The organism is Massilia sp. 9I (assembly GCF_902506415.1).
Taxonomy (GTDB): Bacteria; Pseudomonadota; Gammaproteobacteria; order Burkholderiales; family Burkholderiaceae_D; genus Telluria.
The window spans coordinates 5,018,679-5,074,887 of record NZ_LR733275.1 but is presented as its reverse complement, the minus strand read 5'-3'; the positions used below and the strand labels follow the sequence as shown (position 1 = coordinate 5,074,887).

Sequence of the window (56,209 nt, the reverse complement as noted above, 5' to 3'; positions counted from 1 at the left end):
CCACGAACAGCTGACGCGGACGGCCGATCTTCTGTTCCGGGTCGGCGATCATTTCGTTCCACTGGGCGATCCAGCCGATGGTACGGGCCATCGCGAAGATACCGGTGAACAGGGAGACCGGGATGCCCAGGGCCGACTGCACGATGCCCGAGTAGAAGTCGACGTTCGGGTACAGCTTGCGCGACACGAAGTATTCGTCGTTCAGGGCGATCTTTTCCAGTTCCATCGCGAGCTTGAACAGCGGGTCGTCCTGCAGGCCCAGTTCGTTCAGCACTTCGTGGCAGGTTTCGCGCATCAGCTTGGCGCGCGGGTCGAAGTTCTTGTAGACGCGGTGACCGAAGCCCATCAGCTTCACGCCCGAGTTCTTGTCCTTGACCTTCTCGATGAAGGCCGGGATGTTCTCGACCGAGCCGATTTCCTTCAGCATGGTCAGTGCGGCTTCGTTGGCGCCGCCGTGCGCCGGGCCCCACAGGCAGGCGATACCGGCAGCGATACAGGCGAACGGGTTGGCGCCCGACGAACCGGCCAGGCGGACGGTCGAGGTCGAGGCGTTCTGCTCGTGGTCTGCGTGCAGGATCAGGATGCGGTCCAGGGCGCGCACCAGCACGTCGTTGACCTTGTACTCTTCGCACGGGTTGGCGAACATCATGTGCATGAAGTTCGCGCTGTACGACAGGTCGTTACGCGGGTACATGAACGGCTGGCCGATCGAGTACTTGTAGGCCATCGCGACCAGGGTCGGCAGCTTGGCGATCAGGCGGATTGCCGAGATTTCGCGCTGCTTCGGATCGTTGATGTCGAGCGAGTCGTGGTAAAACGAAGCCAGCGCGCCGACGGTGCCGACCAGGACCGACATTGGGTGCGCGTCGCGGCGGAAGCCGCGGAAGAAGAAGTTCATCTGCTCGTGGACCATCGTGTGACGGGTCACGGTCTCGTCGAACTTGGCCTTCTGCGCGGCGTTCGGCAGTTCGCCGTTCAGCAGCAGGTAGCAGGTTTCCAGGAAGTCGCAGTTGACGGCCAGCTGCTCGATCGGGTAGCCGCGGTACAGCAACTCGCCCTTGTCACCGTCGATGTAGGTGATGCTCGAGTTGCACGAGGCAGTCGACATGAAGCCAGGGTCGTAGGTGAACTTGCCGGTCTGGCCGTACAGCTTGCGGATGTCGATGACGTCCGGGCCGATGGTGCCTTTGTAGATCGGCATGTCGACGGACGGGCTGCCGTCGGAGAACGACAGGGTGGCTTTGGTATCAGAGATATTCATGGCACTTCCTTCTTGTGGGAGTGGATCTAAAAACAAATACGAATTCTGGCGCTAGGTCTCGACTACGCCTGCCGCAGGCGCGCCACCAAGGCGCGCACGTGCGGCTGGTCGACCTCGCCTTCAGGCTCGGTCCGGCCCAGGAGCAGGTCCATCAGCGGGTTGTCCGCCAGGTCCAGCAAGCGGGTCAGCGCATCGACGTCCTCGTCGCTCAATTCTTCTTCATGCGCATCCAGGAAGCGCGTGAGGATCAAATCGTTCTCGAGCAGACCGCGGCGCGCGCGCCAGCGCAGGCGGGCGCGGTTGGCTGGGTCGGATTGATGCGTTTTCACTAGAGTCCGTTGTTGGGTCAACATCATACTCCGCATGCCGGGATTAGGCAGTACGGTACTTTTACTGTATTTGCGGCATCTTTACTGCGAAGATGCTGCGGAATGCTGCGGTTCGTTGAACGCGTGGGCAGGAGACCTGCCCACCCTACGGGTATCGTGGATTCGTAGGGTGGGCGGCTTGGCCGCCCACGCGGTCGACGGACGGCGATATTAAATCGCGCGACGAACCAGCAGTTCCTTGATCTTGCCGATCGCCTTGTTCGGATTCAGGCCCTTCGGGCACACGTCCGTGCAGTTCATGATCGAGTGGCAGCGGAACAGGCGGTACGGGTCTTCCAGGTTGTCCAGGCGCTCGTTGGTGGCTTCGTCGCGCGAGTCGGCGATGAAGCGGTAGGCCTGCAGCAGGCCGGCCGGGCCGACGAACTTGTCCGGGTTCCACCAGAACGACGGGCACGAGGTCGAGCAGCAGGCGCACAGGATGCACTCGTACAGGCCGTCGAGCTCTTCGCGCTCTTCCGGCGACTGCAGGCGTTCCTTCTCCGGCTTGATCGAGTCGTTGATCAGGAACGGCTTGATCGAGTGGTACTGCTTGAAGAAGTTGGTCATGTCGACGATTAGGTCGCGCACCACCGGCAGGCCCGGCAGAGGACGCAGCACGATCGGCTGGGTCAGCTCGTTCAGGTTGGTGGTGCAGGCCAGGCCGTTCTTGCCGTTGATGTTCATTGCGTCCGAACCGCACACGCCTTCGCGGCAGGAGCGGCGCAGGGCCAGCGAATCGTCGACGTCCGACTTGATGCGCTGGAGGGCGTCGAGCAGCATCTTGTCGGTGTCTTGCAGCTCGACGGTGACGTCTTGCATGTAAGGCTTCGCATCCTTGTCAGGATCGTAGCGGTAGATCTTCAGTTGGACGGTGCGTGCCATGTTTTTACCTGTTCTAGATGGGCCGCGCTCAAGACGCGGCCCTCAACAAAATTTAGAAAGTACGGGCCTTCGGCTTGAAGGTGTCGACGGTCAGCGGCTTGGTGACCACAGCCTTGTACTCGAGGCGGTTGCCTTCCGAGAAGAACAGGGTGTGCTTCATCCAGTTCTCGTCGTCGCGGTTCGGGAAGTCGCTGTGGGCGTGGGCGCCGCGCGATTCCGGACGGGCCGCGGCCGACACGATGGTCGCCTTCGCGGTCTCGATCAGGTTGTCGAGTTCCAGCGCTTCCACGCGGGCGGTGTTGAACACCTTCGACTTGTCCTTGAACGAGACGTGCTTGCGGCGCTCATCCAGCTTCATGATTTCCTTGACGCCGGTATCGAGCAGTTCCTGGGTACGGAACACGCCGCAGTACTTCTGCATCGTGGCGCGGATGTCGTTGGCGACGCCCTGCACTTTTTCGCTGCCGGTCGAGGTCTCGAGGCGGTTCAGGCGGTCCATGCCGAAGTCGGCGGCGTCCTTCGGCAGCGGCTTGTTGACCTTCTGCTTCAGGTTCGACGCCACGACGTGGTTGCCGGCCGCGCGGCCGAACACCACCAGGTCGAGCAGCGAGTTGGTGCCGAGGCGGTTGGCGCCGTGGACCGAGACGCAGGCGCATTCGCCGATCGCGTACAGGCCGTTGACGATCTTCTGGCCGCCCATGCCGTCAGGAGCGACGACCTGGCCGTGGATGTTGGTCGGGATGCCGCCCATCTGGTAGTGGATGGTCGGGACCACCGGGATCGGTTCCTTGGTCGCGTCGACGTTGGCGAACTTGTGGCCGATTTCCAGGATCGACGGCAGGCGCTTCTCGATGGTGTCCTTGCCGATGTGGCGCAGGTCCAGCAGCACGTGGTCCTTGTTCGGACCGCAGCCGCGGCCTTCCTTGATTTCCTGGTCCATCGAACGCGAGACGAAGTCGCGCGGCGCCAGGTCTTTCAGGGTCGGCGCGTAGCGCTCCATGAAGCGTTCGCCATTGGAGTTGATCAGGATACCGCCCTCGCCGCGCACGCCCTCGGTGATGAGGACGCCCGCGCCGGCCACGCCGGTCGGGTGGAACTGCCAGAACTCCATGTCCTGCAGCGGCAGGCCGGCGCGCGCCGCCATACCCATGCCGTCGCCGGTGTTGATGAAGGCGTTGGTGGAAGCCGCGAAGATGCGGCCTGCGCCGCCGGTGGCGAAGATGGTGGTCTTCGCTTCCAGGATCATGACGTCGCCAGTTTCCATTTCCAGGGCCAGCACGCCGACCACGTCGCCGTCGGCGTCGCGGATCAGGTCGAGGGCCATCCACTCGACGAAGAAGTGGGTGCGGGCGCGGACGTTACGCTGGTACAGGGTGTGCAGCAGTGCGTGGCCGGTGCGGTCGGCCGCGGCGCAGGCGCGCTGGACCGGCTTCTCGCCGAAGTTCGCGGTGTGGCCGCCGAACGGACGCTGGTAGATGGTGCCGTCCGGGTTGCGGTCGAAAGGCATGCCGAAGTGTTCGAGCTCGTACACGACCTTCGGGGCTTCGCGGCACATGAATTCGATCGCGTCCTGGTCGCCCAGGTAGTCGCCACCCTTGACGGTGTCGAACATGTGCCAGTACCAGTCGTCTTCGCTCATGTTGCCCAGCGAAGCGCCGATGCCGCCCTGGGCAGCCACGGTGTGGGAACGGGTCGGGAACACTTTCGACAGCACCGCCACGTTCAGGCCGGCTTCAGCCAGCTGCAGCGATGCACGCATGCCGGAACCGCCGGCGCCAACGATGACCGCGTCAAAACGACGGGTAGGGATTGCAGTTTTGATTGCTGCCACGATTACACACTCCAGAGAATTTGCACGGTCCAGGCGGCGCAGGCGATCAGCCAGAAGATCGTCGCCAGCATCAGGATCAGGCGGACGCCCGCGTTCTTGACATAGTCCATCCAGATGTCACGGATGCCGACCCAGGCGTGGTAGAACAGGCCCAGGAAGGTCACCAGCGCGAACAGCTTGAACCACTGACGCGAGAACAGGCCAGCCCAGCCTTCGTAGCTGAAATTCTGGCCGGTCAGGAAGGAGACCAGCAGCACGACGGTGAAGACGGCCATGACGATCGCGGTGACGCGCTGCGCCAGCCAGTCCTTCACGCCGTAGTGGGCGCCGACGACGAGGCGGCGCGGTCCGATGTTATTCTTGTTTGCCATGATTAAAACACTCCGAACAGTTTCAGGGCGACCAGTGCGGTCAGCACCAGGCTGATGATCAGCACCCAGCGTGCGGTCTTCTGAGCGGCATCCTTGTCCAGGGCCAGGTGGTTATCCATGAACAGGTGACGCACGCCGGCGACGAAGTGGTGCAGGTAAGCCCAGGACAGGCCGACCAGGATGATCTTGGCAAACGGATTGCCAACGACACCGCGGAAATGCTCGAACGAGATTTCCGACAGCAGGCTTTCCTGCAGGAGATACAGCAGGAACGGCAGGAACAGGAACAGGCCGGCGCCGCTGACGCGGTGCAGGATCGACACGATGGCCGATGGCGGCATGCGATATTTACTCGTAATATCCCCAATGCCAACGTTGCGGAACTCCGGCCGCCCTTTTTTTGCAGCTTCTCTCACGGCTTCGGACATGTAACACCTCCCTTATGACGACAGATTTTTAGTGAACCCTTCATTTTCGCCGATTTTGTAACGGGGCACCAAGCATCTGCATGCAGAAAACCCGAACATCCCTGCGACGCACCGGGTAACGTACGCCACTTACGCAAAACCAACATATTTTAATCGCTTCAAGCGATTGCTGCGCGGCATGACCGGCCTTGCCGGCCCCGCCGCATCATTCGTTCAAGCATTCCTTACGACAATTCATTCTGGTAGTGGTGCCGCGCGGTCGAATAAATCCCCCGGCGCAGCTCGACCGGCTTGTCGCCGTAACTGAACGAGACGCGGTCGGCGCACAGCAGCGGCGTGCCTTCCGGCACCTTCAGGTGCTCGGCGGCCGCCGCATCCGCCGCCACCGCGCGGATCTTCTCGGTCGCGCGGATCATGCGGGTACCGAATTCCGACTCGAACAGGCCATACATCGGCCCCTTGTATTCCACCAGGCGTTCCGCCGTCAGGCCCTTGAACAGCTGGCCCGGCAGCCACAGCTCTTCCAGGATGGTCGGCACCCCGTCGAAGGACTGCACGCGCTTGATGTAGACCACGGCGTCGCCCGACTTCAACTCGAGCAGGCGTGCGACCTCGGCCGTGGCGCGGATGCGCAGCACGGCGATGAGGCGGTTGTCGGGATGATGGGGAACGCCCTCGTCGGGCATCAGGCGCAGGAAACGGAAATGGGCGCGCTCTTCCGCGTGGGTGGCGACAAACGTGCCCTTGCCCTGGCGGCGCACCACCAGATTTTCTGCCGCCAGCTCGTCGATGGCCTTGCGCACCGTGCCCTGGCTGACCTTGAAGCGGCCGGCCAGCTCGACTTCGCTCGGCATCAGCTCGCCCGGCTTCCACTCGCCCGACTGCAGGCTCTGCGTGATCAGGGACTTGATCTGCTGGTACAACGGACGGAACGACGGCGACGCATCTGGGCCGACTGCATCGCTGTTGGGCGGAAGGGGGTTCATAGACCGTGATTTCACCACAAAAAGTGCACGTCCGTCCAGTGCGCGACCATCAAGACATGTGTCTTATATAAGACATATGATATGAATTGACAGATAGAACACCGGAGGCATAAACTCGCGGTCGGCCTGGACCTCCGCGCCTGCCCACAACCATGCGCGCGATATCCAATTCATATGGTGCGCTTTTGGTATCATTGCTGTTTTCCCGAATACGCACCCCGGCTCGACCGTTTTCATTCCCACTTTGGAGATTCATCATGGCTAAAACCCCAATGCGCGTCGCCGTTACCGGCGCAGCCGGCCAGATCGGCTATTCCCTGCTGTTCCGCATCGCCAACGGCGACATGCTGGGCAAGGACCAGCCGGTCATCCTGCAGCTGCTCGAGATCGACAACGAGAAGGCACAGAAGGCGCTCAAGGGCGTCATGATGGAAATCGACGACTGCGCATTCCCGCTGCTGGCCGGCATGACCGCCCACAGCGATCCGATGACCGCCTTCAAGGATGCCGACGTGGCCCTGCTGGTCGGCGCCCGTCCGCGCGGCCCAGGCATGGAGCGCAAGGACCTGCTGGAAGCCAACGCCCAGATCTTCACCGTGCAGGGCAAGGCGCTGGACGCCGTCGCTTCGCGCAACGTCAAGGTGCTGGTGGTGGGCAACCCGGCCAACACCAACGCCTACATCGCCATGAAGTCGGCCCCGAACCTGCCGGCCAAGAACTTCACCGCCATGCTGCGCCTGGACCACAACCGCGCCCTGTCGCAAGTCGCCGCCAAGCTGAACAAGCCGGTCGGTGCGATCGAGAAGATGGCCGTATGGGGCAACCACTCGCCGACCATGTACGCCGACTACCGCTTCGCCACCATCGACGGCCAGTCGGTCAAGGATGCGATCAACGACGACGCCTGGAACCGCGACACCTTCCTGCCGACCGTCGGCAAGCGCGGCGCCGCCATCATCGAGGCACGCGGTGCGTCGTCGGCAGCATCGGCCGCCAACGCAGCGATCGACCACGTGCGTGACTGGGTGCTGGGCACCAACGGCAAGTGGACCACCATGGGCATCCCGTCGGACGGTTCGTACGGCATCCCGGAAGGCACCATGTTCGGCTTCCCGGTGACCACCGAAAACGGCGAATACACCATCGTCCAGGGCCTGGAAATCGACGCGTTCTCGCAAGAGCGCATCAACCTGACCCTGAAAGAGCTGGAAGAAGAGAAAGCCGGCGTCGCACACCTGCTGGCCTAAGCTAAGCTCAGTTAATCAGCACCAACGGCGCGGCCGCATCGCGGTCCGCGCCAAGCCTGTTTCAAGACATACCATGCACCCTTCCGAGGTTTTATTCCAGGGCAAACGCCAGCCGCTCCTGCTCCCCGCCTGCGATCACTACGCCGGCTCGGAGAAGCTGATGCGCAAATCGATGGCCCTGCAACAAGAGCTTGGGCCCGTCTTCGACATCACCTTCGACTGCGAGGACGGCGCCGCCGCCGGCAGCGAGGCTGAACACGCGCTGCTGGTCACGCAACTGATCAACAGCGAAGACAACCGCTTCAATCGCATCGGCGTGCGCCTGCACGACACCAAGAGCGAACACTTCGCGGCCGACGTCGCCGTGATCGTCGGCGCCACCGCAGGCCGCCTGGCCTACGTGGTGCTCCCGAAGGTGGAAAGCACCGCCGAAGTCATTCGCGCCATCGACCTGATCAACCAGCACGCCGCAAAAGCGGGACGCACCGACCTGCCGGTGCACGTGCTGATCGAAACCCACGGCGCCCTGCGCGAAGCCTACGACATCGCCGCCCTGCCCCAGGTCGAATGCCTGTCCTTCGGCATCATGGACTTCGTCTCGAGCCACTACGGCGCGGTGCCGGCCAGCGCGATGCGCACTCCGGGCCAGTTCACCCACCCGCTGGTGGTGCGCGCCAAACTCGAGATGGTCGCGGCCTGCCACGCGCACGGCAAGGTGGCTTCGCACAACGTCACCACCGACATCAAGGACAGCGCAGTGGTGGCCAACGACGCCCAGCGCGCCGGCGCGGAATTCGGCTTTACCCGCATGTGGAGCATCCACCCGGACCAGATCAAGCCGATCCTCAAGGCATTCACGCCGCGCCTGTCGGAAGTGAACGAAGCGACCAATATCCTGGGCGAGGCGATGGCCGCGGGATGGGGCCCGATCGCCCAGCACGGCCGCTTGCACGACCGCGCGAGCTACCGATATTATTGGACCGTTTTGCAGCGCGCGAAGCTGGCCGGCCTTGCGTTGCCGGAAGCCGCGGCGGCAATCGTCAACCAAACGGGTTCCAACTGATGGCCACCTCCCTCCCCCGTCTCCTCGCCGCCAGCGCCTTTGTGCTGGCGGCCGCCGGCGTTTGCGTGAACGCATCCGCCGCGCCTGAAAAGAACCACCCGAAAGCCGAAGACGTTCTCAAGTCGAAAGCCAAGGCCAAGCCGAAAACAAAGAAAGCCGCCCCCGCAGGGGCCGCTGCTGCCGCCGTCGCGGCGCCGGCCGCGAACGCCGAGGAAGAAGCCGAACCGGACATCACGGATACGGTCGTCACCGAGTACAGCTGTGAACTCGGCAACAAGGTCACGATCTACACGAACGTCAACGACGAGGGCCACATCGCCCTGCGCTGGAAGAAGCGCCTGCACCGCCTGACCCGCGTGGGCACCACCACCGGCGCGCTGCGCTTCGAGAACCCGTTCTGGGGCCTGATCTGGATCGGTATCCCGGCCAAGGGCATCCTGCTGGATTCGAAGCTGAACCGGCAGCTGGCCAACGAATGCAAGAACGCACAGCAGGCGACGGTGGCAAGCGCCGCGCCCGCAGCAACGAATGGCTGATCCGCGGCTGAACCCCGTCGGATCGCCCTATGAAGTGAATGGCAGTACCGGAATAACAATTAATCCCCACTGAAGGAGAGATTATGTCTCGCAACACCCTGAACACACTGAAGGAATTCCCGGCGGGCGCCGGCCAGACCGGCCAGTACTACTCGCTGCCGGCCCTGGGCGAAGCCCTCGGTGTGAACCTGTCGCGCCTGCCGGTGTCGATCCGTATCGTCCTCGAGTCCGTGCTGCGTAACTGCGACGGCAAGAAGGTCACCGAAGAACATATCAAGCAGCTCGCCAACTGGGGCGCCACCGCCGAGCGCACCGACGAGATCCCCTTCGTCGTGGCCCGCGTGGTGCTGCAGGACTTCACCGGCGTGCCGCTGCTGGCCGACCTGGCCGCGATGCGCAACGTCGCCGCCAAGACCGGCGCCGATCCGAAGAAGATCGAGCCGCTGGTGCCGGTCGACCTGGTGGTCGACCACTCGGTCACCATCGACCACTTCCGCGAGCCGAACGCGCTGGACCTGAACATGAAGCTGGAATTCCAGCGCAATAACGAGCGCTACCAGTTCATGAAGTGGGGCATGCAGGCCTTCGACACCTTTGGCGTGGTGCCGCCGGGCTTCGGCATCGTCCACCAGGTCAACCTGGAATACCTGGCCCGCGGCGTGATGCGCCAGGGCGACGTGTTCTACCCAGACACCCTGGTCGGTACCGACTCGCACACCACCATGATCAACGGCGTCGGCGTGGTCGGCTGGGGCGTGGGCGGCATCGAGGCGGAAGCCGGCATGCTGGGCCAGCCGGTCTACTTCCTGACCCCGGATGTCATCGGCGTCAACCTGAAGGGCAAGCTGCGCGAAGGCTGCACCGCAACCGATCTGGTGCTGACCGTCACCGAAATGCTGCGCCGTGAAAAAGTCGTCGGCAAGTTCGTCGAGTTCTTCGGCGCCGGCACCCGTTCGCTGTCGACCACCGACCGCGCCACCATCGCCAACATGGCCCCGGAATACGGCGCGACCATGGGCTTCTTCCCGGTGGACGAAGCGACCGTCGACTACTTCCGCGGCACCGGCCGTACCGAAGAAGAACTGGCTGCCTTCGAGAGCTACTACAAGGCCCAGGGCATGTTCGGCATCCCGCAGGAAGGCGAGATCGACTACACCCGCGTGCTGGAACTCGACCTGTCGACCGTCACCCCGTCACTGGCCGGCCCGAAGCGCCCGCAAGACCGTATCGAACTGGGCCACGTGAAGAACACCTTCACCGACCTGTTCAGCAAGCCGACCACCCAGAACGGCTTCAACAAGTCGCCGGACGACCTGTCGAAGGTCTACGAGACCACCAACGGCGTGCGCGTGAAGAACGGCGACGTCCTGATCGCCGCGATCACCTCCTGCACCAACACCTCGAACCCGAGCGTGCTGCTGGCCGCCGGCCTGCTGGCCAAGAAAGCCGTCGAACGCGGCCTGACCGTGGCGCCGCACATCAAGTCCTCGCTGGCTCCTGGCTCGCGCGTGGTCACCGAGTACCTGACCGCCGCCGGCCTGCTGCCTTACCTGGACAAGCTGGGCTTCGGCGTGACCGCCTACGGCTGCACCACCTGCATCGGTAACGCCGGCGACCTGACCCCGGAACTGAACGCCGCGATCGTCGAGAACGACATCGTCGCCTCGGCCGTCCTGTCGGGCAACCGTAACTTCGAAGCGCGTATCCACCCGAACATCCGTTCGAACTTCCTGGCCTCGCCGCCGCTGGTCGTCGCTTACGCGATCGCCGGCAACATGACCCGCGACCTGATGAGCGAGCCGCTCGGCAAGGACCAGAACGGCGTCGACGTCTACCTGGGCGATGTCTGGCCGTCGTCGCAGGAAGTGGGCGAACTGATGCGCTTCGCGATGAACTCGGAAGTCTTCAAGAAGAACTACGCCGACGTGAAGGGCAACCCGGGCGAACTGTGGCAGCGCGTGTCGTCGACCGAAGGCCAGGTCTACAACTGGCCGGAATCGACCTACATTGCCGAACCGCCGTTCTTCGCCGACTTCGAGATGACCCCGAAAGCGGCGGCCACCGGCATCACCGGCGCACGCGCGCTGGGCGTGTTCGGCGACTCGATCACCACCGACCACATCTCCCCGGCCGGTTCGATCAAGGAAGACGGTCCGGCCGGTAAATGGCTGAAGGACCACGGCGTCCTGAAGGCGGACTTCAACTCCTACGGCTCGCGCCGCGGCAACCACGAGATCATGATGCGCGGCACCTTCGCCAACGTGCGTATCAAGAACAAGATGATCCCGCCGAAGGCGGACGGTTCGGCGGTCGAAGGCGGCATCACCATCCACCAGCCGTCGGGCGAACAGCTGTCGATCTACGACGCGGCAATGAAGTACGTGGCGGAAGGTACCCCGACCATGATCTTCGGCGGCGAAGAGTACGGCACCGGCTCGTCGCGCGACTGGGCCGCCAAGGGCACCCAGCTGCTGGGCGTGAAGGCCGTGGTCGTGCGTTCGTACGAGCGCATCCACCGCTCGAACCTGGTCGGCATGGGCGTGCTGCCGCTGCAGTTCATCGGCAACGACAGCGTCGAAAGCCTGGGCATCACCGGCAAGGAAACCTTCGACCTGAAGGGCCTGGAAGGCGAGATCAAGCCGCAACAACTGGCCACCCTGGTGATCCACCGCGAGAGCGGCGAATCGCAGGAAGTGCAAGTGCTGCTGCGTATCGACACCCCGATCGAAGTCGACTACTACAAGCATGGCGGCATCCTGCCGTTCGTGCTGCGCCAGCTGCTGGCTGCGTAATCAGGAAATGCCTCTTCGGAGGCAATAAGAAGGGCTGGAACCTTGACGGGTTCCAGCCCTTTTTTTCATCCAGCGAAACAAGCGGCGCAGCGTGGAGTTCGCTGCGCCTGCCCGGCTACTCAGGTACGCGTGCCATACGAGCAGACCCGCGCGCCACGGTCGCCGACGGAACGTGGCGCGGCGCCGGCCGTCGCAGCGGCTGCGGCCGGCGGCTTCCAGCCCTGCGATGTCCACTGGGAAGCGCGCTCGTCGATATCGACGCTGTTGATGCCCACATCCTCGAGGGCCCGAATCGCTTCGCCGGCCTCATCGCTATCGATATCGGCGGTGAGCAGGAAGCCACCACGACGGATGCCCTCCTCGTAGCGATGGCGATCCTCATCGGGCAGGAAGGCGTTCTTGATCGACGCCCACAAGCCGGGCGCGTCATGCGACGAATAGCCGCTTTCGCCGACGGCGGACTGATCGTGGATCCGGATATTGTCGGCATCGACCTTGGCTGCCAGCAGCCGCTGGCGGCCGGCCTCGGCGTCGGCACGGGTGTCGAACAGTGCGGTGAGAGTACGTGACATGGATTCTCCTTTCCAGAAGGGTATTCGGAATTAACGCTGCAGGACGATCAGCTCGGCCCGGCGATTCTCGAACTGACCGCTCGCGGTGGCGTTGGTATCGACGGGATCGCTCTCACCGCCGGACGCGGTCTCGAGACGTCCGGCATTGATGCCCTGTGTGACGAGCGCGGCCTTCACGCTGTCGGCGCGTTCCTTGCCGAGCGTGGCGTTGGCAGGCGCGGCGCCACGCGCATCGGCGTAACCGACGATCCGGATGCGCGCGTTGGGGTATTGCTTCATCACGGCCGCAAGTGCGTTCAGCTCATCTTGATCCTGCGCGCGGATGTCGCTCTTCGCAGTATCAAAATTGAGCTTTTCGAACACAAAGGTGCGCGGCAACGCTTCGGTTCCGGCAAGATAGGTGCCGACCGTCGATGCGCCGGGCAAGACCCCCACTGCCGCGGCGTCGGCCGCGATGGCTGGCGGCGGCGTGACCGGCGTCGCGGCCGGCGCTGGGTCGACGGGCTCGGTCGCTACCACCGGCGCCGTAGTGGCCGCCTCGTCTCTGCCCTTGCAGCTCCTGAGCCCGAACAGCAGGGCAAGCAGCGCGAGCGCCAGCAGTATCCAGGGCAGCCAGTTCGTTTTCTTCGGGCCGACATGGATGTTCCGCGGCGGTGCGCCGTCGTTCTGATGATCCGAATTTGCCATGACATTGTTCTCCTTATCTATTCTCGATTGGTGTTGTCGCCTTCGGCGCCCGCGCCTTGCCAGGTAGCCGGTTTGCGTAGCGCCTTTTTACCCTACCCAACAGAACACCGCCGTTCGCTTCTTTACAGCAATCGCCTCCCGGTGAAAGACCACAAGCGAGGTCGAGTCGTGCAGCGCCAGCCGACAAGTCAGGACGCGGCAACGTTCTCTGCGGTTTCTTGCTGTGTTCGGCTCCGTACGGAAGAGTTGGGCAACGTGGCGGATGATGGCTTATCGGGAACGCAGACGCCGGCACGGGACTGCTCCCTCTACCCAAGCGGAGGTCACCATGCTCTATACCATTGCTATCATTCTTCTCGTCCTGTGGCTGCTCGGCATGGCCACTTCCTTTGTCGCCGGTGGCTTGATCCACGTTCTGCTCGTGGTCGCCGTCGTGGTCATCCTCATCCGCCTGTTCAGCGGGCGAAAAGTGCTCTGACGGATTCAGCACTGCCCTGAGCACAAAAAGGCCGGAAGCTGCGAAGCGTCCGGCCTTTTTTTTGCTGCCCGCTGGCGATCGGGCCGCTAGCGCCCTATCCCGATGCCGATACCGATTCCGGAACCGCGCCCGCCGCTGCCGATGCCGCCGAAAATGGAGGTCGATACACCGCTGCGGCCGCCCCGCTGGGCTTGTTGCAGCACACAATCGCGCCATGGATCCGAGTTCATCGCATAGCCAAGCTGGCTGCATGCAGGCCCGTATTCGGCCATCATGCTCTCCATCTCGGCTTGCTGCTTCATCGCCCTTTCCTCTGGTGTGGCACACCCGAGCAAGCAAAGTGCGCTTGCTACCGTCAATAGTAAAACGCGCATGGTCGTTCTCCTTAAGCAATCAATCGGCAGGGAGCCGTCAAGCCATGGAACAATCATACGCTTCTATCTCGGGCCGCCTGGCTCGCTTGCCTTGGAGAACGAACGCCGAACGCCTCAGGTTTCCTGAGCATCGCTCGAAGTAATTGATTGGTCCGGGCCAGACAGGCTTGGTACATTCAGGAGCCTACTTTCGAGGAAACGCCATGCACGACAAAGTGAATATTCCCGCCACGCTCGCCGGTCTGAGCGAATTCTGGTCCCAGCAAACCGTCGCGCATGCGAACGGACAGTTGTTCAAGGTCGCCAAGGGCATCGGCTCCACGCGCTGGCACCAGCACGACGACCAGGACGAGCTCTTCGTGATTTACCAGGGCCAGCTGACGATCCAGTTTCAGGATCGCAATGTGGAGCTTGGCGTAGGCGATATCTTCGTCGTGCCGCGTGGGGTGCAGCATTGCCCCAAGGCCGATGTCGAAACGCAGTTCCTGATTGTCGGGCTGAACATCACTTCGAATGCGGCAGGCGGAAAGCCTGACCCTATGCAGCAGCCATAGGTGCGTGGCACTCGAAGTGCAGCCGGTCGTACCACACGCCGCCATGCTCGAAACTGCGGCGCGAATGGCCGAATTGAACGAAGCCGCTGCGCTCTAGGACGCGCTTCGATGCCAGGTTGTCGATGCGGCAGTCGGCCTCGATGCGTTTCAGGCGCAGCTTGTCGAAGGCGATCTCCAGGAGCTGGCGCACCGCTTCGCTGGCATAGCCCTTGCCGCAGGAAGCCTGCCCGATGCGGTAGCCCAGCACCGCGCTGTGGAAATGCGCGCGCTTCACCGCGCTCAGGTTGACCCGTCCGACGATCTGCCCCGCTTCGTCGAGCGCCAGGTACTGGTAGCCGGTATCGGCAAAGGTATCGGCCATCGCCTGCGCCACCGCCAGGCTGACCGCCTCGCGCGTGTAGTACGAGGCCGGACGCGCATTGATGGTCGCCTCAAAAAAGGCGCGGCTCTCCAGCTCGAAGGCGAGCAGCGCGTCGATGTGACCGTGGCCTGGTGCGACCAGCGTGATCACAGCTCGGCCCACATGCGCAGCAGGTTGTGGTAATGCCCCGTGATGCCCACGGTGGCCTCGCTTTCCCCATGCGCCGCGCGCAGCTTCTGGATGTTCGTGTCCAGCTCGAACAGCATGGCGCGCTTCGCGTCGTCGCGCACCATGCTCTGGGTCCACAGGAATGATGCGACCCGCTCGCCGCGCGTCACGGGCAGCACCTGGTGGACGCTGCCAGAGGGGTAGACAATGGCGTCGCCCGCCGGCAGCTTGACCTCGTGGGTGCCGTAGGCGTCCACCACCACCAGCTCGCCGCCATCGTAGTCGTCGGGGTCGGACAGGAACACGGTGGTCGACACGTCGGCGCGCACCGGTGGCAGCCCGCCACGCTGGGCGCGCACGGCGCCGTCCACGTGCAGCCCATAGTGCTCTCCCCCGCCGTAAGCGTTGAAGTATGGCGCCAGGATCCGCAGCGGCAGCACGCTCGAGAAGAACAGCGGATTGTTCATCAGCGCGGCGCTCACCACCTGACCCAGCTCCACGCTAAGGGGCGAGCCTTCCTTCAGCTGGCGGTTGCGCTTGACCTGGGCGCCCTGCGGGCCGACGCTCTCGCGTCCATCCACCCATTCCGGCGCGGCATCCATGCGCGCGCGGATGGCCGCCACCTGTTCGCGGGTCAGCACGCCGGGGATATGCAGCATCATGTCGACTGTCCTTCACAAGAAAAAAGCCCCCCTGATTGTAACCAGGAGGGCGAATCCGGTTGCCCGGCGGGGGTGGTACCCGGGTATCAGAACTTGAGGTTGGCCATCAAGCTGGCCGAGCGGCCCGCGCCCACGCCCGCGTAGTGCGGCGAGGAGACGCGGTCGAAGTAGAACTTGTCCGTCAGGTTCTGGATGTTCAGCTGGAACGATACGTTCGGGTTCAGCGTATAGGTCGCCATCGCGTCGAACCGGGTGTAGGCCGGCGAATACTTGTTGTTATTGACGTTGGCGAACTGGCGATCCACGAAGTTGGCGCCGCCGCCGACCGTCAGGTCCTTGGTGAGCGCGTAGGTCGTCCACAGCGAAGCGCTGTGCTTCGGCGTGGTCGGGAAGGCGTTGCCGTTGAACGGCGACGGGGTCCAGCGTGGCACAGCAGTCGTGCCGCTATTCACGAAGCCGTTATCGGCGATAACGCCGTGCAGGTAGGTGTAGCCGCCGAACACGGTCCACGCGCGGGTGATGCGGCCCGACAGGCCGAACTCGACGCCTTCGAGTTCCTTGCGGCCTACGTTCCGGGTGGTGCCGTCCGGCGCGGTGACGCGGGCGTTGTCCATGTCGCTCTTGAACACGGCAGCGCTGAGCGACAGGCGGCCGCCCGGCAGCACTTCCCACTTGGTGCCCAGCTCGATGCTGCGGCTCTTCTGCGGCTGCAGGTTCTGGATTTGCACGGTTAGCGCGTCCAGGCCGTCGCCGCCGTCATTGCCCGGCGGGGTGGCGGACGTCGCCCACGAGACGTAGATGCTGCCGTTGGCCTTCGGCTTGTACACCAGGCCGGCCTGGTAGGTGTCGAAGTTCGAATTGACTTCGGCGCGGGTGGCGGCGGTGGTGCCGACGGCCGGGGTGTCCAGCTTGCTCTGGAAGTCATCCCAGCGCGCGCCGATGTTCAGCAGCCACTGCGGGGTGAATTCAATGGTGTCGAAGCCGTACACGGCGCGGGTGCGGGTCTTGACGCTGGTGAGCGTCGGCGACTGCGTGCGGGTGTACACCCACGGATCGTAGGGATTCGGGTTGGCCAGCGTGGTGCAGTTGTACAGGGTCGTGCTGCCTGCGGTCGGGCAGGTGAAGGTGCCGGTCAGCGGGTTGTTGGTGCCCGGGGTGAACACATAGGTGCCGCGGTCGGTCTGCTCGCGCGAGAATTCGACGCCCGCATTGAAGCTGTGCTTGATGCCGGCGGTCGTGAAGTTGCCGGTAAGGCTGGTCGAGTTGGCGAGGGTCTCGGTGTCGACGATGCGGGTGTTGGCGCGGCGCCAGACGGTGCCGTACAGGACGGTGTTGCCCTTCGAGTCGTCCGGCTGGGTCCAGACGTAGTCCTGGCCGCTCTTGCCCCAGCGGGTGACGTTGCGAATGGCCAGGTTGGCGCTCAGTTCGTGGCGCAGGTCGACGGTGGCGACGTCGGTCTTGGTGTCGCGGAAGTCGCGGTTGGCCAGGCCGTAGAAGGCTTCGCGGTCCACGGTGAACGGGGTGCCGCCGCCGTTGTTCGCCATGTTGGCGCCGGTGGTGATCGGGTTGTTGAACGGGATGCCGGTATCCGGGATCTCGCTGCTTTGCATGTGGTAGTAGCTCAGCACCGCCTTGGTCGGACCGGTGAGGCCGAAGGTGACGCTCGGGGCGACGCCCCAGCGGTCGCCACCGACGACGTCGCGGCCGGCGATATCGTTCTCGTGTGCCATCACGTTCAGGCGGAAGGCGGCATTGTTGCCGATCACACGGTTGATATCGCCCGTCACGCGGCGGTACTTGTCGGTGCCGATGCCGATGGTGGCGTTGTTGAAGTCGGTCTCTTTCGCAGTCTTGGTGACGATGTTGATGCCGCCGCCGGCCGAGGAACGGCCGCCCAGCGCCGAGTTCGGGCCCTTGACCACTTCGATCTGCTCGATGGCGAAGATCTCGCGCGACTGCGAACCGGAGTCGCGCACGCCGTCGATGTAGGTGTCGGTCTGGGCGTTGTAGCCGCGGATGAACAGGTTGTCGCCCACCGGGTTGCCGCCTTCGGCTGCGCCGATGGTGATGCCGGGGACGGTGCGCAGGGCGTCGGTCAGCGACACGGCGCCGGTCTGCGAAATCGTTTCGGAAGTCACGACGGTGACCGATTTCGGGGTGTCGAGCAGCGGCGCGGTGAACTTATCGGAACTCGCACGGACCGGGCCCTGCACCGAGCGGTCGGCGCCGGCGTTGATGCGCACCTGCGGGAGCGTGGCGCCTTCGACCAGTTCCGGCGCTTCCTCGACGCCGGCGGCGTAGGCCAGCGGCATCGCCAGCGAAGCCAGCACGGCCAATGCCGGAGCTGCCAGGGCGGGGGCGGACGGACGGGAGTGTTTCTTGCTTTTGATGAAGCTGCGGCTGGCCTGCGAGGTAATCGTGGTCATTTTCTTCTTAGCTAGAGAAACCCGACAAGGCTGCCGAATTCCGAAATTTTAATGAGAACGATTCGCATTATGGTTTCTATTTAGGTTTTTTGCAAGCGCAGGCTTTCCATCCCTCAACGGGTCATGTGTTCGTGGCATGTGGGCGAATCAACTACAATACCCGGGATATGGGTTTATCATGACCTTGACCATTATTGAAAAGAGAGACCCCTAGCGCCATGCGTCGTCCTTCCAAAGATTCAACCCCTAAACTCTCCGTCGAAAGCCAGCGTCTCGTCAGCATTGCGCAAGCCATCATGCAGGCCGCCAGCCGCGTCGAGGAACGGACCTGGGAGCACCAACTGGACACGCAACTGCAGAAGCTGCTCAAGACCAACCACCAGGACAGCATCGACGCCGCGCTGAACGCCCTGTTCAAGGACGATCTCGCCTCCTACGACGTCTTGATGGATGCGGTCGAAGCGGTGAGCGAATCGGCCACCATGGTCGAGCAGCAGGACGGCAGCGACGTCACCTGGCAGGCCCTGCTGGTGGCGGCGCCGGTGCTCGCCTGGACCCGCTTCAACATCGCCTCGGGCAATATCCCTTCGGAGATTCTGACCACCCTGCAGGCGCACTTTTCCGCCCACCTGCTGGCCGAAGGCACCCGCATCGCGATGGCGCCGACGCTGTACTCGATCGACCAGCTGCCGCGCGCCCATACCGAGACCTATGCCCTGACCCACAAGCTGGCCGCCGCCGCGCACAAGGGCGGCACGCTCAAGCCGGCCGCGCGCGTGGACGAGACCGCGCCCTTCCTGGCCGACACCCGCTACCTGCTGGTGGCGATCGTCGCGCCGCAAGGGGCGCCGATGTTCCGCTGGCAGGAGCCCCAGCACCACATCGGCTTCGCCGAAGAGCGCAACCGCGCGCTCGAACAGTGGCGCGCCCAGGGCAGCGCCAACATCGCGCGCCTGTTGCCGGGCTGCGGCGTCGAGCTGCTGCTGCCGGAAGCCTATTACGTGGCCTGCCGCGAAGCCGACAAGCTGATCCGCCCGATCTCGATCCGCGCCGCCGTGCACTACCTGACCCATACCCTGGGCGTGGAAGCATCCGACCTGCGCGCCGTGATCGCCGGCTTCGGCGAAGAATCGGCCGACATCCAGATCGACGAATATCGCGTCTCGTTCACCATGCGCCAGGACAGCGACGTCATGTACGGCATCGTGTGGCCGCTGTATGGCCAGGAAGACGAGAATGGCACGCCGATGGAGGGCCCGTTCGCCGCCAGCCCTGCCCCGCTGACGCCGCTCAACGAGATCGTCGCGCACCTGAACGAAGCGGGCGTCGCGCACATCAAGCGCATCAGCGAGCGCTACGTGGCCGAGTACTGCGACGATTGCGGGTCGCCGTTGTTTGCCGATCCGACGGGCGAACTGGTGCATGCGGAGATGCCGGAAGATACGCCGGCCGGGACGGAACACTTCCACTGATCGCTGGGTGGGCGGAAAAACCGCCCACCCAACAAAGCCGTGCTACAGTCGATGACACTCATCAATTGCCGCATGGAGAACCCGAGATGCTCCGTCTCACCGCCGCCACCCTCGCCTTCTGCACCGCCAGCCTCGCCTTCGCCGCCCCGGCCCCCACGAAATCTCCGCAGCAAGCCCACAGCACCAGCATCAAGGGCAAGATCAACTACCTCACCTTCCTGCCGAAGTCCTATTCGAACAAGGGCGACAAGGTGCCGCTGATCGTCTTCCTTCACGGCTCCGGCGAGCGCGGCACCGACCTGAACAAGGTAAAGGCCTGGGGCCCGCCGGCGATCGTCGAGAAGGATCCGGACTTTCCCTTCATGGTGGTCTCGCCCCAGATTCCCGACGGCCAGTGGTGGGACGCCTTCCTGCTCAAATCCATGCTCGACGATGTGCTCAAGCGTTACAACGTCGACCCCAAGCGCGTCTACCTCACGGGCATCAGCATGGGCGGCTATGGCGCCTGGGATTTCGCCTCACGCTATCCGGAGTACTTCGCGGCAGTGGCGCCGATCTGCGGCGGCGGCATTCCGCGCCTGACGCGCAGCCTCAAGGACATTCCGGTGTGGGCTTTCCACGGCCTGAAGGATGACGCGGTGCCGGAACAGGAATCGGCACGCATGGTGGAAGCGCTCAAGGCGCAGGGCGGCAACGTGAAGTACACGGTGCTGCCGGAAGCCGGCCACATCGAGGCGTGGGTACATGCCTACGGCGAGGCCGGCTTGTTCGAGTGGTTTGCGCAGCAGCGCAAGCAGTGATTTTCGAAGGTCAGAACTTGAAGTTCGCCGTCAGGCTGGCCGCACGCGGCGCCCCGGGCGTGTAGCGGTAGCCGCTCTTGTTAATGCTGGCCACGTAGCGCTCGTCCGCGATGTTGTACACGTTCAGGCGCAGGTCGAGGTTCGGGCTCACGCGGTACTGGGCCATCGCATCGAACACCCAGTACGACTCGGTGTACTTGGGCGTGCCGATCGCGCCATCGGTGCCGCGCTTGAGTTCGTCGCTGAAGCGGGCGCCGCCGCCAATTTTGAAATCAGGCGTGAGGTCGTACGAGGTCCACAGCGTGAATGAGGATTTCGGCGTGTAGGTCAGGCTGTTCTCGCCGCTGGCGGTGATCGCCCGGCCCGCTTCGACGCTGGTGTCCATGTACAGGTAGCCCGCGCTCACCAGCCAGTTGCTGGCCAGTGCGCCGGTCATGCCCAGCTCCACACCCTGCACGCGCTTCTTGCCGGTCTGGTACCACTTCAGGTCGACCGGGTCCTGCTCGACTTCGTTCTTGACGTCGGTGCGGAACAGGGCCGCCGACAGGGCCAGCTTCTGGCGCAGCAGGTCGAGCTTGCCGCCGAATTCATAGGTCGTGGTTTCCTGCGGATCGAAGATCGGGTTCTGGGCGCTGCTGGCGCTGGTCGAGGTCGTGAAGTTGGCGCCCGGCGGCTGCTTCGAGCTGGCGACCATGCCGTACACGCTGCTGTTGGCGCTCGGCTTGTACAGGAGCGAAGCCTTGCCGTTGACCAGGGTTTCACGCACGTTCAGGCGGGTCGGCACCAGCATGTTGTTGGTCAGCGCCACCGCATTGTAGGCGCCGCGGAAGCGGTCCACGCGCACGCCGCCGTTGAAGATCCACTTCTCGCCCAGCTTGATGGTGTCGAAGGCGAACAGGCTCTGGGTGTCGACGTCGCCTTCGGTGTAGGCGCCGGTGCGGGCCAGGGTCAGGCCGCTCACCGGATCGGCCGGGTTCGGACGGTACAGGTTGGCGGCCGGGAGCGTGCCGAGGCCGGTGCGGCCGTAGGTGATCTGGGTCTCGTTGACGAACTCGATGCCGGTAACCAGGGTGTGGTTCAGACTGCCGGTGTCGAAGTCGGTGGTCAACACGGTCTGGTTGGTCAGGATCTTGTTTTCGGCATCCTTGACGGTACGGGTGCTGCGCGCCACGGTCCAGGTGGACGGATCGGCGATCACCGGCGTGCCGAAGTTCGCGCTGCTGGCCAGCCAGGCGCTCAGGAGGTAATCCTGCTTGGTGCGGCCGTAGCGGCTGACGTTCGACAGGCGCATGTTGGGCGAGAATTCGTGCTCGACACGGATGGTCGCCATGTCGGCTTTCACCTTGTCGAAGTCGGTATTAGCGCCGTAGAAGTTTTCGGGATCGACCGGGGCCGCATTGCCGATGAAAGGACGGGCCGGATCGGGGCTGGTGTAGCCAGGCAGGCCGACGGTCGGGACGCCGCCGTCTGGCACATTGTCCTGGTCCACGTGCAGGTAATCGAGGTAGACGCGGGTCGGGCCGTTCAGGCCGAAACCGAGGCTCGGGGCCACTGCCCAGCGCTTGTGCTTGACCACGTCGCGCCCCGGGACGCCGGAATCCTGCGCCATCGCGTTCAGGCGCAGGGCGATGCCGCGCTCGGCGTTCAGGACGGTGTTGACGTCGACGGTGGCGCGCTTCTGCGAATCGGTGCCGCCCAGGACCGAGCCCGAGCTGGCGCGGTTCAGGTTGGCTTTCTTGCTGACCAGGTTGATCGAGCCGGTCGGCGAACCGCGGCCGGTGTCGGTGCCGGCAGGTCCCTTCAGGACGTCGATCTGTTCCAGGTTGAAGGTGTCGCGCGAGATCGAGCCGATGTCGCGCGCGCCGTCGACAAAAATGCTGCCCGAGGTGTCGAAGCCGCGCATGAAGATCGCGTCGCCGGTGTTGGTGTTGCCGTTCTCGCCCAGGAAGAAGGCGCCCACGCCCGGGGTATTGCGCAGGGCTTCGGTCAGGGTCACGGCGCCCTGCTGCTCGAAGAGTTCCTTCTTGATGACCTGCACCGTCTGCGCGGTATCGAGCAGCTTCTCGGTGTACTTCGGCGACGAGGCGTGCTCGGCCTTGAATGCGTTCTCGGCCTTGCCCACGATCTCGACTTTCGAGGATGGCGTGATGTCAGGGGCTGCCGCATTGTCCACGTCGTTTGCGTGCGCCGCCAGCGGCAGCAGGACGGTCGCCAGGGCGACGCCCATCGCGTGTGCTTGCGGGTGTTTGCGGCTTGTTATTGTTTTCATACGAAGCTATTCCTTGGCAGTCAAAGTTAATAAAGGCTCATCGATGAAAATTATTGTAAAGAAAAGATCTCCACATGTAAACAGGAATCATTCTCATTTGCGTTTACATTTTTACCGATGAGAGAGCCGAGGTACGGACGTGCGTCAACAGACGGCGCAAGCCGTCGCTTCGAGTTTGATGGAAATGTCGGAAGCTCCGGCGGCTGCTCGCCGCCGGAGAAGGACGTCAGCGGCGGATGGCCGCGATGACCCTGGTGGCGAAGTCGGCGGCGTTGCCGGCGTGCCAGCGCCAGACGATCACGAGATCGTGATCAGGCGAGACGAGGATGGTGTTGCTTCCCGCGCCCAGTGCGGCGTAGGCGTTCGCAGGCAAGCCCGGCAGGTTTTTGCCCTTGGTATTGAGCCACCAGAGATAGCCGTAATCCGGACCATGTGCACTCGGCGTCAAGGCCGCCTTGACGTAGTTCGGCGGCAGCACCTGCTTGCCGTTCCAGGCCCCGCCCCGCAGCCACAGGTAGCCGAAGCGCGCCATGTCCCAGGAATTGATCCACATGCCGCCACCCCAGCGCGTGCCGCCGCTGACCGAGGGCACCTGCTTGCCGTTCAGGTCCACATAGCTGTTGTGGTACGGGACCCACTTCCAGGTATTCGAGGCGCCGATCGGATCCATCACCTGCTGCTGGAACACGTCCGGCACGGCCTGGTCGAACACGCGCAGCAGCGACAGCGCGAAGCGGTTGATGCGCACGTCGTTGTATTCGTAGAAGCCGCCCGGGGCTTGTTGTGCGCGCGGCTTGCGTTCGCCCGCGCCGAAGGCTTCCTTGCCGATGAAGTCGGCATTCTTGCCCCACAGGCTGCCTTCCCATTCCGATTCCTGCTGCAGATGGTGCTGCCAGGTGATGCGGGCGTTCTGGGGCGAGGCATAGCCGCCGTCATTCACGCGCTTGGCCACCGGCTCGTCGACGGCGATGCGGCCGTCGCGCACGGCCACGCCGGCCACCGTCGCCAGCATGCTCTTGGCCACCGAATAGGTCGGGTCGACAAACTGGGTGTCGCCAAACTCTGCCACCACGTAGCCCTTGTAGATCACCAGCCCGTTGGTGCGGGCGCGGCGGGTCGGCATCGAGCCGAGGCGGCTGCCGAAAGTGGCTTCCTGGTCCGAGAAGTCGACGGCGCGCGCGGTCTCGTGCGACTGCGCGAACTGGATAGCGGCGGCCAGCGCGGCCGGGTCCATGCCGAGTTCGGCGGGAGATTTGCGGGCCCAGTCTCCTTGGGGCGGGAAATAGGCGGCGGGCGGCGCGGCAATGGCGGCCGCTGGCAGCAGTGCGGCCAGCGCCAGGGCCAGCACGCTGCGGCGGGAAACATGATTCATGAATTGGTCCATTGAGTAAATGGGAAACGGATCAGGCTGGAGTTGTAGTAGCGCTTGTCGCCGGTGACTTCCTGGCCGATCCAGTCTGGCTTGTCGAACACGGTGTCCTCAAGGGGCAGCTCGATCTCGGCCACCACCAGGCCAGCGTTCTCGCCCAGGAACTCGTCGACTTCCCAGGTGAAACCGCCGTGCTCGATGCGGCGCCGGTATTTCTCGACCAGCGGGCGTTCGCACAAGCGGTCCAGCAATTCCTGCGCGTCTTCCAGGGGAACCGGATACTCCCACTCGTCGCGGGTGGCGCCCGTGTTCTTGCTCTTGATGGTAAGGACGCCTTTGTCCCCCTCGATGCGCACGCGCACGGTGCGCAACGGGTCGGAATTCAGGTAGCCCTGGCGCAGCAGGACGGGCTCGCCCAGGCTGCGCCAGCCGTCGCCGGAAAGCAGGAACTTGCGCTCGATCTCGACGCCCACGCCTCAGTCCAGCGTCTGCAGGATCGGCTGCAGGATCGCCGCGCCGAGCGCCGCGCTGCGCGCACCGTTCCAGCCGGTGTGCGGGTCGGGCAGGTTGGCGTTGTCCTTGAACGGCATTTCCAGCGTCAGGGACAGGCACTTGAAGGTGTGGCCGATGTACTTCGAGGCCAGCGTCAGGAGTTCTTCGTTGTACTTGCTGGCCGCATAGCCGTAGACGTTCTGGAAGTCCGGGCTGGCCGCCATGTAGCGCAGCACGAAGGCTTCCTGGCGCGCCTGGCGCTCGGGACCGAAGTCGGCCAGCATCTCGTTGCCGGCGACGAAGTTGTACGGCAGCGCCTCGTCACCATGGATGTCGAAGAACATGTCGACCCCGGTCTCGTGGATCTTTTCCTTCACGCACAGCACTTCCGGGCTGCGCTCGAGCGACGGGGTCATCCACTCGCGATTCAGGTTGGCGCCGGCCGCATTGGTGCGCAGGTTGCCGCGCACCGAGCCGTCCGGGTTCATGTTCGGCACGATGTAGAACACGGCGCGTTCGAGCAGCTTGCGCGCCACCGGGTTGGCGTTATCGAGCAGCGCATCCATCATGCCTTCGACGAACCATTCGGCCATCGTTTCGCCCGGGTGCTGGCGGGCGATCACCCAGATCTTCTTTTCCGCCTGCGGATTGCCGATCACGACCAGGTTCATGTCGCGGCCATCGATGGTGGTGCCGATGTCGTGCACGCGCGCGATCGGGTTCTCGGCCACTTCGCCCAGCAGGCGCAGGTGGCGCTCCCAGGTGTAGGGCTCGAAATAGGCGTAGTAGATGCTGTCGAGTTCGGGCGTGTGATTGATCGTCATGACCTGGCCGTCGAAGCTGGTCGGCACGCGGAACCAGTTCTCGGTGTCATAACTGGCAGCGACCTGGTAGTCCTCGAAGCCCTTCGGGTAGGTGGCCTGCCCGGCGTTCAGGAAGCGGATGGTGCAGGCCTGGCCGCGCGCGCCCTGCAGGCGGAAGTGGAACCACTGGTGGATGTCGGCGTGCGAATCCTTGCGCAGGTTCAGGTCGATCGCCTTGGGGCCGTCGGCGCGGACGACCTCGATGGCGCCGGAATCGAAGGTCTGGCTGATTTTGATGGGCATGGCGAATCCTTCATTGTCCGTTCAAAGAAACGCATATTACCGGACCGGCGCGGCTCCATGCTGAGCGGACCCGCCCTGCCCGGCGCTGCGCCGGTCTGCTTCGCTTACTGCGCGTCCAGATCGATCAGGTCCTTGGTGTACATGATCATGATCTGGCGCATCAGTTCGACGTTGCTGCGGTCCAGGACCACGGTCAGGTCTTCCTTGCTGTCGAGGACGAAGGTCATGCGGATCGCGCCACGCAGTTCCTTGCACTGCACGTATTGCGCACGCGGGGTGTAGGGATTGTCCCAGTCCTGCTGCGTGATTGGCGAGGCGGGCGGCGGCGGCGCGAGGTTCGGATCCTGGCTGGCCGGCAGGTGGCGCAGCAGCCAGAACACGATAAAGGCCGGCACGTAGATGCACAGGTCGCGCGCACCTCTGTTGGTGAACTTGACCAGCAACAGGTTGCCGACGCGATCGCACGACATCGACATGCTCTTGACTTCACGAATAACCGCAGGTTTCACGACGATATTCCTAGGGAAAGGTTGAAAAAGGCGCAGCGATTCTACCGCATCCCATGGCCGTGTTGTGTGGTATCCGAGGCGCAAAAAGCAAAACGGGGAGCTTGCGCTCCCCTCTGTTGTCTGCTTCGGCTCCCGCATCAGGGAGCCCGGCGTGGGTCTTACTCCTTCGAGCCGCGGCCACCCTGCGAATTGCGGCCGCCCTTGCTGGAGGCGGCGCGCGACGGGCCACCCGAGCCGGCGCTGGCCGACTGGCGGTTACCGTGGCTCATGCTACCGGCACGGCGGGCTTCCTCCGAGGTGAACTCGTGGGCCGTACCCTTGGCGTGGGCGGCCTTGCCGCCCTGGCTGGCGATTTCACGCTGGCGTGCGGGATCCATCGAAGCGAAACCGCGATTGCGGGTGCCGCTGCTCTGACTGTTGCCGCCCTGGTTGCTGCCTTGCTTGTTACCTTGATTACCTGAGGCCATGATGATGTTCTCCCTTGTACGCTTTATGGACCGCCGCGTCCTGCGGCAGGCTTGCTCCGTTACACCCGAAGCCCGATGAGTGACCGGCGAAATCATCTTAGGTAGCACTGCTGAATGCCGGTATAGGACGTTTTCAGATGACTTTGTAGGACTACACGCGACAGAAAATGCACTAGCGAAAATGTACTTCCAGTCGTCAACAAACCCTTCAGTAAGTGTCCTACACGGCACCCCTACGTCTTCCTATACTGTATTCAAGAGAGCACGCGCATCATGGCAGTATCAGGCGGGGCATGTGCCGCCGCACCGACAGCGAAAGGAGTTCGAATATGGACGCGAACCAACGCAGCGAATTCAACAACCAAACCAACAACGGCGCCAACGAGAAGTGGACGCCGGGTTCCAAGGGCAATACGAAGAGCGGCCCGCTGGACCACACTTACCCGCAGGGACCGAACCAGCAGCAGGCGATCCGCGGCGAAAACGAGATGAGTCAAACGCAGGATCCATCGCGCATGGGCCAGCAGGAAGTGGCCGCCGAAGACGGCAGCCGCGCCGACTACGAGACCACCCTGCCGGGCGCGGTGCCGGACGACCTGCCGGGCGGCTCGCTGCAAAGCCAGCAAACCGGCGGTTCCGGACCGCAGCAGGGCATCACCGACAGCCACCAGCGCCAGATGGAACAGCGTTCAGGCGCCTGGGGCCTGCTGGAGCAGCCGGTCGGCCACCGCGACAAGGACTCCGGCACCGACCTGCGCGCCCACCCGGCAAACCAGCAGGGCAACAGCCAGGCCGCGCATGCCATGAATCCGCAGGACGCCGCCCAGCCCGAGCTGCAGGGAGGATCGCTGGGGCGCCACCATAACGTGCCGCCGGGAACCTACCAGTCGCAGGGTACGAGCGCCCAGGTCGGGTACGGCAACAAGCAGAGCGAGCAGGCCCAGCGCGAAGGCACCGGCATGGCGGTCGGCCCGCACCCGACGAACCAGCAAAGGAGGGAGCCATGAACGAGCAAAAGGACCAGAACCAGCAGGACAGCACCGACCGCACCGGCTCGCAGACCGGTCCCAGCGGCAGCGAAGGAAAAGCGGAGCTGCACGACTCGAACGACGTGAGCGGCGGCCTGCCGCGCAGCCCCGGCAACAGCGGTCCGCGCAGCGAGAACCAGGGCTGGAAGCCGGGCCAGAGCGTGCAGGCCGATAAGGACCCGGTACACCAGTCGAACGACGTGGCCGGCGGCCTGCCGAAGAGCCCGGCCGGCGCCAACCGTCTGGCCGGCGACCGCATGATGGACGACGATACCGGCTTCTCGCGCAAGTAAACCCGTGTTCGGTGGGCGGTCGACTTTCTTCCGCCCACCACACCACCCGCTTCGACAGGCTCGCCATCCGAGCCGAACATTGATCCACCTCCAAGCTCCCCTCCTCTGACGGAACCCCTCCGTTCCCGCCCGACTCCAACCGCACTCAACACGCCCCGTCGTCCGCACGTCGCGGTGGCGGCAATCGTGACTGGAGCCAACGCGGAGACGAGACATGCCTACGACGGATGACACAACGATCGCGGTTTCGGTGGTGGTGCCCGCCTGCGGTCGCATGGACCTGCTCGATCGCTGCCTGGACGCCCTGATGCGCCAGCAGTTCGATGCGCATCGCTACGAAATCATCGTCGTCGACGACGAACCCAACCACAACACCCTGCACCTGGTGGCCGGCTGGCGCACCCGCACCCTGGAACGCGGCCCGCGCCTGTCCTACGTCGCCAACCCCGGCCCGGTCGGCCCCGCCTCCTCCCGCAACCGCGGCTGGCGCGCCGCGCGCGCTCCCATCGTCGCCTTCACCACCGACGACGCCGTGCCCGAACCCGACTGGCTGGTCGAGGGCATGGCCGCCTTCGGCGACGAGGCCGAGGTCGTCTGCGGACGCATCCAGACTCCAGTGCCGGCCCGCCCCACCGAATACCAGCGCAGCGCCCACGGGCACGAGGCGGCCGACTTCACCAGCGCCAGCTGCTTCTTCCGCAAGCCGGTGCTGGTCAGCCTGGAAGGCTTCGACGAACGTTTCAGCGTGCCGCGCGGCAGCGACGCCGACATGTACTTCCGCCTGCTCGAACACGGCGTCCCGATCGTGCGGGCGCCGCGCGCACTGGTGGTGCACCCGGTGCGGCCGGTGCCCTGGGGCGCCAGCCTGCTGCAGATCCGCCATGCGGTGTTCGACGCCCTGCTCTACAAGAAGCATCCCGCCCTGTACCGGCAGAAGGTCGAGGCGCGGCCGCGCTGGGACCACTACGTCATCGTCGGCGTGCTGCTGCTGGCGCTGGCCGGTCTGCTGGCCGGACTGCCGGTGCTGGCCGGCCTTGCCTTCGCCGTCTGGATCCTGCTTACCGGGCGCCTGTGCGCCCACCGCCTGCGCGGCGCCGCGCACACGCCGGCGCACGTGGCCGAGATGATCCTCACCTCGGCGCTGTTGCCGCCGCTGGCCGTGTTCTGGCGCCTGGCCGGCGCGGTGCGCTACCGCGTGCGTTTCGCGTGAGGCCGCCATGCGCAGACTGAAGGTCCTCACCTGGCACACCCACGGCAGCTACCTCCACTACCTGTCGAATGCACCGCACGACTTCTACGTGCTGTCCAAGCCCGGCTGCCCGCCCGGCTACGGCGGACGCTGCGGCAGCATGCCCTGGCGCGACAACCTCATCGACCTGCCGGCCGAGCTGGCCCGTCACCACGAGTTCGACTGCATCCTGTTCCAGGACGACTACCAGTGGGAGAAAGACCAGTACGAACTGCTCACGCCGGCGCAGCGCGCGCTGCCGCGCATCTACCTCGAGCACGATCCGCCCATGGCGCACCCGGCCAACACGCGCCACCCGGTCGACGATCCCGACGTGCTGCTGGTGCACGTCACGCCGTTCAACGCCCTGATGTGGGACAGCGGCCGCTCGCCGGTCCGCGTCATCGAGCATGGCGTCACCGTGCCACCGGAGGTGTACTACGGCGGCGAACTGGCGCGCGGCCTGGTGGTCACCAACCACCTGGCGCGCCGCGGCCGCCGCATGGGCCCCGACCTGTTCCTGCAGGCGCGCCAGACCGTGCCGCTCGACCTGGTCGGCATGGCCGCGCAGGAACTCGGCGGACTGGACGAAATCGAGCATGCCCGGCTGCCTGCCTTCATGGCGCGCTACCGCTTCCTGTTCAGCCCCATCCGCTACTCGAGCCTTGGCCTGGCCGTGATCGAAGCGATGATGGCCGGGCTGCCGGTGGTGGCCTTCGCCACCACCGAAATCGCCACCGTCATCGAGAACGGCGTATCGGGCTACGCCGCCACCGACCTGCCCACGCTGGTCGAGCACATGCAGGTGCTGCTCGGCGATCCGGCCCTCGCCCGTCACCTCGGCGAAGGGGCACACCGCACCGCACGCGACCGCTTTTCGATCGGCCGCTTCAGCAGCGACTGGGATGCCGCGCTGCGCCACGTCACCGGCCTGGGCGCGACCCGGCAGGAGAAAATATGAAATTGAATGAAGTCCAGGCCGCCGTCGCGGCAGCCAAGGCGGCGGCGCTCGCCTCTGCCGCTGCGGCTGCGGCTGCGCCGGGAGGCACGCAGGCGAGCATGCAGGCGGCGTCCCTTCCGCCTTCCCACCTGTCCCTGCCCGCGGCCGGCACGCGCCACCGCATCGCCCTCATCAGCGACCACGCATCGCCGCTGGCGGAACCCGGCAGCATCGACTGCGGCGGCCAGAACGTCTACGTGGCCCAGCTCGCCCGCGAACTGGCGCGCAGCGGACACCTGGTCGACGTCTTCACGCGCCGCGACGCTCCCGAGCGGCGGCCGGTCGCGCACTGGCTCGACAACGTCCGCGTCATCCATGTGCCGGCCGGGCCGCCGCGCTACGTCCCCAAGGAGCAGATGCTGCCGCACGTCGACGCGTTCTCGCGCTTCGTCACCCGCTTCGCGCGGCGCCAGCCGGCCCCGTACGACATCGTGCACGCCAACTTCTTCATGTCCGGCATGGTGGCGCAGCACCTGAAAGCCACGCTCGGGCTGCCCTTCGTGATCACCTTCCACGCGCTGGGCCGGGTGCGCCGGCTGGCCCAGGGCAGCGCCGACACCTTCCCCGTCGCCCGCATGCGCATCGAAGCCGCGCTGATGCGCGCGGCCGACCGCATCGTCGCCGAGTGCCCGCAAGACCGCCAGGACATGGAACGGCTGTATGGCGCGCCGCTGTCGCGCATCGCGATCGCGCCCTGTGGCTTCTCGCCGGACGAACTGTGGCCGGTGCCGATGCACGAGGCAAGGGCCCGCCTGGGCCTGGACGAAGGCCGCTTCGTGGTGCTCCAGCTCGGCCGGATGGTGCCGCGCAAGGGCGTCGACACCGTCATCCAGGGCGTCGCCATGCTGCGTCACCGGTATGGCGTCGATGCGCAGCTGATGGTGGTGGGCGGCAACACCGGCCCCAGCAACGGCAGCCATCCGGGCGACGACCTGGAACTGGCGCGCCTGCGCAGCGTCGCAGCCGACCTCGGCATCGGCGCCCACGTGCGTTTCACCGGCCAGCAGCCGCGCGCCGTGCTGCGCGACTACTACAGCGCCGCCAACGTCTTCGCCAGCACGCCCTGGTACGAACCCTTCGGCATCACGCCGGTCGAGGCCATGGCCTGCGCCCGGCCGGTGGTCGGCTCGGAGGTGGGCGGCATCAAGAGCACCGTCAACGACAGCGTGACCGGCTTCCTGATCCCCTCGCGCGACCCGGCCGCACTGGCCGACCGGCTGGCGCGCCTGCACCGCCATCCCGAGCTGGCGCGCGCGATGGGCGAAGCCGGGCGCCGCCGCGCCTGCGAGCACTACACCTGGCGCCACGTCGCCAACCAGCTGGCCGCCATCTACGCCGACGTGCTGGACACCACCCGGCCCGCGGTTCAACCCGTTGTCCTACCTTCCTGAGGAGCCCATGAGCATCCCGACGCTGCAGCAACCTTCCCTGCACGGCAAGACCGTCCTGATCACCGGCGCGGCTAGCGGCCTCGGCGCGGCGCTCGCCAGGCGCCTGGCCGCCTCGGGCGCCGGCATCTTCGGCGTCGACCTGCAGGCCGCGCGCCTGGCCGACAGCATGGCCCAGTTGCGCGAACTCGGCGTGCAGGCGCATGCCCTCGGCGTCGACATCACCGACCCGGGCGCCGCGCAGCGCGTGGTGGCGCATGCCGTCGACGTCCTCGGTCGCCTGGACATCCTGGTCAACAACGCCGGCACCGACGTCACCCTGCCGATCGCCGAACTGCCGGATGCCGACTGGCTGCGCGTGGTCGGGACCAACCTGAGCGCACCTTTCCTGCTGTCGAAATACGCGGCCGCCGCCATGCGTCGCCAGGGCGGCGGGCAGATCGTCAACATCGCCTCCACCGCCGCCAAGCGCGCCTGGCCCAACGCCAGCGCCTACCACGCAAGCAAGTGGGGCTTGCTCGGCTTGTCGCATGCGCTGCACGCCGAGCTGCGATCGGAGAACATCCGCGTCACCGCGGTCATCGCGGGCGGAATGCGCACGCCCTTCCTGCTCGAACGTTTCCCCGACCTCGACGCCGACACTCTGCAGGATCCGGCCGACGTGGCCGACGCCATCCACTCCGTGCTGGTGCTGCCGCCGACCACGGTGGTGGCCGAACTGACCGTCCTGCCGCTGCGCGAAACCTCGTGGCCCTGACATGAAGGCGATCTTCCTGGACAAGGACGGCACCCTGGTGGACGACCTGCCCTACAACGTCGAGCCGCGCCGCATCCGCCTGGTCAGCGGCGCCGGCGCCGCCCTGCGCCTGCTGGCGCGGCTCGACTATCGCTTCTTCGTCGTGACCAACCAGTCCGGCATCGCGCACGGCTGCTTCGGTGAAGACGCGATGGGGCCGGTCGCCGACCGTCTGGCCGACCTGCTGTTCCGCGAAAACCTGGCGCTGGACGGCTTCTATTACTGTCCACACCACCCGCTCGGCACCATCGGCGACTACGCCATGGTGTGCGCATGCCGCAAGCCTTCTCCCGGCATGCTGCTCAAGGCCGCCCACGAACACGACATCAACCTGCGCGACTCCTGGATGATCGGCGACATCCTGCACGACGTCGAAGCCGGCAACCGCGCCGGCTGCCGCACGCTCCTGATCGACAACGGCAACGAAACCGAGTGGCGGCTCGGCCCGCGCCGCGTCCCCACGCGCATGGCGCCCGACCTGTACGCCGCGGCGGTGCTGATCGCCTCGCACGAGGAGGCGCGATGAGCGCAGCCTGGCAGTCCGCGCGCCGCATCCTGTGCATCCGCCTCGATTCGCTTGGCGACGTGCTGATGTGCACGCCGGCGATCCGCGCCCTGCGCCAGAGTATCCCCGGTTGCCACCTGACGCTGCTCACCTCCCCCTCCGGCGCTGCCGTAGCCCCGCATATCCCGGAGCTCGATGCCACCATCAGCTACCGCGCTCCGTGGATGAAGCACGAGGAACTCGCCACGACAGCAGCACTGCAGGACTGCGCCGCGCAGCTCGCCAGCCACGCCTTCGACGCTGCCGTCATCTTTACTTCGTATTCGCAAAGCCCGCTGCCGGCCGCGATGCTGTGCCATCTGGCCGGCATCCCGTTGCGGCTGGCGTCCTGCCGCGAGAATCCTTACCAGCTGCTCACCCACTGGGTACCGGAGCACGAGCGCGATCGCGCGACACGCCATGAAGTCCAGCGCCAGCTTGACCTCGTGGCGCACGTCGGCTGCTCGACATCCGACACTGCACTCTCCTTCGCCATCCCTTCCAAAGCCGGTACGCATGTCGCCGCCAAACTGGAGGAGGCCGGCATCGATGCGAGAGCGCCCTACCTGGTGCTGCACGCAGGCGCCAGTGCCCCTTCGCGCCGATACCCGATCCGGCACTGGCTGGTCTTGATCGGCATGCTGGGTACGCGGTTCGGCTACCCGATCATCCTCACCGGCGATCGCGGCGAGGTCGAATGGCTGCGCCCGCTGGCCGAGACCTGGGTCGGCCCGACGCACTCGCTGATTGGCAAACTGAACCTGGGAGAACTGGGTGCGCTGATCCGCTCATCGAGCCTGCTCATCACGGGCAACACGGGACCTGCACATATCGCCGCCGCCGTCGGCACGCCCTTGGTCGACCTGTACGCGCTCACGAATCCCCAGCACACACCGTGGCGCGTCGCCCACCGCCTGCTGTTCCACGACGTCAGCTGCCGCAACTGCCTGCGCAGCAGTTGTCCGCAAGGCCACCACGCCTGCCTCGACTTGCTGGCGCCGCGCAAGGTGCTGGAAGCTGCTGTCGAGCTGCTAGTAGCTCTCCCAGCGCGACCCTCGCGAACGGACGACGTGGCCCTGGCCTTTGAATAGGCAAGCTCGTATTGACGAGGCTCACCCATGCGAAAGCGCAAAAAACCGCGCACCAATCTATTACAAAAACTCAAGTTTTTGGGCGAGCTCTGATATAATTTCGGAGTTAGTCGGGGCGTAGCGCAGCCTGGTAGCGTACCTGCATGGGGTGCAGGGGGTCGGAGGTTCGAATCCTCTCGCCCCGACCAACAAATCAATGAGTTAGGCCAGCCATACGGTTGGCCTTTTTCGTTTTAGCATATTGAATGAGACTGCTGGCTCTGTTTGCACCTCAGATACTTGCTGCCAGTAGACTCATCAGCGATGTCACGCGATCCCTTTGTTGACGCAGTTTGAGCAGTTCCAGAAGGAATCGCAGGACCCGATGCTATTCTGGTCTTCCACTGTTCTACGCAAGGAAACGGCTATGGCACTCCTGTCGCTTTTTTGTTCCTTCTTGGTCTTCTGGACCTGCTGGCTGATACTACCGATGCTCGTCTTCGGCCCACTTTCCGTCTACTTCGGCTGGAAGTCATATCGCCAAACGACAGAGAGAGTGCCGAACATGCGGCCTGGGCGGCGCCTGCTGGCATTCATGCCGATATTGATTGCAATCGCTTCAATGCCTGCCTCGATGATCTTCCTAAGCGCCACTTATCGAGCTTGATTTGTACTTCGCTAACGCTATGCTCCCTGTCTAGCAAACATCCACATCGCTGCAGTATAGACAGGGCAAGGCGTTTGCGACGCTGTTGCTCTCACTTCCAATCCCCACGCAAGGCCAGCACCTGCTCCTGCAGATACTCCGGCGACGCCGACTCCGGCGCCACCGGCTGCCCCACGGCCAGCGCCAGCTTCGATCGGATCCCGCGCGCAAACGAGCGCTCGAACACATTCGATGGATCGCGTGTAAACACGCTGCCCCACAGGCCGCGCAGCGCCATTGGAATCACTGGCACCTTGCTGCGCTCGACGATCTTGGAGATTCCGCCGCGGAACTCGTTGATATCGCCCGTGTTCGTCAGCCGCCCCTCCGGGAAGATGCACACCAGCTCCCCCTCGTGCAGTGCCTGGGCGATATCGATGAAGGCGCGCTCCATCAGGAACGGGTCTTCCTTGGCCGGCGCGATCGGGATCGCCTTGGCGGCGCGGAAGATCCATCCCAGGAACGGGGTCTTGAAGATGCGGTGGTCCATCACGAAGCGGATCGGACGCGGGCTGGCGGCGCCGATCACCAGCGCGTCGACATAGCTCACGTGATTGCAGACCAGTACCGCCGGGCCCTCGTCCGGGATGCGGTCGGCGTCGATGGTGCGCACGCGGTAGCCGGTGTGGATCAGCATCCAGGCCAGGAAGCGCATCAGGAATTCCGGCACCAGCGAGAAGATGTAGACGGCCACGCAGGCGTTCAGCAGCGCCGTCACCAGGAACATCTCGGGAATCGTGAAGCCTTGGCCCAGCAGCACGATGGCGACGCCGGCGGCGGCCACCATGAACAGCGCATTCAGGATGTTCATGCCGGCGATGGTGCGCGAGACGTGCTTCTGGTCGCAGCGGGTCTGGATCAGGGCGAACAACGGGACGATGAACAGGCCGCCGAACACGCCGATCAGCACCAGGTCCGCCATGATGCGCCACACGCCCGGCAGGGCCAGCAAGGCAATCGCGTCCACGGTCGCGGTATTGGTGTAAGCCACGCTGGCGAAATACAGGTCGATGCCGAACACCGACAGGCCGATCGAGCCGAAGGGCACCAGGCCAATCTCCACCTTGTGGCCCGACAGCTTCTCGCACAGCAGCGAGCCGGCGCCGATGCCGAGCGAGAACACGGTCAAGAGCAGCATGATGACGCTGTGGTCGCCATGCAGGTAATCCTTCGCATACAGCGGGAACTGCGACAGCAGCAGCGCGCCGTAGAACCAGAACCAGGAATTGCCCAGCATCGACAGGAACACCGTGCGGTTCTGGCTCGAGAACTTCAGGTTGCGCACCGACTCGGCAAACGGGTTGCGGCTGATTTTCAGCTCCGGCGCTGGCGCCGGCGATACCGGAATGCGCCAGCTCGCAGCCAGGCCCAGCAGTGCGCAGAACAAGGTGCCGCCGGCCACCAGCTCGATGCCCCAGGGCTTCACGCCGACCAGCAAAGTACCGGCCACCTCGCCCAGCAGGATGCCCACAAAAGTGCCCATCTCAATCACACCATTACCACCCACCAGTTCTTCCGATTTCAGGTGCTGCGGCAAGTAGGCATATTTCACCGGCCCGAACAGGGTCGAATGCAGGCCCATGCCGACCACGGCGGCAATCAAGACCCACAAGGTGTGGGTCAGCCAGCCAATGCCGGCCACCAGCATGATCACGATTTCGAGCAGCTTGACGAACCTTGCCATGCGCGCCTTGTCGAACTTGTCTGCGACCTGCCCGGCAGTCGCCGAGAACAGCACGAAGGGCAGGATGAACAGGCCGGCGATCAGGTTGTTCAGCAGGCCCGGATCGGCCGTGGTCCAGTTGGCGGTGTCGAAGGTCAGCGCAACCAGCAGCGCGGTCTTGAACAGGTTGTCGTTGAAGGCGCCGAAGAACTGGGTCCAGAAGAAGGGGCCGAAACGGCGCTGGGTCAGCAGGGAAAACTGGCTCGGTTGGCTCATGGGGACGTATTAACTGGTGGTCAAGAGTTCGTAATCTACATCAGGTCGCTGGGGCCATACAAAGACTATTGCCCTGTCACACTATTGCGTCGCTGATACTAATACGGAAAGTCTCGGCTGGCGATACCGAATGGGTAAAAAGCATAGACCGCCAATCGCTTCAAGCGGCGTGCCATGTCAACCGGGGGCATTGATCATTTCGATTGAAGCGGCTCAAGCCAGCGTGCATACTCCAGGATGGTGCAGCGCAGCGCAGGTAGAATCCGCGGATGACTTCTTCCGACTTCCTCCTCCGCTACGCCAGCGTCACCACCGCGCTGTTCGACCACATCGAACACGACATGCTGGCCCTGTCCTCCGCGTTCATCGACGAGGATGATCCACTCCCCAGTTACATGCACGAAGCCGGTGCGGTCCCCATGCCGCAGCCGCTCGACATCCCGCTGACATGAACCGAAGGCCCAAGAAAAAAATGATTCGAATCCGCGAGGCACCCCGCAGAATTCGAATCATATTTTCCGCCTGATGGCGGTAGCCGGTCAGCTCAGGGTTTCAAGGCGGATGCGCGTCACCTTGCCGATCACCGCCGGCAGATTCTCGATCTTCTCGATCGCCGCGATGATGTTCTTCTCGCGGGTCTGGTGGGTCAGCAGGATGATGTCGAGGTTGACCTGGTCGCCCGGCTCTTTCTGCAGCACCGCGTCGATCGAGATGCCGGCATCGGCCAGGATGCGGGTCAGGTCGGCCATCACGCCGAGCTGGTCCTTCACATACACGCGCAGGTAGTAGCTGGTGGTGATCTCGGCCATCGGCATGATGGCGACGTCGGTCATCTCGTTCGGCTGGAAGGCCAGGTGCGGCACGCGGCAGTAAGGGTCGACAGTGGCCAGGCGGGTCACGTCGACCAGGTCGGCGATCACCGCCGAGGCGGTCGGTTCCGAGCCGGCGCCCTTGCCGTAATACAGCGAGGCGCCGACCGCGTCGGCCTGCACCAGCACCGCATTCATCGCGCCTTCCACGTTGGCGATCAGGCGCGAGGCCGGGATCAGGGTCGGGTGCACGCGCAACTCGATGCCCTCGCCGCTTTCAGTACGGGTGCGGCGCGTGATGCCCAGCAGCTTGATGCGGTAGCCCAGTTGTTCCGCGTAACGGATATCACGCGCCTGCAGCTGGCTGATGCCCTCGATGTAGGCCTTGTCGAACTGCACCGGGATGCCGAAGGCGATCGCCGACATGATGGTGAGCTTGTGCGCCGCGTCCACGCCTTCGATGTCGAAGGTCGGGTCGGCCTCGGCATAGCCCAGTTCCTGCGCCTGCTTGAGCACGGTGGCGAAATCCAGTCCCTTCTCACGCATCTCGGACAGGATGAAGTTGGTGGTGCCGTTGATGATGCCGGCCACCGATTCGATGCGGTTCGCGGTCAGGCCTTCGCGCAGCGCCTTGATGATCGGCACGCCACCGGCCACCGCCGCCTCGAACGCCACGGTCACGCCCTTGCCCTGGGCGGCGGCGAAGATCTCGTTGCCGTGCAGCGCCAGCAGCGCCTTGTTGGCCGTGACCACGTGCTTGCCGTTGGCAATCGCTTTCAAGACCAGCTCGCGCGGCAGTTCGTAGCCGCCGATTAGCTCGACGACGATGTCGATCTCCGGATTGTTCACCACTGCGAACGGGTCGGCGACCACTTCCACACCGGCGCCGACGATTCCGCGCGCCTTGTCCAGATTGCGCGCCGCCACCATCGTAATCTCGATACCGCGGCCGGCGCGGCGGCGGATATCCTCCTGATTGCGTTGAAGAACGTTGAAGGTGCCGGCACCGACAGTGCCGATGCCCAGGAGGCCTACTTTGATGGGTTTCATGATCTCGTATCTCGTTATGGTCCGACCTAAGGGATCAGAGGGTGTGAAAAAACGGCCAGGGCAAGGCGCCGAGTCGAAGACAGTACGATAGTACGGCGAGACGAGGCAACGCAGCCATGGACGATTTTTCGCACCCTCTCAGCGCGCGTGGCGCCGGCGGTAGCTGTCCAGGAAGCGCGCGATGCGGCCGCAGGCATCCGTCAGGTCGTCGGAATTAGGCAGGAACACCAGCCGGAAATGGTCCGGGGCGATCCAGTTGAAGCCGGTGCCTTGCACCAGCAGCACTTTTTCCTCGGACAGCAGTTCGCAGATGAACTGCTGGTCGTCCGTGATCGGGTACATCTTCGGATCGAGGCGGGGGAACATGTAGAGCGCCGCTTTTGGCTTGACGCAGGACACGCCCGGAATATCGGTGAGCAGCTTGTGCGCGAGGTCGCGCTGTTTCAGGAGGCGCCCGCCAGGGCCGACCAGGTCGGCGATGGACTGGTAGCCCCCGAGCGCAGTCTGGATCGCGTACTGGCCCGGCGCATTGGCGCACAGACGCATCGAGGCCAGCATGTTCAGGCCTTCGATATAGCCCCTGGCGTGGCGCTTTTCGCCCGACACCACCATCCAGCCGGCGCGGTAGCCGCAGGAACGGTAGTTCTTGGACAGGCCGTTCAGGGTCAGGAACAGCACGTCGTCCGCCAGCGAGGCGATCGAGACGTGCTCTTCTCCGTCGTACAGGGTCTTGTCGTAGATCTCGTCGGCGTAGATGATCAGGCCGTGCTGGCGCGCCAGCTCGACGATCTCGAGCAGCACCTCGCGGTGGTACAGGGCGCCGGTCGGGTTGTTCGGGTTGATGACGACGATCGCGCGCGTGTTCGGCGTGATCTTCCTGCGCATGTCCTCGATGTCCGGCAGCCAGCCGGCCTGCTCGTCGCACACGTAGTGCACCGGGTTGCCGCCCGCCAGGCTGACCGCTGCGGTCCACAGCGGGTAATCCGGCGCCGGCACCAGCACTTCGTCGCCGTTGTTCAGCAGGCCCTGCATGGCCATGACGATCAGTTCGGATGCGCCATTACCCAGGTAGATGTCATCGATGCCGACCCCGGCGATGTTCTTGCCCTGGGTGTAATGCATCACCGCCTTGCGCGGCGCGAACATGCCCTTCGAGTCGGTATAGCCGGCCGCGCCGTGCATGTTGCGGATCATGTCGTGCACGATCTCGTCAGGCGGGTCGAAGCCGAACACGGCCAGGTTGCCGATGTTCAGCTTGATGATCTTCTGGCCGTCGTCTTCCATCTCCTTGGCCTTTTCCAGGGCCGGGCCACGGATTTCGTAGCAGACGTCGTCCAGCTTGTTCGATTTCAGGATCGGTCGCAAAATGTCCCCTGTTCTGTGCCGCTTTGTTGCAGTGCGAAAAATACCATTCTGCCGAAAGCGACCGATTTAAGCAACCTCGCCTCTCGCGGTTACAATGGTCCCTTCAATCTCACTTGCATCCCGCGATACGATGAAGCTCCATTCCGACAATACCCAGCAATACCAGACCGTCACCGGCTACGATGCCAGCGGGGTCGAGATCAACGCCGAGCGTTTTAACTACAGCCTGACCGTGATGCCGGAAGTGCCGCCGCGTGCTTGGCCCGTGGCGCGTTTCGAAGACCTCACGGCCGCCCATTTCGAGGAAATCGCCGCGGACAAGCCCGACGTCGTCGTGCTCGGCACCGGCGAACGCCAGCGCTTCGTGCATCCGAAACTGGTCGCCAGCCTGTCCGCCCTGCACGTCGGCGTCGACTGCATGGACAGCCAGGCCGCCTGCCGCACCTACAACGTGCTGATGGGCGAGGGCCGCAAGGTGACGCTGGCCCTGATCATCGCCCCGGCTGCCTGATTGTTCGCGCGAGGGCCATCCCGCTCCCGCAGCGCGGCGGCCTGCCCGCGCCCCGCCCGACCATACTAATAACGACATGAATCCATCGGCCTTCATCTACATCATCACCGGCGTCATCCTGAACGCCTCCGCCCAGCTCCTGCTCAAGGCCGGCACCAATGCACTCGGCGGCGCCATCCACCTCACCCGCGACAACTGGTTCGTCACCGGCCTGAAGGTCGCCACCCAATGGCCGATCCTGGCCGGCATGCTGTGCTACGGCATCTCGCTGGTCGTGTGGATCATCGGCCTGTCACGCACCGACGTCACCGTCGCCTATCCAATGCTTTCGCTGGGCTATGTAATCGGGGCCATCGGCGCCTGGATGTTCCTTGGCGAGGTCATCCCGCCCCAACGCATGCTGGCCCTGGGCGTCATCGTGCTGGGCGTCGTCTTGCTGGCACGAAGCTGATCTGGAAAATTATTTCCATTTTGCATCTTGATTAAATGAAATCCCGCACCATATCGCGGGTAAGTCTTTACAAGACTAGCAAGGGCTGGCTGCGACGATTATCATTCTGGTATCCGCTGCCCGTCCGCAGCCATGACACCAGGAGAGCCCCGTGGCCGAGAGCCTAACCGCCGCAACCGTCGACAATTTTTCCGCCCCCATGACCAGCGGCCAGACTTTCGAGCTGGCTGGACGGTCCGCGAAGTACACCATCTTGTACTTCTACCCGAAGGACAATACGCCGGGCTGCACCACCGAGAGCATCGCCTTCCGCGAAGCCTATCCCGAGATCCAGGCCGCGAACGCCGAAATCTACGGCATCAGCCGCGACTCCCTGCGCTCGCACGAGAACTTCAAGGGCAAGCTGGGCCTGCCCTTCGAACTGATCTCCGACCCCGAAGAATCGGTGTGCAATTTGTTCGGCGTCATGAAGATGAAAAACATGTATGGCAAACAAGTGCGCGGCATTGAGCGCAGTACGTTTATCATTGACGCTCAAGGCCGATTGGTGAAAGAATGGCGTGGCGTGAAAGTCAACGACCACGTGGCTGAAGTGCTGGAATTTCTGAAGAGCCAGCCCTGAATAACGGATGGCTCCAGCAACCCAGTTCCCGTAACTTAGCTGGACATTGCCACCTATTTTGAGTCACAGAGCATCTCATCAGCATCACTCTCCCGACTGCTGCCGGACCGGCATCCTCCGGCTGCAGCTCATACCGCAGCACCACTCCCAAGTAGCATCGTTTCCGTGCAGCGGCGCGCCCCGTGCTGCGCCTGCGCGTCCATCCAAGAACTTTTTCGAATCGAGAACCTGATGCCACTGCCAAAAATGCCTAGCAAGCCAGCGACCATGCTGCTGGCAAAAGATTATCCGAAAGCCGAACCGGGCAAGTCGCCCGTGCGCCCGGCGTCCGCCAAGGCCGACGCCGACCTCGAAGAACTGATCAGCGGCCAGGCCGTCGCGTCGCCGAAGGCGAGCAAGGCGCGCAAGACCAAGGCCGCCGCCCCGGCCGCGAATGACGCCGCCGCCGGCATCACCGGCACCGCGCCGGTCAACACCGTCAATACTCCCGCTGCCGAAGCGCCCACGGGCGAAGCGCCGCTGGCCAAGGGCCCGGCGCGCAAGTCGAAGGACGGCGCCGGTGCGCGTCTTCGCGAAACGGACGCCGACCAGCCGCATCCGGTCAAGCACAAGCCGGTCGAAGTCACCGTCAAGTCCTCCACCAGCCGCAAGGCCGACAGGGCCGGCGCCGGCAAGGTCTTCGTGCTCGACACCAATGTGCTGATGCATGACCCGACCTCGCTGTTCCGCTTCGAGGAACACGACGTCTACCTGCCGATGATGACGCTGGAAGAGCTCGACAATCACAAGAAAGGGATGTCGGAAGTCGCGCGCAATGCCCGCCAGGTGGCGCGCACGCTGGACGCCCTGATCGCCAACGTCGACGACGACGCCATCGAATCCGGCATCCCGCTGGCCAAGCTGGGCAACAAGGATGCACGCGGGCGCCTGTACTTCCAGACCAATGTCGACGCCGCCCCGCTGCCGGAAGGCCTGCCGTCGGGCAAGGCCGACAACCAGATCCTGGGCGTGGTGCGCGCGCTGGAAGACAAGATGGAAGGCCGCGCAATCGTGCTGGTGTCGAAGGACATCAACATGCGCATCAAGGCGCGTGCGCTGGGCCTGCCGGCCGAGGATTACTTCAACGACCACGTGCTGGAAGACACCGACCTGCTGTACTCGGGCATCGTCCAGCTGCCGGACGATTTCTGGAACAAGCACGGCAAGGACATGGAGTCCTGGCAGGAAAACAAGAACGGCAACTCGGCCACCTATTACCGCGTGACCGGTCCCGTGATTCCGACCCTGCTGGTGAACCAGTTCGTGTTCATCGAACCGCAGAATGGCGAAGCGCCCTTCTATGGCCAGGTGAAGCAGATCAACGGCAAGACCGCCGTATTCCAGACCCTGCGCGACTACAGCCACAACAAGAACAATGTGTGGGGCATCACGGCGCGCAACCGCGAGCAGAACTTCGCCCTGAACCTCTTGATGAACCCAGAGTGCGACTTCGTCACCCTGCTGGGCCAGGCCGGTACCGGTAAAACCCTGCTGGCGCTGGCTGCCGGCCTGGCGCAAGTGCTGGAGACCAAGCAGTACAACGAGATCATCGTCACCCGCGTCACGGTGCCGGTGGGCGAAGACATCGGCTTCCTGCCGGGTACCGAGGAAGAGAAGATGTCGCCGTGGATGGGCGCGTTCGACGACAACCTCGAAGTGCTGATGAAGTCCGACAGCGACGGCGGCGACTGGGGCCGCGCAGCGACCCAGGACCTGATCCGCTCGCGCATCAAGATCAAGTCGCTGAACTTCATGCGTGGCCGTACTTTCGTGAACAAGTTCCTCATCATCGACGAGGCGCAGAACCTGACGCCGAAGCAAATGAAGACCCTGGTCACGCGCGCCGGTCCCGGCACCAAGATCCTGTGCCTGGGTAATATCGCCCAGATCGACACGCCGTATCTGACCGAAGGTTCGAGCGGCCTGACCTACGTGGTCGATCGCTTCAAGGGCTGGAGCCACAGCGGCCACGTCACCCTGGCGCGCGGCGAACGCTCGCGCCTGGCGGACCACGCCAGCGACGTGCTGTAAGCCTGTTCGCCATCACCCCAAAACGCTCGCTTGCAAAAGCGGGCGTTTTTCATTTCAGCCCTGTATTCCTCTCGCATGATCTTCTTACTTAAACTGCTGCTCGTCCCTTCCCTGATCGCCCTCGTCACCCTCGCCGGCCGCCGCTGGGGCCCATTGGTGGCGGGCTGGCTGTCCGCCTTTCCCATCGTCGCCGGACCGATCCTCTTGGTGATCGCGCTCGAACAGGGCGCGACTTTTGCCGCCAGCGCCAGCGCCAATACCCTGCTGGCCGTGCTGGCCATCCTGGTCTTCAGCATCGCCTACGCGCGCTGCGCCCACCTCGGCATGCCGCGCGCCATGACGGCCGCCCTGCTCACCTACGCGCTGGCCGTGCTGGTGCTCACTTCCGTCTCGCTGCCGCTGTGGGCCGGTTTCATTGCCGTCCTAGTGGCCCTGCTGCTGGCGCCGCGCCTGTTCGGCCCTGCCCCGGCACAGGCCGCCGCCGGCAAGCCCGCCGGCGACCTGCCCTGGCGCATGTTGGCGGGCGCCCTGCTGTCGCTGAGCGTCACCTTTGCCGCCGCCAGCCTGGGACCGCGCCTCTCCGGCCTGTTCGCGATGTTTCCGGTGATGAGCACGGTGCTGGTGGGCTTCTCGCACCGCACCAGCGGCCCCGGCTTCGCAGTGGCGCTGCTGCGCGGTATGGTCAATGGCTACTATGCCTTCGCCGTGTTCTGCGTGGTGCTGTCCAGCTCCTTGAGCGCGCAGGGGATCGGCCCGTCCTTCCTGCTGGCGACCATCGCCGCGCTGGCGGTGCAGCTCGGCGTGCGCTGGCGGATCCAGCGGCACAGCGCAAAAACTTTGCGCGCTGCAGCGTGATGGAAGCCGGCAGTCGGCTTAGAATAGCCGGGTTCAATCCACCCAGGAGAGATTCCGATGCCGCACATGCTGTTGATCCACGAACCCATCGGCCAGCGCGCCACCCGCAACGAAGCTGAGGGCCGCGCCACCTACGACCGCATGCTGCGCTGGGGCGAGGACCTGCGCAGCCGCGGCCTGCTGCTGGCGGCGGAATCGCTCGCATCGACCGACAAGGCGGTGCGCGTCACAGTCCCGCAGGGCAAGGCGCGGATCGTCGACGGTCCCTTCGCCGAAGCCAAGGAAATGGTCGGCGGCTTCTTCCTGGTCAATGTCGACACCCGCGAGGAAGCGATCGCGCTGGCGCAGCAGTGCCCGGCGGCCGAATGGGCGACGGTCGAGGTACGCGCGCTGGCGCCCTGCTTCGAGCAGTAAGGCGCGCGGCCCGGAATAATATTCGCGCCGCGATGTCGAATCCTGAGGTTTCCGCTCGTCGTAGCGGATGGAAGCCGTCTAAATGCTTCCATCCCTACCACCAGGAGACCGACATGCGCTTCATGATCATCGTCAAGGCCACCGCCGACACGGAGGCCGGCATCTTCCCCGGCGAGCCGCTGTTCGCCGCGATGGCCGAGTACCACCAGGAGCTGGCCAGGGCCGGCGTCCTGCTGGACGCCAACGGCCTGCGACCGAGCAGCGACGGCTGGCGTATCCGTTACCAGGAAGGCCGGCGCAGCGCCACCGACGGGCCGTTTGCCGAGACCAAGGAGCTGATCGCCGGCTACACCCTGATCCAGGTGCGTTCGCGCGAGGAAGCAATGGAGTGGTCGCGCCGCTTCCCCGCCCCGCACGGCGAGTTCGCCGATGCCGCGATCGAAGTACGCCAGCTGTACGAAGCGGCCGACCTGCCGCATTGATGCCCTCTCGAGAAAAAGGATAGCGCCATGAGCCGCCAGATCTTCGTCAACCTCCCGGTCAAGGACCTCGACCGCAGCAAAGCCTTCTTCAACGCCCTGGGCTTTTCCTGCAACCCCCAGTTCACCAATGCGGACGGCGCTTGCGTCGTCGTCAGCGACACCATCTACGTGATGCTGCTGACGGAGCCCTTCTTCAAGGGCTTCACGCCCAAGGCGATCTCGGATGCGAAGAGAAGCACCGAAGTGCTGCTCTGCCTGTCCTGCGACAGCCGCGCCGCCGTCGACGACATGGCCAATAAGGCGAAGGCGGCTGGCGGCAGCTGGCCGAATCCGCCGAAGGACCATGGCTTCATGTACCAGCACGGTTTCGAAGACCTGGACGGCCATATGTGGGAGCTGGTGTACATGGAAAGCATGCCCCAGCAGGCAGAAGACGCAGCCGCCGACGCCGCCATCTGATGGACAATCAGGTCGAACGCAGCATCGCCGCCGTCTGGCGCATCGAGTCGGCCAAGATCGTGGCCGTCGTTGCGCGCATGGTGCGCGACGTCGGCCTGGCCGAGGAGCTGGCGCAGGATGCCCTGGTGTCGGCCCTCGAGCACTGGCCGTCGCAGGGCATCCCGGACAACCCGGGCGCCTGGCTGACGACCACGGCCAAGCATGCCGCGCTCGACCGCCTGCGGCGCGATCGCGTGCTCCAGCAGAAACTGGAACAGATCGGGCTCGACCTCGAAGCCCAGGAGGCGCTGCTTGTGCCCGATTTTGTGCCCGATTTAGTGGACCGCATGGACGCCGCGCGCAACGACGTCATCGGCGACGACCTGCTGCGCCTGATGTTCACCGCCTGCCACCCGGTGCTCTCGCTGGACGCCCGCCTGGCGCTCACGCTCAAGCTCTTGGGTGGCCTGTCGACCCAGGAGATCGCGCGCGCCTTCCTGGTGCCGGAAGCGACCATGGCCCAGCGCATCGTGCGCGCCAAGCGCACGCTGGGTGACGCCAAAGTGCCCTTCGAGCTGCCGCCGCCGCAGGAGCTCGGCGAGCGCCTCGGCGCGGTGCTGGAAGCGGTCTACCTGATCTTCAACGAAGGCTATACCGCCACCGCGGGCGAGGACTGGATGCGCCGCGACCTCGCAGACGAGGCCCTACGGCTGGGGCGCATGCTGGCCGAACTGGCGCCCGCCGAGCCGGAAGCGCACGGCCTGGTGGCGCTGATGGAACTGCAGGCCTCGCGCATGGGCGCGCGCTTGGATAACGAAGGCCGTCCGGTGCTGCTGCTCGACCAGGACCGCTCGCGCTGGGACGGCGTCCTGCTACGGCGTGGCCTGGCTGCGCTGGAACGCGCGGCGCGCCTGGAGCAACCGCGCGGCCCCTACGTCCTGCAGGCCGAGATCGCGGCCTGCCACGCGCGCGCCCACGTCGCGGCGGACACCGACTGGCACGCCATCGCCCTACTCTACGGCGAGCTGGCCCAGGTCCAGCCCTCGCCGGTGGTCGAACTCAATCGTGCGGTGGCGATCGGCATGGCCGAGGGTCCCGCCGCCGGCCTGGCGCTGGCCGATGCGCTGGCCCTTAGCGGCAAGCTGGCCGGCTACCACTGGCTGCCGAGCGTGCGCGCCGACCTGCTGTCCAAGCTCGGGCGGCTGGATGAAGCGCGCCTGGAATTCGAACGCGCCGCCGCCATGACCGCCAACGGCCGCGAGCGCGAACTGCTGCTGGCGCGCGCCCGCGCCCAGCGTTCCTGAATTGAAAAAGCCCCGCGGCTGTCGCTCACGGGGCTTGTCTTGAAGCGCTCTTTGCTCAGCGTACGACGCAGTCGACGCTGTTGTCCGGCTTGGCGCCGTTGCTGGCCACCGGGCCGACCGTGCCGGTCTCGAAGGTCGGCGGCGGCGTGAACTGCAGGCCCGGGTTGCTCGGCACGATCACCGGCGGCTGGGTCATGCTCGGCACATAGCCGAACTGGCCGGCCTGGAAGCCGAGCGAACCTCCATTGTTGGTGACGATGATCGCTCCCTCGCTTACCGACACGTGCAGGCCGGGCGGCAGTGCGGGCGCTGCAGCGCGACCGCCTGGGGTCGGGATGCCCCCTGCATCGGCTCCCACGTATTGCACCACGAAGGTGGTGCCGCGGATGCCGATGGTCGCGTTCGGGGTTTTCAGCGAGAACTTCTCCTTGTTGCGCTTGCCCATCAAGCCGGTGATCGAACGCAGCCCGCCCTTCACCAGGCTGTAGCTGGCGTTGTCCGCTTCCGGCTTGCCCTCGTCGAACGAGAAGTTCTCGACCTTGAAGGTGGTGCCGGGACGCAGGGTGATCTCGCTGTTGTCGATGAACTTGATCTGCGCGTAGGTGTTCTTTTCCGACACCAGGGTATCGCCGCTTTCGATCTCGGAACGCAGCGCCAGCACCTTGACGCTGCCGTCCGCCTTCTTCGCCATCAGCGGGCCGCTCAGGCGCGCGACCATGCCGGCGACCTGCGCGGCCCAGGCGGCATTGCCGACCGAGAGCAGGGCCGCGAACAGCAGCGCGCCCAGCGCCCGCCCAAGCGGCTTAGTTGCAGTACATTTTTGTGGCTGGCTTTTCATTCTTTACTCCAGAGTTCGTACCTGCGGCCGGTCCGGCCTGATTCTCCGACTTGTCGGCCGGTTTGCCGCCGTCGGCGCTGCCGCCGCCACCGCCGCTGGCGCCGCCACCGTCAGGGGCGCCGGATTTGGTCGCCGGCTTGGCCGTATTGACCAGGGTGACCACGGCCTGCTGCGCCTCGCTCACCGGCCTCTTGGCATCGCCGCCACCGGAACCCGGGTTCGGGTTGAAGATCTGGCAGGTCGGGTCGCTCGGGTGCGTGCTGCAGAAATCGGGCTTCGGCAGCACCGCCACGCAGCCTTCCGTGTTCGGATTCACGGCGCACTGCTCCAGCTTCGGCAGCTGCACCGAGCAGCCCTGCAGGGTCGGGCTGCCGATGCACTGCTGCAGGGTCGGCAGCACCACCTGGCAACCGGCCGTGGTCTTGTTGTTCACGCACTGCGACAGCGTCGGCAGGATGCCGGTGCAGGACGCATCGTTCGGGTTCACCAGGCAGGCGTTGAAGGTCACCTGGATCACCTGGGCGCAGCCTTCCTGGCCCGGGCTCACCTTGCAGACCGACAGGGCCGGCAGACGCGCCGCGCAGCCGCCGGCGGTCGGGTTGGCGACGCAGGCCAGGAACTCGGCGCGTTCGATCACCGGCACGCAGCCGTAGATGCCTGCGTTGGCGCGGCAGGTCGCCAGCGGCGGCAGGGTCTCGCCGCAGCCGCCCGCGGTCGGGTTCTTGATGCAGGCGGTGATGGCGTCGCGCTCGGCGATCACCGGCGCGCAGCCATAGGTGGCCGGCGCGCTCGCGCAGACTTCGTATTGTGGCAGCGTCGCACCGCAACCCGGCGCCTTTGGATTGGCGATGCAGGCGTCGAGGGCCCGGCGCTCGGCGATCACTGGGGCGCATCCATAGGTGGTGGGCGCCGAAGCGCACACCTCGTATTGCGGCAGCGTACTGGCGCAGCCCGCGCCTTTGGGATTGGCGATACAGGCGTCCAGGGCCTGGCGCTCGGCGATCACCGGCGCGCAACCGTAGGTGGTCGGCGCGCTTGCGCACACCTGGTATTGCGGAAGGGTGCTGGCGCAGCCTGGTCCCTTGGGATTGGCAATGCAGGCGTCGATCGCCTGGCGCTCGGCGATCACCGGCGCGCAGCCGTACGTGGCCGGCGCGGCCGAGCAGGCTTCGTAGGTCGGCAGGATGGCGCCGCAGCCAGGCGCCTTCGGCGTTGCGATACACTCGCGCACCAGCACTGCGCCGCAACCGAGCTTGGTCGGGTCGTCGCGGCAAGTCTGCGGCTGCGGCAGCACGGCGCGGCACTGGGCCGTGTCCGGGGTCGCGATACAGTCGCGCTTTGCCTGTTCGAGCACGCCGCCGCAGCCCGAGGTATTCGGATTGCTGATGCAGGAGTCGAGCGGCGGCGTCGGATCGGGTTTCGTCTCCGGCTTGGTCTCGGTAGACGACAGTTTGCTCAGGTCGGACACCTGCACGCTGCCGACCGGATAGCGTACGGTGCCGCCGGTGAGGCTGACGCTGCCCGAGGTCGATTTCACCAGGCCGCCGCCACGGATCGTGAGCGGGCCGTTGTCGGCCGCGACCAGGGTCACGTTGCCGCTCTCGGTGGTGACCCGGCCTTCGATGGTGAGCGGGCTGTGGGTGACCAGGCGGATGTTGCCGCTGCCGGTGTGCACGCCCTGCTTCTCGCCGGTCGTCTCGGACACGGTCAGGCCGCCGCTGGTCTCGATCGAGATCGCGCCGGCATTGGCTTCGCCCGCCTGCACCGCGTCGTCGACGACAAGGATGCGGTCGTTCAGGATGTTGATCGGAGCGGCGCCGCTTGCGGTGTTCACGGCCGACAGCGTGCTGGTGCTGGTGCGCAGCGCGCTGGTGGTGGAACCGATGCCGCCGCGCGAGTTCAGGCGCAGGGTGTCGGCCCGGAAGATGCCGCTACCGCCGATCGACGCGGCATCGATCTCCAGGGTCTTGCTGGCCTCGATGTTGGCGTCGGCGGTCAGGCCACCGCCGACCAGCGTCAGGCCATGGGCCGACTGCAGCCCGGAGACGCCGTCCACCGTGCCAACCTTCAAGGCGCCGGTCCAGTGGAAGCTCATGCCCTTTTGTTCCTCGTCGCCAGTGGCCCTGCCGGCCAGCGTGCCGACCTGGTTCACGCCCAGCATCTCGACGCTGTTGCCTTCTACCACCAGGGATGGTGCTTTCACCAGGGTGCCGCTCTCCTGGTAAAGCTCACCCTCGGCGCGCAGGCTCAGCGACTTGCTGGCTTCAATTCGGGTGCTCAGCGAAGTCCCCTCGGTATCGTAGGGGTTGCGGCGAATCTGGATGCCGCCGCTGGCCGCCGTGATGGCGATGTCGGCGCCCTTGATCTCGCCAGAAATCTGCGTTTGGTCTGCGCCGAGAATGCTGATCTTGTTGGCAGTGAGTACACCGCTCGTGGTGACCGATGCACCGGAGCCGAAGGACTCGTGCAGGGTGCCGACGAACTGGCTGTTGGCGCCGGTCAGGGTCACCGGCGCGTTGATGTTGATCGAGTTCCTGGTATCGATGACCAGGTTGCCGGCCATGCGCAGTTCCTGGTCGATGCTGATCAGACCATTATGGGCGCTGCTGCCGATGTTGATCTCGTAGGCGCCGAAGCTACCGAGGCGCTGCGGATCCAGGCCCAGCGCCCAGTCCGGTGCGGTGCCCCGCAGCAGAATGCCGCGATCGTTGTCGAACGGGTTGAACGAGATCACCGGGAGCACGCTGTTGACACCGCCAATACTGCCGGTGAGCGTCATCCGGTTGGACTTCAGGTCGATGTAGTTCGGACTGGAAAGCAGGCTGCCCGCCGCCAGGTTGATGCGGTTGTTCGCGCGCAGGTCGATATTGCCTGCCGTCGAGGTCACGGCGGCGGCGACGGTCAGCACGTCGCCCGCCTCGGCGCGCACGTTGTGCGAAGTAGTGATGTCCTGCTTGATGTCGATGTTCTTGGTCGCCTGCAGGACGATGTCGGCATTGGTCCCGGTCAGGGTGGCCGCCGTGATGTAGGTGGTATCGGTCGCGCTGCCGCCGGCGGACACCTCGATATTGGTCGGGTCGATCAGCCAGGTGCCGGTACGTCCGCCCTTGCCGCCGGCCGCGTCCACGCGGATGCCGTCGAGGCCGAGCTGGCGGCCCGAGGTCTCGACCAGGCCGCCGTTGCCGGCGCCGGCGCCGCGCGCCGAGATGCTGCCGCCGGCGGCGGTGGCGCCGTCCGACCACAGCACGACCTTGCCGCCGTTGCCGCTGGTCGTCGCGTCGGCGCGGATGCTGGCGTCCTTGCCGAAGCTGGTCTGCTGCGCGTTCGGCAGCGCCGCGTTCTTGCCCTGGTAGTCGCCGCCCACCAGCACGGTGCCGCCACCAGTCACGCCGCTGGCATCGACCTGCGCATTGCCGCTCAGGGCCACGCGCTCGCCCAGCAGCTGGACGTCGCCGCCCTTGCCCGCGCCCGTGGCGCTAGTGATGCTGCCGTGTTCGAGCGCGGCTTCCTTGCTCGCCTTCAGGACGATCTTGCCGTCCTGGCCCACCACCGCGCTGTTGGCGTTGACCACGCCGCGCTGGTTCACCAGGGCGCCGTAGATGCCGATGCGGCCACCGCTCGCGACGACCTGGCCCAGGTTGATGGCCTGGTCCGTCGGCGCCGACACGACCACGGTCAGGTCGGGATTGCTGGAGTCGACCAGCTGCACGCTGCGGCCGGCCGCCAGCACCACGTCGCCGTTAGGCGCCGAGATGATGCCGGTGTTCTCGACGTTCGGCGCGACCAGGAAGACCTTGCCGCCATTCGGCGTCGTGATCGCGCCTTCATTACGCACGCTGCCGGCGTTCGGACCGGCAGTGAAATTCTTCTTCCCGGCCAGGAAGTCGGCGTCGCTCATGTTCAGCGTCGAGGCCACCAGGCCGTTCACGTCCACGCGCGCGTTCTGGCCGAAGATCACGCCGTTCGGGTTGATCAGGAAGACCTTGCCGTTCGACTGCAGCGCGCCGAGGATGCGGCTCGGGTCCTGGCCGACAATGCGGTTCAGGACCGCACTGTCGCTGCTCTGCTGGATGAAGCGGGTGATCTCCCCGGCGTTCACCGAGAAGCTCTGCCAGTTGATGATCGTGCCCGGCGTGTTCGTGATCGAGAACACGTTGCCGTCCTGGGAGAAAGTGGCCTGCCCCGCCACCACCTTCGGCAGCGTGGGGGCGGCCTGGGCCGCGTTCAAGCCGGCGCCAAAGCAGGCGGCGACGCAGAGCGCCGCTGTCTTGAAGCGAATAAGTCCGTTCCTCATTTCATGCTCTCCTAGTAGGCCAGGCCGACGCGCACGTGCAGCCTGTCCTTGTCGGTGCCGCCCAGGGCACCCTCTTTCACAACCTTGCCGTAATCCAGCTGCAGGTTGACCGCGCTGCCTACCGAGAAGCGCAGGCCGACGCCGGCGCCGGCGATCGTGGTGCTGCGCAGTTCACCCGGCAGCGCCTTGTTGCGCTTGCCGTAGGCGGTGTCGTAGAAGCCGACCAGGCGGCATTGCCAGCCGCTCTTGCTGCAGAAATTCGGGGTATAGGCTTCCAGGTTCAGGCCCAGGCCGGAATCGGCCGCCAGCGCGCGTTCGTCGAAGCCGCGCACGCTGGTCGAACCGCCGGCGCCGAACTGCTCGCCCGGCACCAGCGCATCCGGCGAGTACTGGCCGTTGGCAATCAGGCGGCCGACCCAGTCGCTGGCGCCGAGCGCGCGGCTCCAGGCCGCGGCCAGGCGCAGCGCGCTGTAGCCCGCCTTGGCGCCCGCGCGTGCGGCGTTGAAGTCTTCCTGCGATCCGCGCGAGCCGCCCGGGATGTTGCGCAGCAGGGTCGCCGCGAAGTTGGCTTCGCCCTGGTCGAGCGCCACGCGGCCCTGGTAGCCGATGCTCAGCGGCCGCACGGTGACGTCGTTGCCGAAGTTCTGGTTGTAGAACAGGACGCTGTTCTTGTAGGCCTTCACTTCCAGGCCGACGATGAAGCGCCCTTCGAGCTCGCGTCCACCCAGGCTGCGCTTGTCCAGCACCTTCGCATAGCGCGCGCCGTAGACGGCGCCGCGGCCGCTCACGGCCAGGTCGAACAGGCCGGCCGTGACCACGCCCGAATCGACGTCCGAATAGCTGGCGTACAGGTCGAGTGCCGCACCTTGCGCGTATAGCGGCACGTGGTAGCCCAGGCCCCAGACGGCGACCTGCGAAGGCTCTTCCACCGTGGTGGTGTACTGCAGGCTGGCGACATGGTCGCGCCCCCACAGGTTCGCATGCTGCAGCACCACGCCGGCGTGGGTGCGGCCGGTCTCGCGGGTGCCGGTATTGTCGAAGTTGGCCATCACGGTCCAGGGGCTCTCGTCGACCACCTCGACGCGTGCGTCCACGGTGTCGTCAAGCGCGCCGCTGCCCAGGCTCAGCTTGACCTTCTTGGCCGGATTCTCGTTGGCCAGCTTCAGGTTGGCGGATACGCGGCTCAGGTTCGGGGTCTCGCCTTCGCGCAGGGCCGGCAGACTGCGCCGGATGTTATCCACGCCAAAGGCGCGGTTGCCTTCGACCTTGACCTTGCCGATCTTGGTCTGTTGTACGTTCAGGCGCACCACGCCGCCATTGAGCTCCTGCTCCGGCAGCTGCACCGTCACCACGTTGTAGCCGCGCGCGTGGTACAGCGCCTCCAGGCTTTCCAGCGCGCGCTGGACGTCGCCGAAGTCGCGGCCCTTGCCGGTAAACGGCGCCACCGCCGCGTCGACCTCGGCGGCCGACAGCAGCGTGTTGCCGCTCACCTCGAAGCGGCTGATCTCGAAGCGGACGATGTCGTCGGTAGGGGCAGGTTCCTGCCCCCAGGCGCCGCTGACGGCCATGGCCAGCACTGAGCCTGCAAGCAGGCGCGCAAAGCGTTGTTTCATCGGATTTGCTTTATAGATTGTTGTTTTTATAAGGTTGTCTTATGAATCTGCGAGGGAGACACCCATGCTCGACGGGCAGTTTATCGAGCTTTTTGTTGCAATGGAGAAAAATTGCGGCAGGAGGAGAAACTTCCCCCATGGGAAGGGGGAATGCCCCGGCTATTCCGTTGTTTGAACGACACACCTGCCACGCATAAAATTACTTCGTGTCGAAGGTGGTCACGCCGTCCCAGTTGGCGCCCGGCGGATGGGCGCGGTAGTGAGCGATGCGCTCCAGATAGAGGGCATACAGGCCGCGCTCTGGATGGGCGGCCGCCAGGGCCTCGATGGCCTGCTGGGCCGCGTCCCACTGCTGTGAGCGCACCAGTGCCAGCGCGGCATCCCACTGCGCCAGTTCCTCGAGCACGGGAGGTGACAGCTCGGCCGGTCTGCCGAGCGGCTCGAAGATCGCCACCGGTTCGTTCTTGCCTTTCACCCGCACCAGGTCGAGTTCGCGGTAGACGAATTCCGGCGCTGCCACGCGCGTCGCGATCCCGACCGCGATGCCGACGCCATACACCTTGGTGATGCCCTCCAGGCGCGAGCCCAGGTTCACGGCGTCACCCATCACGGTATAGGCGCGGCGGATTTTCGATCCCATGTCGCCGACGTGCATCAGGCCAGAGTTCAGGCCGATGCCGATCTTGAGTTCCGGCCAGCCGCGCGCCAGGAAGTCGCGGTTCAGGCGCGCCGCGCTGGCCTGCATCAGGAGCGAGGTCGCCACCGCGCGGCTGGCGTGGTCGGGGAAGCTGACCGGCGCGCCCCAGAAGGCCATCACGGCGTCGCCGATGTACTTGTCGAGCGTGCCCTGGTGGCTGGAGCGGATGTCCTCGGACATCGCGGTGAGATACAGGTTGATGTACTCGCGCAGCTCCTTTGGACTCAGGCCTTCGGAGATGGTGGTGAAGCCGCGCACGTCGACGAACATGACGGTCAGCTCACGGCTCTCGCCGTCCATGTTGTAGGCTGCCGGGTCCTCGGCCATCTTCTCCACCAGCTCGGGCGCCACGTATTCGCCGAAGCGGGTGACCAGCGCCCTGCCCTTGCGGAACTCGAAGAAGTAGCCCCAGGCGAGGTTCAGCACGAACAGGGTGCCGATCAGGAGCAGGCAGATGAAGACGTTCAGCACCAGGTCGTGCTGGCTGTAGGCGTAGTAGTTCAGCCAGCCGCAGGCGATGAAAACGGTGGACGCGAGCAGCACCGACCAGGCGGGCGCCAGCGCCGGCAAGGCGAAGGTGAGCAGCAAGCCGACCGCGACGGCCAAGGCGGCTTCGATCGCCGCGGCGTAGTCCGGGCGCGTCTTGAAGCGGCCATCCAGCATCGACTTGATCATATTGGCGTGGATCTCGACCCCGGGATATTGGGCATTGACTGGCGTGGCCCGCAGGTCCTGCAGGCCGGGAGCCGTGGTGCCGACCAGGACGATCGCACCTTCCAGCACTTCCTTTGGCGCCCTGCCCGCCAGGACATCGGCGGCGGACACGTAGCGGAAGGCCCCGCCTTCGGGGCCGCCGGGGCCGCGGAACTGCACGGTGGACACCATGCCGTAGCCGACCGGGAAGGCGACCCTACCGGCCTTGCGGGTGAACAGCTGGATGGTGTCGAATCCCGAGGCATCGAGTTCGGACTGCGACATTTCGTCATTGGTCGTCTCGAGGACCGGCTTGACCGCATAGGCGTCGAGGAAGGCTGCCATGGTGGCCAGCGACAGCGAAGGATGGTATGCATCGCCGATCCGGAACAGCACCGGCGAGGAACGCACCAGCCCGTCCGGGTCCGGCATCGCCGTGAACACGCCTGCACCGGCAGCAGCCTGCTGCAGGCGCGCGATGTTGGCCTCGTAGCCGGTGCTGGTAACGGCCGTGCCTTCGCGGCCGTTCAGGAATTCGGTAGTGAACAGGGGCGCGGGCAGTACGCCCTTCACTTGCTTGTCCGAGATGTTAAAGCCGAGCACGACCGGATGCCCCTGCAGCGACTGCGCAAACAGACCGTCGTAGTCGAGTGTTGGCTTGAGTTTGCCGAGCTGCTCCTGCAACGCGCCGACGTCCTTGAGCTCACGGGTAGCCAGGCGCTCCAGCACCTCGTAGCCGGAACTCGTGTCCGGCTCAGGGAAAGAGACGTCGAAGCCGACGACGCCCACCTCGTAGTGACGGGTCAACTGGTCGACCAGCCTGGCCATCACGTTGCGGCTCCAGGGGAAGCGCCCGACCTCGGTCAGGCTCTTGCTGTCGATGTCGACGATGACGATGGCAGGCTCGAGCTCGTAGGGCTCGAGCCGCAAGCGCATGTCGGCGATGATCGTGTCCTGGCGCTCGACGCTATGGCTGCTCCAGTAACCCCAGATGTACAGCACTGCGGCCAGGGTCAGGAGCAAACCGAGCGCCCAGCGTGCCCCATACCTGGAAAAAGCCTGGCGTAGACGTTTCATCGCGAACGGTGGAGCTTAGGGCCGGTAACCCGGAATCTGCGTCTCGTCCACTTCGTCGATCTGGTGCGCATCCATGTTCTTGTGCGCGAACTGCAGGTAGACG

The 56,209-nt window shown here is 65.0% G+C and carries 53 protein-coding genes and 1 tRNA gene (2 of these 54 only partly in view); 27 read left to right on the top strand and 27 right to left on the bottom strand.

Going from position 1 to position 56,209, the window contains the following annotated elements; all coding sequences use genetic code 11:
- The 7 genes from gltA to GV068_RS22630 form a co-directional block, all read right to left on the bottom strand.
- Positions 1-1,261, bottom strand: the 5' portion of a protein-coding gene (gltA, locus tag GV068_RS22660; RefSeq protein WP_159703321.1) for a citrate synthase. Its footprint begins 41 nt before the window's first position; only the first 1,261 of its 1,302 coding nucleotides appear in the window; it begins with the start codon at positions 1,259-1,261; the stop codon falls past the left edge of the window.
- Positions 1,262-1,323: 62 nt separating this feature from the next.
- Entirely contained in the window at positions 1,324-1,626 is a 303-nt protein-coding gene (locus GV068_RS22655; RefSeq protein WP_373888427.1) for a succinate dehydrogenase assembly factor 2, read from the bottom strand.
- Positions 1,627-1,800: 174 nt separating this feature from the next.
- Positions 1,801-2,511, bottom strand: coding sequence for a succinate dehydrogenase iron-sulfur subunit (locus tag GV068_RS22650; RefSeq protein WP_159703315.1), 711 nt, complete (start codon positions 2,509-2,511; stop codon positions 1,801-1,803).
- A gap of 52 nt (positions 2,512-2,563) precedes the next feature.
- A complete protein-coding gene (sdhA, locus tag GV068_RS22645) occupies positions 2,564-4,342 on the bottom strand; it encodes a succinate dehydrogenase flavoprotein subunit (protein WP_159703310.1) in 1,779 nt (592 codons plus the stop codon).
- A 2-nt stretch (positions 4,343-4,344) separates the two neighbouring features.
- Positions 4,345-4,713: a succinate dehydrogenase, hydrophobic membrane anchor protein gene (sdhD, locus tag GV068_RS22640; RefSeq protein ID WP_159703307.1), complete on the bottom strand. Its 369-nt coding sequence runs from the start codon at positions 4,711-4,713 to the stop codon at positions 4,345-4,347.
- 2 nt (positions 4,714-4,715) lie between these two features.
- Entirely contained in the window at positions 4,716-5,129 is a 414-nt protein-coding gene (sdhC, locus tag GV068_RS22635; RefSeq protein WP_159705435.1) for a succinate dehydrogenase, cytochrome b556 subunit, read from the bottom strand.
- A gap of 236 nt (positions 5,130-5,365) precedes the next feature.
- Positions 5,366-6,127 carry a GntR family transcriptional regulator gene (locus GV068_RS22630; protein WP_159703303.1) on the bottom strand — a complete coding sequence of 254 codons (762 nt, stop codon included), beginning with the start codon at positions 6,125-6,127 and terminating at the stop codon, positions 5,366-5,368.
- A gap of 257 nt (positions 6,128-6,384) precedes the next feature.
- On the opposite strand from GV068_RS22630, the gene GV068_RS22625 reads away from it, so the two are divergent.
- From GV068_RS22625 to acnA, 4 genes are all read left to right on the top strand, one after another.
- Positions 6,385-7,374, top strand: a complete 990-nt coding sequence (locus GV068_RS22625) for a malate dehydrogenase (RefSeq protein ID WP_159703300.1) — start codon at positions 6,385-6,387, stop codon at positions 7,372-7,374.
- 73 nt (positions 7,375-7,447) lie between these two features.
- Entirely contained in the window at positions 7,448-8,437 is a 990-nt protein-coding gene (locus GV068_RS22620; protein WP_159703297.1) for a CoA ester lyase, read from the top strand.
- Positions 8,437-8,973, top strand: a complete 537-nt coding sequence (locus tag GV068_RS22615; protein ID WP_159703294.1) for a hypothetical protein — start codon at positions 8,437-8,439, stop codon at positions 8,971-8,973. Before GV068_RS22620 ends, GV068_RS22615 begins: the two co-directional genes overlap by 1 nt.
- Before the next feature lie 83 nt (positions 8,974-9,056).
- Positions 9,057-11,765 (top strand): aconitate hydratase AcnA, encoded by a 2,709-nt coding sequence (gene acnA / locus GV068_RS22610; RefSeq protein ID WP_159703291.1) that lies wholly within the window; start codon positions 9,057-9,059, stop codon positions 11,763-11,765.
- Positions 11,766-11,884: 119 nt separating this feature from the next.
- Here the strand turns inward: acnA and GV068_RS22605 are convergent, their stop codons facing one another.
- Together GV068_RS22605 and GV068_RS22600 are read right to left on the bottom strand one after the other, a co-directional pair.
- Positions 11,885-12,337, bottom strand: a complete 453-nt coding sequence (locus tag GV068_RS22605) for a hypothetical protein (RefSeq protein WP_159703288.1) — start codon at positions 12,335-12,337, stop codon at positions 11,885-11,887.
- A gap of 30 nt (positions 12,338-12,367) precedes the next feature.
- Entirely contained in the window at positions 12,368-13,024 is a 657-nt protein-coding gene (locus GV068_RS22600) for an OmpA family protein (RefSeq protein ID WP_159703285.1), read from the bottom strand.
- A gap of 328 nt (positions 13,025-13,352) precedes the next feature.
- Between GV068_RS22600 and GV068_RS22595 the strand changes: the two genes are divergently transcribed.
- Positions 13,353-13,502 carry a lmo0937 family membrane protein gene (locus GV068_RS22595; RefSeq protein WP_159703282.1) on the top strand — a complete coding sequence of 50 codons (150 nt, stop codon included), beginning with the start codon at positions 13,353-13,355 and terminating at the stop codon, positions 13,500-13,502.
- Positions 13,503-13,588: 86 nt separating this feature from the next.
- On the opposite strand, the gene GV068_RS22590 is transcribed toward GV068_RS22595, so the two are convergent.
- Positions 13,589-13,804 (bottom strand): hypothetical protein, encoded by a 216-nt coding sequence (locus GV068_RS22590; RefSeq protein WP_159703279.1) that lies wholly within the window; start codon positions 13,802-13,804, stop codon positions 13,589-13,591.
- A gap of 275 nt (positions 13,805-14,079) precedes the next feature.
- On the opposite strand from GV068_RS22590, the gene GV068_RS22585 reads away from it, so the two are divergent.
- Positions 14,080-14,430, top strand: coding sequence for a cupin domain-containing protein (locus tag GV068_RS22585; RefSeq protein ID WP_159703276.1), 351 nt, complete (start codon positions 14,080-14,082; stop codon positions 14,428-14,430).
- Here the strand turns inward: GV068_RS22585 and GV068_RS22580 are convergent.
- The 3 genes from GV068_RS22580 to GV068_RS22570 form a co-directional block, all read right to left on the bottom strand.
- Positions 14,414-14,941, bottom strand: coding sequence for a GNAT family N-acetyltransferase (locus GV068_RS22580; RefSeq protein ID WP_159703273.1), 528 nt, complete (start codon positions 14,939-14,941; stop codon positions 14,414-14,416). The genes GV068_RS22585 and GV068_RS22580 overlap by 17 nt on opposite strands.
- Positions 14,938-15,621 (bottom strand): Fe2+-dependent dioxygenase, encoded by a 684-nt coding sequence (locus tag GV068_RS22575; RefSeq protein WP_159703270.1) that lies wholly within the window; start codon positions 15,619-15,621, stop codon positions 14,938-14,940. The genes GV068_RS22580 and GV068_RS22575 overlap by 4 nt, the downstream gene beginning before the upstream one ends.
- Before the next feature lie 86 nt (positions 15,622-15,707).
- Complete coding sequence (locus GV068_RS22570; protein ID WP_159703267.1) at positions 15,708-18,047, bottom strand: TonB-dependent siderophore receptor; 2,340 nt, start codon at positions 18,045-18,047, stop codon at positions 15,708-15,710.
- Positions 18,048-18,265: 218 nt separating this feature from the next.
- Here GV068_RS22570 and GV068_RS22565 point away from each other — a divergent pair, with 218 nt between their 5' ends.
- Both GV068_RS22565 and GV068_RS22560 read left to right on the top strand, forming a co-directional pair.
- Entirely contained in the window at positions 18,266-19,519 is a 1,254-nt protein-coding gene (locus GV068_RS22565; protein WP_159703264.1) for a DUF2863 family protein, read from the top strand.
- An 86-nt stretch (positions 19,520-19,605) separates the two neighbouring features.
- Entirely contained in the window at positions 19,606-20,319 is a 714-nt protein-coding gene (locus GV068_RS22560; RefSeq protein ID WP_159703261.1) for a prolyl oligopeptidase family serine peptidase, read from the top strand.
- Positions 20,320-20,329: 10 nt separating this feature from the next.
- Here GV068_RS22560 and GV068_RS22555 read toward each other — a convergent pair whose 3' ends face one another.
- From GV068_RS22555 to GV068_RS22530, 6 genes are all read right to left on the bottom strand, one after another.
- Entirely contained in the window at positions 20,330-22,588 is a 2,259-nt protein-coding gene (locus GV068_RS22555; protein ID WP_159703258.1) for a catecholate siderophore receptor Fiu, read from the bottom strand.
- Between the two features lie 226 nt (positions 22,589-22,814).
- Positions 22,815-23,960, bottom strand: coding sequence for a serine hydrolase (locus GV068_RS22550; protein WP_159703255.1), 1,146 nt, complete (start codon positions 23,958-23,960; stop codon positions 22,815-22,817).
- Complete coding sequence (locus tag GV068_RS22545) at positions 23,957-24,430, bottom strand: CYTH domain-containing protein (RefSeq protein ID WP_159703252.1); 474 nt, start codon at positions 24,428-24,430, stop codon at positions 23,957-23,959. Before GV068_RS22545 ends, GV068_RS22550 begins: the two co-directional genes overlap by 4 nt.
- A gap of 3 nt (positions 24,431-24,433) precedes the next feature.
- Positions 24,434-25,555, bottom strand: coding sequence for a M14-type cytosolic carboxypeptidase (locus GV068_RS22540; RefSeq protein ID WP_159703249.1), 1,122 nt, complete (start codon positions 25,553-25,555; stop codon positions 24,434-24,436).
- 104 nt (positions 25,556-25,659) lie between these two features.
- Positions 25,660-26,064, bottom strand: coding sequence for a hypothetical protein (locus GV068_RS22535; protein ID WP_229464424.1), 405 nt, complete (start codon positions 26,062-26,064; stop codon positions 25,660-25,662).
- Positions 26,065-26,222: 158 nt separating this feature from the next.
- A complete protein-coding gene (locus GV068_RS22530) occupies positions 26,223-26,531 on the bottom strand; it encodes a KGG domain-containing protein (RefSeq protein ID WP_159703246.1) in 309 nt (102 codons plus the stop codon).
- Between the two features lie 329 nt (positions 26,532-26,860).
- Between GV068_RS22530 and GV068_RS22525 the strand changes: the two genes are divergently transcribed.
- The 9 genes from GV068_RS22525 (at position 26,861) to GV068_RS22485 (ending at position 34,087) form a co-directional block, all read left to right on the top strand.
- Positions 26,861-27,538 (top strand): hypothetical protein, encoded by a 678-nt coding sequence (locus tag GV068_RS22525; protein WP_159703243.1) that lies wholly within the window; start codon positions 26,861-26,863, stop codon positions 27,536-27,538.
- Positions 27,535-27,852 carry a hypothetical protein gene (locus GV068_RS22520; protein WP_159703240.1) on the top strand — a complete coding sequence of 106 codons (318 nt, stop codon included), beginning with the start codon at positions 27,535-27,537 and terminating at the stop codon, positions 27,850-27,852. Before GV068_RS22525 ends, GV068_RS22520 begins: the two co-directional genes overlap by 4 nt.
- Before the next feature lie 214 nt (positions 27,853-28,066).
- The gene (locus GV068_RS22515) at positions 28,067-29,062 is read left to right on the top strand and encodes a glycosyltransferase family 2 protein (RefSeq protein ID WP_159703237.1); all 996 of its coding nucleotides are present in this window, start codon (positions 28,067-28,069) and stop codon (positions 29,060-29,062) included.
- A gap of 7 nt (positions 29,063-29,069) precedes the next feature.
- A complete protein-coding gene (locus tag GV068_RS22510) occupies positions 29,070-30,041 on the top strand; it encodes a glycosyltransferase family 4 protein (RefSeq protein WP_159703234.1) in 972 nt (323 codons plus the stop codon).
- Complete coding sequence (locus GV068_RS22505) at positions 30,038-31,471, top strand: glycosyltransferase (protein WP_229464422.1); 1,434 nt, start codon at positions 30,038-30,040, stop codon at positions 31,469-31,471. Before GV068_RS22510 ends, GV068_RS22505 begins: the two co-directional genes overlap by 4 nt.
- A gap of 7 nt (positions 31,472-31,478) precedes the next feature.
- Positions 31,479-32,225, top strand: coding sequence for an SDR family oxidoreductase (locus GV068_RS22500; protein WP_159703231.1), 747 nt, complete (start codon positions 31,479-31,481; stop codon positions 32,223-32,225).
- A 1-nt stretch (position 32,226) separates the two neighbouring features.
- Positions 32,227-32,790 carry an HAD-IIIA family hydrolase gene (locus GV068_RS22495; protein ID WP_159703228.1) on the top strand — a complete coding sequence of 188 codons (564 nt, stop codon included), beginning with the start codon at positions 32,227-32,229 and terminating at the stop codon, positions 32,788-32,790.
- On the top strand, positions 32,787-33,899 hold the full coding sequence (locus GV068_RS22490) for a glycosyltransferase family 9 protein (protein ID WP_159703225.1): 1,113 nt from the start codon (positions 32,787-32,789) through the stop codon (positions 33,897-33,899). Before GV068_RS22495 ends, GV068_RS22490 begins: the two co-directional genes overlap by 4 nt.
- 111 nt (positions 33,900-34,010) lie before the next feature.
- Positions 34,011-34,087 (top strand) — tRNA-Pro (locus tag GV068_RS22485).
- 549 nt (positions 34,088-34,636) lie between these two features.
- Here GV068_RS22485 and GV068_RS22480 read toward each other — a convergent pair.
- On the bottom strand, positions 34,637-36,523 hold the full coding sequence (locus GV068_RS22480) for an MFS transporter (RefSeq protein ID WP_159703222.1): 1,887 nt from the start codon (positions 36,521-36,523) through the stop codon (positions 34,637-34,639).
- Between the two features lie 269 nt (positions 36,524-36,792).
- On the opposite strand from GV068_RS22480, the gene GV068_RS22475 reads away from it, so the two are divergent.
- Positions 36,793-36,975 carry a hypothetical protein gene (locus GV068_RS22475; RefSeq protein WP_159703219.1) on the top strand — a complete coding sequence of 61 codons (183 nt, stop codon included), beginning with the start codon at positions 36,793-36,795 and terminating at the stop codon, positions 36,973-36,975.
- An 87-nt stretch (positions 36,976-37,062) separates the two neighbouring features.
- On the opposite strand, the gene GV068_RS22470 is transcribed toward GV068_RS22475, so the two are convergent.
- A complete protein-coding gene (locus tag GV068_RS22470; protein ID WP_159703215.1) occupies positions 37,063-38,382 on the bottom strand; it encodes a homoserine dehydrogenase in 1,320 nt (439 codons plus the stop codon).
- Between the two features lie 138 nt (positions 38,383-38,520).
- Positions 38,521-39,747 carry a pyridoxal phosphate-dependent aminotransferase gene (locus GV068_RS22465; protein ID WP_159703212.1) on the bottom strand — a complete coding sequence of 409 codons (1,227 nt, stop codon included), beginning with the start codon at positions 39,745-39,747 and terminating at the stop codon, positions 38,521-38,523.
- 130 nt (positions 39,748-39,877) lie between these two features.
- Between GV068_RS22465 and GV068_RS22460 the strand changes: the two genes are divergently transcribed.
- The 9 genes from GV068_RS22460 to GV068_RS22420 all read left to right on the top strand — a co-directional run bounded on the left by GV068_RS22460 (position 39,878) and on the right by GV068_RS22420 (position 46,894).
- Positions 39,878-40,258 carry an Mth938-like domain-containing protein gene (locus GV068_RS22460; protein ID WP_159703209.1) on the top strand — a complete coding sequence of 127 codons (381 nt, stop codon included), beginning with the start codon at positions 39,878-39,880 and terminating at the stop codon, positions 40,256-40,258.
- 76 nt (positions 40,259-40,334) lie between these two features.
- Positions 40,335-40,709, top strand: a complete 375-nt coding sequence (locus GV068_RS22455) for an EamA family transporter (RefSeq protein WP_159703206.1) — start codon at positions 40,335-40,337, stop codon at positions 40,707-40,709.
- Positions 40,710-40,860: 151 nt separating this feature from the next.
- Entirely contained in the window at positions 40,861-41,331 is a 471-nt protein-coding gene (locus GV068_RS22450) for a peroxiredoxin (protein ID WP_159703203.1), read from the top strand.
- Positions 41,332-41,562: 231 nt separating this feature from the next.
- Positions 41,563-43,401, top strand: coding sequence for a PhoH family protein (locus GV068_RS22445; protein ID WP_159703200.1), 1,839 nt, complete (start codon positions 41,563-41,565; stop codon positions 43,399-43,401).
- Between the two features lie 75 nt (positions 43,402-43,476).
- Complete coding sequence (locus GV068_RS22440; RefSeq protein ID WP_159703197.1) at positions 43,477-44,256, top strand: hypothetical protein; 780 nt, start codon at positions 43,477-43,479, stop codon at positions 44,254-44,256.
- Positions 44,257-44,313: 57 nt separating this feature from the next.
- A complete protein-coding gene (locus tag GV068_RS22435) occupies positions 44,314-44,670 on the top strand; it encodes a YciI family protein (RefSeq protein WP_159703194.1) in 357 nt (118 codons plus the stop codon).
- Between the two features lie 113 nt (positions 44,671-44,783).
- Positions 44,784-45,152, top strand: coding sequence for a YciI family protein (locus tag GV068_RS22430; RefSeq protein WP_159703191.1), 369 nt, complete (start codon positions 44,784-44,786; stop codon positions 45,150-45,152).
- 27 nt (positions 45,153-45,179) lie between these two features.
- Positions 45,180-45,611: a VOC family protein gene (locus tag GV068_RS22425; protein WP_159703188.1), complete on the top strand. Its 432-nt coding sequence runs from the start codon at positions 45,180-45,182 to the stop codon at positions 45,609-45,611.
- Entirely contained in the window at positions 45,611-46,894 is a 1,284-nt protein-coding gene (locus tag GV068_RS22420) for an RNA polymerase sigma factor (protein WP_159703185.1), read from the top strand. The genes GV068_RS22425 and GV068_RS22420 overlap by 1 nt, the downstream gene beginning before the upstream one ends.
- Positions 46,895-46,949: 55 nt before the next feature.
- Here GV068_RS22420 and GV068_RS22415 read toward each other — a convergent pair whose 3' ends face one another.
- The 5 genes from GV068_RS22415 to GV068_RS22395 form a co-directional block, all read right to left on the bottom strand.
- The gene (locus GV068_RS22415; protein ID WP_159703182.1) at positions 46,950-47,732 is read right to left on the bottom strand and encodes a FecR domain-containing protein; all 783 of its coding nucleotides are present in this window, start codon (positions 47,730-47,732) and stop codon (positions 46,950-46,952) included.
- A complete protein-coding gene (locus tag GV068_RS22410) occupies positions 47,698-52,026 on the bottom strand; it encodes a filamentous hemagglutinin N-terminal domain-containing protein (protein ID WP_159703179.1) in 4,329 nt (1,442 codons plus the stop codon). Before GV068_RS22410 ends, GV068_RS22415 begins: the two co-directional genes overlap by 35 nt.
- 11 nt (positions 52,027-52,037) lie before the next feature.
- Positions 52,038-53,639: a ShlB/FhaC/HecB family hemolysin secretion/activation protein gene (locus GV068_RS22405; RefSeq protein WP_159703176.1), complete on the bottom strand. Its 1,602-nt coding sequence runs from the start codon at positions 53,637-53,639 to the stop codon at positions 52,038-52,040.
- Positions 53,640-53,838: 199 nt separating this feature from the next.
- Positions 53,839-56,106: a CHASE2 domain-containing protein gene (locus tag GV068_RS22400; protein ID WP_159703173.1), complete on the bottom strand. Its 2,268-nt coding sequence runs from the start codon at positions 56,104-56,106 to the stop codon at positions 53,839-53,841.
- A gap of 15 nt (positions 56,107-56,121) precedes the next feature.
- Positions 56,122-56,209, bottom strand: partial view of an HD family phosphohydrolase gene (locus tag GV068_RS22395; protein WP_159703170.1) — the 3' portion only. It continues 1,532 nt past the right edge of the window; the window shows 88 of its 1,620 coding nt (coding positions 1,533-1,620); the start codon falls outside the window, past its right edge; it ends in the stop codon at positions 56,122-56,124.

Excerpts from the sequence above, each read along its gene's own strand:
- GV068_RS22555 (WP_159703258.1), bottom strand. The coding sequence starts at position 22,588 with ATGAAAACAATAACAAGCCGCAAACACCCGCAAGCACACGCGATGGGC.
- GV068_RS22600 (WP_159703285.1), bottom strand. The coding sequence starts at position 13,024 with ATGGCAAATTCGGATCATCAGAACGACGGCGCACCGCCGCGGAACATC.
- GV068_RS22460 (WP_159703209.1), top strand. The coding sequence starts at position 39,878 with ATGAAGCTCCATTCCGACAATACCCAGCAATACCAGACCGTCACCGGC.
- GV068_RS22590 (WP_159703279.1), bottom strand. The coding sequence starts at position 13,804 with ATGAAGCAGCAAGCCGAGATGGAGAGCATGATGGCCGAATACGGGCCT.
- GV068_RS22505 (WP_229464422.1), top strand. The coding sequence starts at position 30,038 with ATGAAATTGAATGAAGTCCAGGCCGCCGTCGCGGCAGCCAAGGCGGCG.
- GV068_RS22625 (WP_159703300.1), top strand. The coding sequence starts at position 6,385 with ATGGCTAAAACCCCAATGCGCGTCGCCGTTACCGGCGCAGCCGGCCAG.
- GV068_RS22525 (WP_159703243.1), top strand. The coding sequence starts at position 26,861 with ATGGACGCGAACCAACGCAGCGAATTCAACAACCAAACCAACAACGGC.
- GV068_RS22410 (WP_159703179.1), bottom strand. The coding sequence starts at position 52,026 with ATGAGGAACGGACTTATTCGCTTCAAGACAGCGGCGCTCTGCGTCGCC.
- GV068_RS22565 (WP_159703264.1), top strand. The coding sequence starts at position 18,266 with ATGCGTCGTCCTTCCAAAGATTCAACCCCTAAACTCTCCGTCGAAAGC.
- GV068_RS22530 (WP_159703246.1), bottom strand. The coding sequence starts at position 26,531 with ATGGCCTCAGGTAATCAAGGTAACAAGCAAGGCAGCAACCAGGGCGGC.
- GV068_RS22570 (WP_159703267.1), bottom strand. The coding sequence starts at position 18,047 with ATGACCACGATTACCTCGCAGGCCAGCCGCAGCTTCATCAAAAGCAAG.
- GV068_RS22615 (WP_159703294.1), top strand. The coding sequence starts at position 8,437 with ATGGCCACCTCCCTCCCCCGTCTCCTCGCCGCCAGCGCCTTTGTGCTG.
- acnA (WP_159703291.1), top strand. The coding sequence starts at position 9,057 with ATGTCTCGCAACACCCTGAACACACTGAAGGAATTCCCGGCGGGCGCC.
- GV068_RS22540 (WP_159703249.1), bottom strand. The coding sequence starts at position 25,555 with ATGCCCATCAAAATCAGCCAGACCTTCGATTCCGGCGCCATCGAGGTC.
- GV068_RS22520 (WP_159703240.1), top strand. The coding sequence starts at position 27,535 with ATGAACGAGCAAAAGGACCAGAACCAGCAGGACAGCACCGACCGCACC.
- GV068_RS22405 (WP_159703176.1), bottom strand. The coding sequence starts at position 53,639 with ATGAAACAACGCTTTGCGCGCCTGCTTGCAGGCTCAGTGCTGGCCATG.
- GV068_RS22510 (WP_159703234.1), top strand. The coding sequence starts at position 29,070 with ATGCGCAGACTGAAGGTCCTCACCTGGCACACCCACGGCAGCTACCTC.
- GV068_RS22400 (WP_159703173.1), bottom strand. The coding sequence starts at position 56,106 with ATGAAACGTCTACGCCAGGCTTTTTCCAGGTATGGGGCACGCTGGGCG.
- GV068_RS22515 (WP_159703237.1), top strand. The coding sequence starts at position 28,067 with ATGCCTACGACGGATGACACAACGATCGCGGTTTCGGTGGTGGTGCCC.
- GV068_RS22585 (WP_159703276.1), top strand. The coding sequence starts at position 14,080 with ATGCACGACAAAGTGAATATTCCCGCCACGCTCGCCGGTCTGAGCGAA.
- GV068_RS22490 (WP_159703225.1), top strand. The coding sequence starts at position 32,787 with ATGAGCGCAGCCTGGCAGTCCGCGCGCCGCATCCTGTGCATCCGCCTC.
- GV068_RS22440 (WP_159703197.1), top strand. The coding sequence starts at position 43,477 with ATGATCTTCTTACTTAAACTGCTGCTCGTCCCTTCCCTGATCGCCCTC.
- GV068_RS22430 (WP_159703191.1), top strand. The coding sequence starts at position 44,784 with ATGCGCTTCATGATCATCGTCAAGGCCACCGCCGACACGGAGGCCGGC.
- GV068_RS22445 (WP_159703200.1), top strand. The coding sequence starts at position 41,563 with ATGCCACTGCCAAAAATGCCTAGCAAGCCAGCGACCATGCTGCTGGCA.
- GV068_RS22415 (WP_159703182.1), bottom strand. The coding sequence starts at position 47,732 with ATGAAAAGCCAGCCACAAAAATGTACTGCAACTAAGCCGCTTGGGCGG.
- GV068_RS22595 (WP_159703282.1), top strand. The coding sequence starts at position 13,353 with ATGCTCTATACCATTGCTATCATTCTTCTCGTCCTGTGGCTGCTCGGC.
- GV068_RS22575 (WP_159703270.1), bottom strand. The coding sequence starts at position 15,621 with ATGATGCTGCATATCCCCGGCGTGCTGACCCGCGAACAGGTGGCGGCC.
- GV068_RS22605 (WP_159703288.1), bottom strand. The coding sequence starts at position 12,337 with ATGTCACGTACTCTCACCGCACTGTTCGACACCCGTGCCGACGCCGAG.
- GV068_RS22560 (WP_159703261.1), top strand. The coding sequence starts at position 19,606 with ATGCTCCGTCTCACCGCCGCCACCCTCGCCTTCTGCACCGCCAGCCTC.
- GV068_RS22655 (WP_373888427.1), bottom strand. The coding sequence starts at position 1,626 with ATGCGGAGTATGATGTTGACCCAACAACGGACTCTAGTGAAAACGCAT.
- GV068_RS22500 (WP_159703231.1), top strand. The coding sequence starts at position 31,479 with ATGAGCATCCCGACGCTGCAGCAACCTTCCCTGCACGGCAAGACCGTC.
- GV068_RS22650 (WP_159703315.1), bottom strand. The coding sequence starts at position 2,511 with ATGGCACGCACCGTCCAACTGAAGATCTACCGCTACGATCCTGACAAG.
- GV068_RS22480 (WP_159703222.1), bottom strand. The coding sequence starts at position 36,523 with ATGAGCCAACCGAGCCAGTTTTCCCTGCTGACCCAGCGCCGTTTCGGC.
- GV068_RS22550 (WP_159703255.1), bottom strand. The coding sequence starts at position 23,960 with ATGAATCATGTTTCCCGCCGCAGCGTGCTGGCCCTGGCGCTGGCCGCA.
- GV068_RS22425 (WP_159703188.1), top strand. The coding sequence starts at position 45,180 with ATGAGCCGCCAGATCTTCGTCAACCTCCCGGTCAAGGACCTCGACCGC.
- GV068_RS22630 (WP_159703303.1), bottom strand. The coding sequence starts at position 6,127 with ATGAACCCCCTTCCGCCCAACAGCGATGCAGTCGGCCCAGATGCGTCG.
- GV068_RS22455 (WP_159703206.1), top strand. The coding sequence starts at position 40,335 with ATGAATCCATCGGCCTTCATCTACATCATCACCGGCGTCATCCTGAAC.
- GV068_RS22470 (WP_159703215.1), bottom strand. The coding sequence starts at position 38,382 with ATGAAACCCATCAAAGTAGGCCTCCTGGGCATCGGCACTGTCGGTGCC.
- GV068_RS22475 (WP_159703219.1), top strand. The coding sequence starts at position 36,793 with ATGACTTCTTCCGACTTCCTCCTCCGCTACGCCAGCGTCACCACCGCG.
- sdhD (WP_159703307.1), bottom strand. The coding sequence starts at position 4,713 with ATGGCAAACAAGAATAACATCGGACCGCGCCGCCTCGTCGTCGGCGCC.
- GV068_RS22495 (WP_159703228.1), top strand. The coding sequence starts at position 32,227 with ATGAAGGCGATCTTCCTGGACAAGGACGGCACCCTGGTGGACGACCTG.
- GV068_RS22620 (WP_159703297.1), top strand. The coding sequence starts at position 7,448 with ATGCACCCTTCCGAGGTTTTATTCCAGGGCAAACGCCAGCCGCTCCTG.
- GV068_RS22420 (WP_159703185.1), top strand. The coding sequence starts at position 45,611 with ATGGACAATCAGGTCGAACGCAGCATCGCCGCCGTCTGGCGCATCGAG.
- GV068_RS22435 (WP_159703194.1), top strand. The coding sequence starts at position 44,314 with ATGCCGCACATGCTGTTGATCCACGAACCCATCGGCCAGCGCGCCACC.